Raw genomic sequence first — 57,671 nt, 5'->3', positions numbered from 1 at the left:
TTGCTACAATGATATAAGCCCTGGCTTTTACCTTTCGGTATTGCAGGTCCATCGGCAGCAACAGCAGGTCGAGGACTTTTTCAACACGGTCGTTTTTTTCGATCGCGGCGGTACTGACAAGTCCTTCGACGAGCTCTTCATCAAAAAGCAGGTCTACTTTGAACCGTTGCTTTACTTCCAGCAACACATCTTTCAATTTTCGCGGCGCTTGTTCGCCCGGGTGTCTTGAAATTCGCTGTTCTTGGGCAAAAATGATTGGATTACTCAAAGCCGGCCCAATCCCAGCCGCAAGTAGTAAATACAGGCAGGTAGCAGTTCGTTTCATTATGGAATTAGTTATTAAATGGGGGTTGATTGTGGGGAAATCAGAATGAAATTATCATTGTCGGGTTCGAGTTTCAGCGAGTACATCTGGGCGAGTACTGACAGCAATTCCTGGGCATTTTGCGCCGTGAAGGTCCCTGAAACGCGTTTTTGGCCTAATGCGGGATCGGTCAGCCGGACGGTCACACCGTAGTTGTCGTGGATGAGTTGCATTATTTCCGAAAGACTGGAATTGTTAAAGACAAACTGCCCTTTTTTCCATGAAGAGAATACCTCAGGATCTGTTTGATCGGTTAATGCCACATTCCCTTTTTCATTGACGGTCACCACATTACCTGGTTTGAGGATAATCTGCTTTTGCCCAAACCCTGCTTCGGTATACCGGACATTGACCTTTCCTTTCAGCAGCGAGACGGTTGCTTTTGAACCCCTGTCATTCACCGAGAACACAGTTCCTAACACATCGACCGAAAGGTTATCCCGGGTGCGAACTACAAACCGGCGATGGTCTTTCGTATGGGTTACCACAAATTCCGCTTCACCGGTCAGCCATACTTCCCGATTATCGTTTTCATCAGACCAACGCGGCACTTTCAGCTCCGAATTGGCATTTAGCGTAACCCGGCTTCCATCTTCCAATTGAATCGAACGGGTTTCTCCAAAATCGGTAGCGAAGTGTTGGTAGCGGATTGAGTCCCTAAAAAGAAAGCCCAGGCCGGTAAGTAGCGCGATCGTTACGGAAGCGGCCATTAACCCGCGTTGCCACCAAAACCGGGAGGCATTAGGCTGTACCTGTTGCGGGAAAGCCGGGTTGGCATTGCGGGAAGGCTCGCGCAGGTAGGAGAAAAAGCGTTCCCGCGCATCGCCCGTGTCCTCGTTCAATTGCGGGTGCTGGCGCTCCCAGGCTTCCAGTGCGGCATAATAAATTTCTTCATTCGCCGGATTTTGGAGCCAGTCCTCGATGAGCTTGCGCTGCAATGAGGTGGCCCGGCCGTCAAAGAAGGCAAAAAGGGTTTGCTCAGGTATATGCTCAGTCATTTTAAATAGGAATGATGTTCTCGGAGGTGGACAAGTAAATGCGCCGTGCCCCTTAGTGAAGCCAGTAAAATATAAACAGCAGCATCCATTCATTGTTGAGTGCCTGGCGGATCGTCGATAGCGCTTTTCGGATATGCACCTCTACCGTCCTTACCGAAAGGTTGGTCTGGTCGGCGATTTCGCGGTAGGATTTACCTTCCAGCCGGCTTAGCAGGAACACTTTCCTGGATTGGTTGGGCAAGTTCTGAATGCTTTGGTCTAACCGCATTCTCAGCTCGTCCAGGAGCAGGGTGGCATCGGGGCCGGGAGAGCTGTCGGTGAGCAACAAGCCTTCTTCGGCGCCGTTGCTATCCTTTTTAAGCTCCCAAAGCACGTAATTGTGGGCCCGGTTGCGCACGGCCTTGAATAGATACGCCCGGTATGAAGTAGTGATTTGCTCGTGTAGCTTATTATCCCAGAAAGTGCAGAAAACATCCGATACCAGGTCTTCGGCGATCTGCCGTGAATACACAAAACGTACGGCATGGTTTCTCAATGGGGCGTAGTATCGCCGGAAAAGCAATTCACAACCCGCCACCGGATCTGTGGCGAAAGCCAACCTGATCAGATGCTCGTCGTCGCGCACGGGATTTGGGCAAGGCGTATCCTGGACCGGCAGTGGACTGGCGATGGATACCGGGTGATGTAATGGCTGCTGCAACACGATATAGTTTTGAAAAATGACAGTACCCAACAAATGAGTGCGCTTTTGCCATTAGACAAGTAAATCTGATGTTACCCGTACCGGCAGACTGATAATTTTGTTAAAAAATCTTGAATAAGTTTAAGACTGTGCCCGGAGCGGCAAACAAAATGGCCGGCGAAAAGCCGGCCATCCATAGATCGAAAAAGAAAATATATTAGTCCAGGTGGTTAAACAGTTGCAACAGACGCTCCTGTGCGTCTTCTGTCCGCATCCATTGGCTCATTTCGATGGAAGATTGTGCTTCCGCTGTGCCCCTTTCCTGCATGGCCGCTTCATAGGATGAGATGGCCGTTTTAAGATCGGTAAACTCTCCGCTGGTAAGGCTTTCACTCAATTCCAGCGCATCCAGCATGGCCAGGTTCACACCTTCGCCGGAGGGGGGCATGATGTGGGCCGCATCGCCCAGCAGCGTAACATTGGTATGTGCTTCCCAGCTTTGATCGAAGGGAATGCAATATTGCGGGCGCAGTAAATATGGCGAGTCCGCCTTCTCGAACATGGGCGCCCATACCTCATTCCAGCCCGGTGTTTCAGACAAGAACCAAGCCAGCACCTGCTTGCCATCGGAGAAATCCACCCCGCTGTTATCCCACCAGCCTTCCGGCTTTTCATCCACGAGGTAAAAATCTATGCTGCCATCGCCCTTGGAGGAGATATGCAGGTATTTGCCATCGGCATGCACGTAGACCTTCCCGCCTTTGAGCAGTTCGCTGGCCTCGGGCACAATGGTAGCGGCATTACCCACATTACCCTGCACGATCACCACCCCGGCGTAGGCAGGTTTAATATCCGTCACGAAGGGTCTTACCCTCGAATTGCCACCATCTGCACCGATCACAATATCGACCGTAACGGTGCGTCCGTTCATGAATTCGATCTGCCAGCCGTCACCCGCCGGTACCATGTTTTTGAACTGGCTGTCCCAGACCACCGTGCCGGGTTTCAGGGAATCCAGCAAAATATCGCGCAGTGGCCCCCGGTCTATCTCCGGCCTGGCATATTCACTGTCCAGGTCCAGCCTGTCCGTCGTCGGCGCTAAGTCAGTCGTATGTTCGTCGTAAACAATCTTGCCGTACTTATCGATTATGCGGCCTTTTTCCGCGCCGGGGCGGTAGTTCGCGACAAAGGCGTCGCGCAGGCCCATGGCTTTAATGGCTTTCAGGCCCGATTCAAAATGGAGGTCCAGCGTGGCGCCCTGTACGCGGGCGTCGGCGTTCGCATCTCTTTCATACACGGTCACATCCACGCCTTTCAATTGTAAAAGGCGTGCTAATGTTAAGCCGCCCGGGCCGCCGCCAATGATAGCTACTTTTTTATCTGCTAATAACATAAATATTTTGTTTTTGTATTTATTTCGGTTTTCATTAGCAAAATTAACGTATGTTTTGAGGGTAAAATAGCCGTGAAATATATAATAATAGTCGAAAATGAAACTATCGCTCACTGATCATGGACAGGGTATTTTTCACCAGTTTGCCAGGGCTATTGGCGCTACGATCGATGGCAGGTTTATTTATATCCCCGAGAGTAAAGGGGGAGGTTTTATCACGGGCTTTAACTGGGGGAGCGATCTGCGGATAATGATCCGGCATTATTATTTAAAAGATGAGATTGTCATCGAACGTACAAACAAACTCGCCGAAGGACAGGACGATATCGTGTTCCGGTTAAGCGGGATCTTCCCTCCATTAATTGAAAGTGATGGCAAGTTAGCTATTGAGCAGCCGAATGTGATGATCTGCCGACATGCAGTATCCTCCATTATTGAAATGCCGCTGAATACCGTTTTCGGCAGCGCGACCATAGCGGTTTCCCGACAATACCTGCGGGAGCTTTTTGGTAACTTGGATCATCCGCTGGCAATCAGTATTCTGAATGCGCATGAAAACTTTGTTTATGAAACCGGTATTTCCCCGGAGATGGTCCAAACGGCCAGTTGTTTTCTTCGGCCGGTTGTACCGGAAAGTCTGGAAAGCCGTTATGCCAAATTAAAATGTGAAGAACTCCTATGCCTGGCTTTTTCGCAGTTATTGCAAAGGGATGCTGTACAGGCAAGCAGTATGCATATCAACGATATCAAGGCTATTTATGCAGTAAAATCAAAGCTTTTAACCGACATCCATGAGCCACCAAATATCGCGTCCTTAGCGCGGGAAGCCGGGATGAGCGAGCCTAAAATGAGAAAGTTATTCAAGCAAACTTTTGGAAAGGGCGTATTTGAATATTATCAGTATTCGAAAATGCAGTTGGCGGCAAGTCTGTTGAAACAAAAACGTTTAACAGTTTCCGAGGTAGGCTACCAACTCGGCTTTACCAACCTAAGTCACTTTTCCAGGGTTTTCGAACAGCATTTCGGTATAAAACCTAAAAAGTTTCAACAAGTTTGACGGGCGGAAACCTGAGCACATCGCCTCCCTGCATTTCTTTGCAGACATAATGGTTAACGATGGTGTTCCTCTCGGAGAGGCGCACCTTGGTGCGCCTTTTTGTGATCCCGCTGGGATTACAGAAAACCGCGTTTCCGGTGCAATTTCGAAGCTTTTTCAAATTGGGGTCCCAAAAAGGGTCCCACAGGATTTGACTCGTTTTGATTTGTTTTGTCAGAGCTGTTTGTGCTGCCGTAAAAATAGGAAATTTTAGAGCAAAAGACTTAATTGAACCGGCCCGAATGGACTGTCAACTGTTGCTGCTTTTAGATGAAAGGAGTCGACATTCGACAGAATAGCAGCCATAGAGCAGATTTACAATGGATAGGAATTTACGGATTTAAGTTAGGCAAGTTCTTTACGATTACTTAAAAATGGGAAATTATGTCAAGGGATCTGCTCCGATCGTTAGAGAAAATCATGTACTAGATACCGTCCAAATAGCCTAGGCAACATGTTACAGCTGCCACGAACATTTCGTGATGAGTTGCCGGGGAATGTTCGTGGCAGCGCCGCCGGTACTTGATGTTTGGTTGTCGCTGCAACCGGTGAGGTACCGGAGTTGATATTTGAGGTAAATTTGCCTTCACTGGAAATAACAAGAATATTTCTATCAGGAAAGGAGGGTTTTGTGAGACAAGATCTTTTCACTTAGTTTTTCATATGAGCACAGAACCGGCAGCAAATTACAGGAAATACAGGTGGTTTTGGCTAGTTATAAATTTATGCTTGTCAATTTTCCTCATTTTCATGACGTTTGGATTATATCGGAACGCTGCAAGACAAGACGAGATTGGAAGTAGGGGAGAGTTGGTGTACATGAAAATTACGGGTCTAGAAAGAGGAGCTGATACCCTGAAATTTCCGGATCACATATATGCAGTATATCTCGGAGAAGAACATGATTTCACCTGCGGGAGGAAGTATTTCCGTAAGATGATGACGGCTGATAGCATTGAAGTCCGATACGATTCGGCAAGCGGGGCGGCCGCTCTACCTGGATCTGGAAGAGTTAAGCACGAGGCATTTTTATATATAATGATTATTGGAGTATCAATGGCAATAATTTGGAAGAGTATACAGGAATTCATCAAGTATAGCTGACGTAGCATGAATCGCGCGATTTCTGACACATTTATTGCTTTTTGCATTGGATAATATTTGACACGTCTTCTTTCGAAGATATGCTTGCTTACCCGCAATCATAACGCTATTCGTTGTAAAGTAAGTGAAAAGCGGAACCATCAGCTCTATGCGGAAAAGTGACTTCACTCCACTAGATTTGTAGTAATTGCTGCGAATACGAAAACTGAACTGCTTATGGCTGTTTTCCAAATGGTGTGTTTACAAATTCGGTCTAAGAGTTTTTATCAACCTCACTCATCAAAGATATTTTGAAATATCTGTATTTGCTTTTGATGGTACTCCTCATTGCATCCTGCATCAGAAAGCGACTTATTCCAGTCAAATCAATGAGTTCAAGCCTGGTATTTAACACAGCATATCATCAGTTTTACTTGGTAGACAAGGGTTCTGATAACGATACTGGGGGCGATTTCTGGTCCGAAGAGACGTTAGCAGACCGTCTCGCAGTCAATAATAGATTAATTGGTGTTAGTACAGCTAGCTATGGGAGAATTCAGGCAGAGATCAATTTTTTTGAAAAAGAGCCAGTTATCCAGGATTTGTCAAGATTCGATCATGCTGTTGAAGCAGGAATAGCGATTGAATCGGGGGTAATTGAAATTGCAGATTGTCCTAATTCTGCCGTGATGAAGGAAATAAAAGTGTCTCCGGGAAAATACAGATTCCGAATCTACTCTGCTAACTTGGTTGGCGTTGTCGACGATGACGGTGCTGATTCGTACATAATTGAGATCTGGCCGAGCGAGGACTTATCATTTAAAGCGCTAAAGAGATTTTACAATGGAAACTAAACGGAGTTTAACTTCCTCGACTAGGGCAAAGACTTTTTGAAATAACTGGCCTTCGTGCGATAACCTAACTTTTCGTAGAAATCTTTTGCTCCGAAGGTGGCCAACGAAATTAATCGACAGCCTTTTTCTTGACACAATTTCTCAAATTTTTGCATCATCTGAGACCCGATGGATCTGGCCCGACTGCCACTATCAACTACCACTTCATCAATGTAGGCGACCATGGCACTTGCGTAAATCGCTTGATGAAAATAGCCCGATATGTAACCAACAACCATCCCTTCCTGAGTAGCTACCAGTATGCAGTGGTTATCATCGGCCAACAAAGCGCTTAGGTGCTCCTGCAAATACTGCTCAGAAACCTGAACCGTGTCGCTGAGTTGGTTGGCAAGATGTAAAAGGGATGGCAGATCGTGCAGGACTGCATGTCGAATTATCAAAACTTGGTTCATATGCTCAGACAGAATGCTAGCTCGTAAATTCGAGCCGATGAATATATAAAAGTGAGATCCGTTTTTCAAGGATATTCTAGAAGTCTATTTTGTCGGGGATGTTCGATCTTAGCAATACCAATTGTATCTCAGATTTGTGGGTAAAATGTGACAGCGGCCGCTAATACGATGTAAATCGGTTGATAGGTGAAACGTCAGCCAGCATTGTCACAGATATTACATACGGCGCCGCAGCACAGTCAATACGCGAACCGTCAAAGCTAGTCGATTACAATATGGCTTTTCAGTTGTCGTGTCAATCAGAGACGCAAAAAATCCACCTACCGAGCCAACGAAATGTGTCGCTGAGCGGTGATCATACTGACAATCAACGATAGCAAATCGCCAAAAAGACCATAACTTCTGAAAGAAAATGGCCTTTACATGTGACATTATCAACCCAATGCGAATAATTGGAACGTAACCGCTCAGTTCTCCAATTAGACAATTCAATGCGCTATGCTGCTTAACAGAGATGCCGCTCAATTTTTGAATGTGGTTGATTCGAACAAAGGGATCATCTACAAAGTGGCAAATGCATATTGCCGTGACACGGAAGATCGGAAGGATCTGATCCAGGAAATTACCTTGCAACTCTGGTTGGCCTTTCCCAGATATGACGAGCAGTTCATGCTAACCACATGGATTTATCGTATCGCTTTGAATGTCGCGATCTCTTTTTTCCGCAAGCAGACCAGGCGTGACAAAATCACCCACCCGTTAACCGAAGAAATCCTTACGCTAACAATAGAAGACGAACCGCTGGACTTAGCTTCTGACTTAACTATGCTCCACGAGTTTATCCGGCAATTGAGAGAATTTGACAGAGCGCTTATGCTACTGTACCTGGAAGGTCACAGCCAATCAGAAATAGCAACCATTCTCGGAATCACAGCATCTAACGTCTCGACCAAAGTGGGAAGAATCAAGGAACAACTTCGTCGCAAATTTACCACCTTCAAATCTTAAAATCATGCAAGAATCAGAACTGATCGAACTGTGGCGTTCATATGATCGTAAACTCGAAGAGAACCTTGTTTTGAACCGACAGAATGCAGCAGCTATCACGCTCATCAAAATCAAGTCTATCGTCGGATCGATGATTCCGATGAAAATCTTCCTGATCGTTGTAAGCTTATTGTGGTTGTCCCTCTTATGCTTGGTTCTTTATCGGACCTACGACTACGCAACCCCGTTTTTCTGGTATTCGATTGCTATACATGTAGTGATTTTTGCTTTCGTAACAGGCGTCCATATTTACCAGCTAGTGTTGATTTACCAGACAGATCTCAGCGAAGCGCTTTTTACTACCCAAGATCGGCTAGCACGGTTAAAAGGGTCTACATTGCTGGTCACGAGGCTGATGTTCCTACATGCGCCGATCTGGACAACCTTTTCCATTCCTCAGCGGATGTTTGAGAACCCGGTATGGTCGACAGTTCAAATACTTATCACGATTATCTTTGTCGTTGCGGCTTTGTGGCTCTTCTTCAACACCAGATATGAGAACCGGGAGAAGAAATGGTTCAAGTTCATCCTGCGGGGAAACCAATGGGAGCCCGTCGTAAAGTCTATTGAAATGCTCCGTGAGATAGAACAATATAAAACTGGCGCAGCAGATATGTCTCAGAAAAGGAGGGTTTCGTGAGAATTGCAACCATTCTCGTTGAATAAGCGTCACTTTTGATATTTCAAAGATTTAATATGAAAGAACATGACCCTTAAATTGTATCACCCAATTCTATTGATGCTAATCGGATGTAGCGAAAAGGAAATAAATCGGAATTGCGCTGAGAAGCCGAGAGACAATTCTGGGTGCTACACAGTCTACAACCCAGTGTGCGGCTGCAATGGGAAGACATATAGTAATGACTGCGAAGCCCGGGCCCATGGCATCGAAGCATTTGTAATGGGTGAATGTGCTGAGAAAAAGTAAATAGAATCATAAACATGTCATTGCCTCAAATAACCTCCTTAATTGAGGCGTTCGCTACCCCGCCAATTCGGTGCTTAAAATTATCTACTTCTTTCTTCTAACTGCTTTAATTCATCAGGATACCTATCCATGAACTCTTCACCTTTCAAGGTCAGTCGTAATGTATAGGTGGGGCGCGCATTTAAATCCCACGATCTGGGATTGTCAAGAATAGGCAAAAAATAGCCTGCTTCCACGTCCCTCACCTTGGTTGTGAGGTGGGGGTCAGTAAATTCTTCTAGGACAGCTAGTTCTTCGAACAAGAGTTCCCGGAGCAAGGTGTAAACAACAGAGTATTTCTCAGGGAGTGTCAAAAAAGCATAGTGATTTATGTTTTCAAACAACTGATACAGGCCAAACAGACCTGCTTCAATACTCCAAAGCATAGCCAGTTTCTCTAGCTGTCGATCAAGAGCTACCAACATCTTTTGATTTTAGGATATACAACCGAAAGGCTAAGACCTCGATTGTTTACTAGCTAGCCTGTATCGTCTCAAATAACCTGGGTAAAATGTGACAGCGGCTGCTCAGATGCCTCAATACAGTTGATAGGTGAACCATCAGTCAGCACACTTAAAAATTCGACTTACCGTTGTTGCATCAACTGGCAGCTTGCGGCAAATTGACGCGATCGTCTCAGAAAACCAGGGGGCTGTTGCACAACTCAAAAGCTTCGGTCCTGTGGTGAACCTACTTTTACAAGAGCTCACGACGTTGTCGTGGACGCGGATGGAAGACTTTTGCCCAACCTTCTGCGTAATTTTCAAACTGATACTTAATGATCAAACCGCCCTTGATTGTAAGACCGCAAGTTGTGCAACACTCACCTACGTTATCTGAGACAATCCTTTTTTTCAATTTTCGGTGGTTGATATTTAAATCATTGAAGCAGAAAACATATTAATGCATTTCAGACGCAGCGCCCGGCGAGAATTGTCACTACTTCAAAAGTCTGGGGGAAGCATTATGCCCACTCGATCAACGCCCGCTACAACGGCCTGCCAACGCTTTGCAATCGGCCCATTAAGACAATATATAATTTTATTATATATTTACTCAATTCAACCGCTACAATGATATGATAAATTTGATAATAAGAGCGGCTTTTTTTGCGATTGCTGCCACACTTGGAATATCCACCCTAGTAGTTGCTCAGACGAAGGAGCTTAAAACTGAAACTGCACAACAGTCCACAGAACCGGTTTTTATGGTGGTCGAGAAGCAGCCCGAGTTTCCAGGAGGCAGCCTTGAACGAAGTAGATTTTTTTTCAGAAATCTTAGAATACCTAAGTCTATCAAAAGAAGAAGGGTCTTTGTATCATTAATAGTAAATACTGACGGCAGCTTGCAAGATGTATTAATTGTAAAAGGCCAAGGTCCGGAAGTTGATCAGGAGGTATTACGAGTAGCCAAATTAATGCCAAATTGGATTCCGGGACGCCAATCTGGCAAGCCCATCCGAGTGAAATATATCTTGCCTGTCGAAATTTAACAATGTATGATATGGCAGGTAAATTTGTCATCAAATGATCAGGGATTTGTGAGATTGTACCCAATTGCTTGGACTGTACATGTGAATCCAACCTTTACGCCGAAAATATTATCTTCATCTATAAAAATTTATACAAGATGAAAGCTCTACTCACCAGACTTATTTTTTAACTTAATTCCAATACTTGGATTAAGCAAATGTTTCAATTTCGTAATTTACTCTTATGAAATTAATCATTTCCCTACTACTGGTAACTATATCGATTAGCTCAAGCGCTCAACAGCGCTTCGCGCAAATGGAGCAGGCTATCACGGACGGTATCTACCCGAAGGTGCATAGCGTACTTGTTTTTCAAAACGGTAAAACCATCTACGAACGATATTTCAATGGATATCGCCGGGATTCACTGCATGACACCCGCTCTTCTTTTAAATCCATCACCAGCTTGCTGGTAGGAATCGCGATAGATAAGGGGTTGATCAAGAATGTGGATCAGAAAGTATGTGCCTTTTTTCCCCAGGACACGGCATTCAACTCTGACCCACTCAAACGGCAAATGACCATCAGAAACGTGCTTGAAATGCGCACCGGGTTGGATTGCGAGGAATGGAACAATACCCATGACTGTGAGTCTGAAATGGAGAACGCCTCAGACTGGGTTAAATTCTCGCTCGCACTTCCAATGAAAAATGCACCGGGGGCGGTGTGGGCCTACACATCCTGCGCCTCCATGATCCTAAGCGGTATTATTGAGAAAGCCAGCGGTATGTCAGTCATGCGTTTTGCCAAAGACCATCTTTTTTCGGAGCTGGACATCACGAACTATAAATGGACGATTGACCCGAGCGGGCATGGCATGACCGCTGGATCTTTTTACATCAGACCTGAGGATATGCTCAAAGTCGGAGAGATGGTACTTAATCGGGGCGAATTCCGTGGAAAGCAGATTGTCTCCCGCGAGTGGATACGCGAGTCAACCCGCGCAGAAATACTGATTCCCGAAGGCTCTTTTGTGAAAACCAGCCGCTCGACTGCCGCCATGCCACAGCCTGCCTACTATGGTTACCAATGGTACAATGAAGTGATCAAGACACAAACGGGCAGTTATACAATGGTTTTTGCTTCAGGGAATGGCGGGCAGTACATCATCATTATCAAGCAACTGCAGCTTGTCGTGGTATTCACACAAGGCAACTTTGGCAGCCGCGTAGCCAAGCAAGCCTTTGATATACTGGCCAAGTTCATTCTGCCTTCGAAATGAACTCTGGCTTGTTTACAGGCTTGGCTGCCGGCGTGTATCAGTAAATGGGGAGTGGTAGACCCGTTGAGCAATCTATTTTATAATTTGTCAGGTTACAGCCATACTGTCAACAGTTCTCTAAGGTATGTGTGCCGCTTTTCGGATTCACTTCAGTATTGCCGTAAAAGTAATTGAGACAATTGTAATAAATAGTTAGGTAGCGCGCCTTTCGAACGGCCTCTTTTTTGCCTTCTTTTCGAGAATCGCCACCAATTCGTCGAAGTCGCCCGGCAGCGCTCGGCTCATGCCGGCCATTTTTCGGGGCTTTGGTTTCGAATGCGAGAAGGGCAAGCCCAGGTAGGCATTTTTGGATTTCACAGGTGTCGTGCGATTAAATTGGATTGTAATACCACAAAGTGTTTTTCAATTTCGGCCCGCGCTTGGACGATAACCGAAAAATATCCTGGATTCGGAAAACGCCTAAACTTAGATTGAATCTAACACGGTGAGTGTATAACTCACGCACCCTTAAATATCTCAAAGCTGTGTTATACCAGTAACTAATTTTCTGCATGAATGTACCTGGTTTCGATAAAAAGGAACTAGATTGATAGTAAATCTTGCTGACCGTCATCATGATCAGGTTCGCTGTCTTGCTCTTGTTCACTCTCTCATTCTCCTTTTACAGAGGAGCAAGTCTTTTTGCCCAAACCACCATTATAGAGTCGGTTAGTATGCCGCCAGGTATTGATCCGCATGAGATCGCCGACATTCGTCAGGACACCCGGGGATATCTCTGGCTTGCGACCGGCTCGGGACTGCTTCGGTATGATGGCTACAATTGGACGGTTTACCAGCACGATCCGAAAAACGCAAATTCGCTTGCTGGCGACCAGGTAAGAAGTATCTGTCCAACGCGCGACGGGCTGATCTGGATCGGCGGATGGAGTGCGGGGCTGGATCGCCTCGACCCGGAAACCGGAAAAATTACCCATTATCAGGTTGTTAAAAGCAAAGAATACAAATACGAAGACAATGCAATCAGTGCATTGCTGGAAGATCGTCTGGGGAATCTCTGGGTTGGTACAGTGGGTGGATTATACCTTTTTGACAAGCCTACGAGTAGATTTATTCCTTTTAAGTCAGTTGCGAAAAATCCAAAAACGATAAGTCACCCGCAAGTTGCGACTATTTTCGAGGACAAAGAAGGCACAATTTGGGTCGGGACGGGCGATCAGGGCGGCATGAAGCCAATGGAAGGTGGCCTGAACAGACTCGACCGGAAAACATCCACATTCACACGGTACCTGCATAATCCCGGCGATCCGAACAGCCTGATCGAGAACCGGATATTTGCCATTTTTGAGGACAGCCGAGGTACATTCTGGGTGGGGACAGGCGGCGACGGCTTACATACTTTTAATCGAAAAACCGGAAAATTCACCCGGCACTCTTTTCAGGAAGCACATCCCGGCAGGCTCAGTCGCCCGTTTCCCAAAGAGAAAAACTTGCGTTCTTTTTCCACAACCGGGATCCGGTTTATCCTGGAAGACCCGGCACGCGGTATCTGGATTGGAACACTCGATGCCGGGGCAAACCGTTACGATCCAAAATCTGGCCTGGTAACCTGGTACAAAGCCGTAGAAAGTGGCATGCCCGATTTTAACCTTCTTTCGGCGTGCCGCACCCGGGACGGTACGCTTTGGATGGGGACCATACCGGGGCATTTAATCAAAATCACGACGAAGGAGAGCCCGATTTCAGAAGTGAAAACGCGCTCAGGCGTTCATTTTTTTGAGGAAGATTCGACAGGCACGTTGTGGATCGGGTCGATTGCGGGCCTGCTAACCGGCGATTTTGTCTCAAAAAATGCCGCTGAATGGCTTGCCAAGGCTGCAAAGCAAACCTCGCTGATGAGCGATCACGTAACACGGCTAAACCGCGACAGACAAGGAAACCGCTGGATTTCTACCTGGAACAATGGGCTATATCGATATGAGCCGCCGGCAGGCGGGCATTCGAAGGGGAAATTCACGCATTACCTGCACGATTCAACTAATGTGTCGAGCATAAGTCCGGGTGAGGCGGCCGGCTACTATCAGGACCGGGCGGGTACAAACTGGGTGCTTACAGCGGGAGGTCTGGATAAGCTGGACACCCGTTCCGGAAAATTTGTACATTACCGGCACGATGCACATGACAGTACCTCGATTAGCAACAATTACGTTCTGGCTGTACTTGAAGACCATACAGGCTCTTTTTGGGTGGGGACAAACAGCGGCGGGTTGAACCTGATGGACCGGAAAATGGGAAAATTCAGACATTTTTTGCCATGGGCTATTGTGACCCAGCTCATAGAAGATGCCGCAGGTACTTTGTGGGTGGCGTCCACAGCCGGACTACATTACTACGATCGCAAACGCGGTATTTTTGTAGCCTTCAATGATCCCGGCACCGGCAAATCGCTTCCATTTGTAAAGGCATTAATCGAGGATAATCACAAAAACCTGTGGTTAGCCGTCACGAATGGTATTGGGGCAATAAGTGCTAACCGGCGCTCTTTTCGGCTATTTGGTACCAATTACGGCATCTCGCCCGGTGAAGATTTCTTTTTTGGCGGCAGCTACAAAAGGCTGGATGGCAGCATTTATTTCGGTAGTATGGACAGATATTTCCATTTCCACCCGCAAGAATTATTGAAGCATCGCCCGATCGCGCCATTACTTCATTTTGCCGCTTTTCGTGTACATAACCGTGTCATCAGGCCTGCCAGCGGGTCCCTGGGTCTGGCTCATCATCAGAATGTCTTTTCCATCGATTTTGCGGCCATCGATTTCCGGCATCCGGAACTGCATTTGTATACCTATAAGCTTGAAGGCTACGATCTTGAATGGCATCCGATCAGCGCGGTACGAACGGCTGATTATTCCAATGTGCCACCGGGAAGTTATAAATTCCGGGTTAGGGCAGCCAACAGCGATGGCATATGGGTTGAAAAGTCAATGTCTGTCCTGATCTCGCCTCCATGGTGGCGAACGGGCTGGGCTTATATAATGTATGCCCTAATGCTGGCCGGGCTTTTCTTTGGCGGCTGGCAAGTTTTGTTACTTCGCGAACGCGCAAAAAACGCATTGAAAATCCGTGAGATCAAAGCGCAGCAATTACTGGAAATGGACCGGCTAAAATCCGATTTCTTTACCAATGTAACCCATGAATTTCGAACGCCATTGACGCTCATTCTGAGCCCATTAGAATATTGGCTTTCAAATATGGCTGAAAATGATCCGTATGCTCCCCAGTTCCGGAGCATGCTGAGGAACGGCAAAAGCCTGTTGCATCTGGTCAATCAGTTACTTGATCTTTCCAGGCTGGAAGCGGGCAAAATGCCGCTCGATACGCAACCTGGCGACCTGATCCATTTCGTAAATCGTGTCGCCGGCTCGTTCCATTCTCTTGCGGAAAGACGTCGAATTCAATTTCAGGTAGCGACGCCGGAAGGAAGTCTCTGGTTGCAATTTGATGCGGATAAGCTGGAAAAAGTATTGAACAACTTGCTTTCCAATGCATTTAAGTTTACGCAGGACAATGGGCAAATTTTAGTGTCACTGCAACTATCGCCAGTTTCAGAGATTCAGCAAAAATCTTCTGACAAACCAACCATTTGGGCTGAAATAAAAATCAAGGACAATGGAACTGGGATTTCGGCTGATCAGCTCGAACGGATTTTTTATCGGTTTTATCAAATAGATCATTCAGTCGGTCGCGATCATGAAGGCTCGGGGATCGGTCTGGCGCTCACACGTGATCTGGTGGAATTACATCATGGTACCATCAAGGTGTCCAGCACGCCCGGTCTGGGCAGTGAATTTGTGGTCTTGTTACCGCTAGAAATGCTTCATTCAGCGCAAACTGGCCAGTTAAATACGGTGCCAGTTATTGCAAAAAACAGTCAGTTCCATGAAAACATTGAGGTGAGTATTTCGGAAAAGATCATACAGGAAAGTTCGGATTTAAGTCCTGGCATTCCACTGGTTCTGGTCATAGAAGATCATACGGATCTTCGTGATTTTATAAAGCGCTCACTAACAGAACATGGGATTTATCGGGTTATTGAAGCAGTCAATGGTGCCGAAGGTTACAGACTCGCTCAGGAACAAATCCCGGATCTGATCATTTCGGATATCATGATGCCATCCCAGGCGGGTATTAAAATGGATGGTCTGGATGTTTGCCAGCGCTTGAAAAGTGACCAGAATACAAGTCACATACCTGTCATTTTACTTACTGCCAAAACTTCGGTTGAGAATAAATTGCAGGGGCTGGGCACGGGCGCCGATGATTATCTGACTAAACCGTTTGAGGTGCGGGAACTGCTCATCCGCGTTGGTAACCTAATCGAGGGCCGGCGCCAGCTAAAAGAAAGATATACTCGCGAGATTATTTTACAGCCCGCTAGCATTGCGATTTCCTCCGTAGACGAACAGTTTTTAAGTAGGGCGATGGCAATCATTGAGCAGTATATGTCTGATGAAAATTTCAATGTAGAAACGTTTGGCAAGGAAATCGGCATGAGCCGGATGCAACTATATCGCAAGCTGCAGGCATTGACAGGCCATTCTCCCAGTGACTTCATGCGGACCATCCGTCTTCAACGCGCCGCCCAGCTGTTATCTTCCAACGCAGGTACCGTATCTCAGATCGCCGATCAGGTCGGTTTCGCTTCGCATTCCTACTTTTCCAAATGCTTCCAGGAACAGTTCGGCAAGACACCATCCGCATTTGTTGCAGAACTCGACCGCACACTTTAAGCTGTGAAGACTTACTGACGTTTATAGCTCACCGGTTACCAGTTTTACAGCATTTGTTACAACCGTTGCAGTGTTAATGCATATCAGAAAATTGCGTTTCCTGCATGTTACCAGCCTGCCATATTGAGGGCTAATTGTGCTAACTAATGACTGCCCGGGGTAATTACCTTCACAAAATCATTACAGCATGCTCCGTTTCACATTTAACAGAAAGTAAGACTATTCAGTAGGAACTTTCTACTCATCGCGATGATGGTCCTTCATTCCGGAATAAGACATTTGAAATTTTACAAAATAAACGATGAACTATAATGACATCTGCAATCGTCTCAACTACCATGAAAACCGACTCAACCGACCAGGACAAAAAGCTGCTGCTCATGCTGATCATTGCGTACTCGATCGTGATCCTGGCCGTCTGCTGGTTTGCATTCGACAGCGCGCTGCAATTTTTCAGGTATATTCTCTCTCACACATCTACGACTATATCACCAGCAGGCGAATTCAAAAGGTGACCATCGTCGGCTCTCTCGGTATTATAGCGCTGCAACTGGTCACAATCCGTTTTTAAGAATTTACTGCCTACTGCGAATCCACATTTATCTACTTGGAATTCAACCAAACCTCTCGCCAGCACCATGGAAATTGCCCTGGAAAATACGACTCCCCGAAGCGTTAACATTCGAAAAGGCCGCTACTTCTTTGTTTCGATGGCTATTCTTTTCCCGATTCTGGTTGCACTCGGTTTCGTGCCGGATTACCAGATGTTCGCTCAGGAAAACATCCAATTACATTGGTTTTTGCACGTTCATGGTCTGATTATGACTACTTGGCTGGGGATTTTTCTGGCGCAAACGTTGCTGATCGCAAAGGATAATGTGAAGCGTCACCGGCAGCTTGGGCCAATAGGCTTTGTATTTGGCATTCTGGTGTGGGCGTCGCTGGTAGGTATTACTGTTCGCGCATTGATCGTCAACAATCCGCCCGAATCCAGCGGGCAGTTTGATATTCTGTTCATTCAGTTGTACTTACTGATTCTTTTCGGGATTTTCTTTGTCTGGGGAATGCTCGTGCGAAAGCAGGCAGCCGTGCACAAACGGTTACTTTTACTGGCAACGCTGATCGTCATTCAGGCTGGCATTGATCGCATAAGATTTCTGCCAGGTCTTGGAATAGCAGTCTTTGTGCGGTTCATTTATCTTGATATGCTTTTGATCCCGCTGTTCATTTACGACTGGCTCAGCCTTAGGCGCATCCATTTCATCACCTGGTTTGGCACGTTGGTAATCGTTATTTTTCAGACCGGTATCACGCTGAGTTGGGGCTCGCCCGGCTGGCACCGTTTCTGGTTCACTGCAATCACACCATTAGTGGAGCGATTACCTGAAATAGAGCTCACGGACGCGCAAAGTGACCTACTTGTGGGTAACTACGGCGATCAAAAATGGCATTTAACCGTCAGCCGCGAGGCCGGAAAATTCTACTTGCAATTACCCGGAAATCCCAAATGGGAACTCGGTGCCACATCAGAAACGGACTTGTTTTTGAAAGCCGATAACTGGAAACTTCATTTTGTAAAAAGGCCGGATGGTAAGGTAAAAAAGCTGATAAACGACCAGGTATTCAAGGTTTGGGAGGTACCAAGAATGCCGTAAAGTGTCAGATTAAATTTCTTGATTCCCATGGATGCGGCAGTTGTTATTGCTTTCCGCAATTACGGCTATGGTGTCGCTTTCGATAAGCATGACTTCTAACGCCAAGAGTGTACGGCGACTCAGCTGCTCGCTGGAAGGTTATCGAAGAAAATTCCAGCGACCTTTCGCTTGACCTTGAATTCAGAAAAGTAAGCCAGCAGCATGGACGCACCAAACGAGTGGGCTACTATCATAACACCATCTTCACTGACTGCTACATGCTGACTGATTTGTTGTCTGCGACCCATGTCCGGAGTGCCGTCATCAGGTAAAAACGGATATTGAGGGCAAAGTAAGCCACCAGCAAGTGGCTTGGCACCACCGAGCGAGCTTATGTGTAAATTTTTAATTTGAACAAATTTATCAAGCTGTTGATACAAATTTTATTTCAAAACTTTGTATCTAATATGTGTCACTACGCTGGTTCCACTTACTTCGACCGGTTCGAGCTTGAGATTCGGCACCCCTTCAAAAAGCCGCGCGCCAGCACCAATAGTGACAGGGGCTACATGCAACCACAATTCATCAATGAGGCCCGCAGCCAAATATTGATTGACAGTATCTGCTCCTCCCATGATTTTTACATTCCAGCCTCCTGCTGCTTCTTTTGCCTTTTCAAGCGCCGATTCAATGCCGTCCGTAACGAAATGAAATATCGTTCGACCTTCCATTTCTACTGGCGCACGTTCCTGATGGGAGAGCACAAAAACCGGAGCATGATACGGAGGGTTGTTGCCCCACCAGCCTTTCCATTCCGGTGTGTCCCTTCTGTCTTTGGGCCCAAACATGTTACTGCCCATGATAAAGGCACCGGCATCAAGAATGGCATCTATTTCTCTTTTATGTCTATGCTTTTCCGGCTCGGAGAACATCCAGTGATCCAACAAGTCCGAGTCGAAATTCTCTCCAAATGGTTTTTCGAAACTTTGATTATGGCCGGCAGCAAATCCATCGAGAGATATTGTTAAGCCACATGTCACTTTTATGTTTTCCATATCTAATGCTTTAAAATTTATGCTTATTTCCCTGTTTAAGAACTCTAAATGGCAATCAGCAAACTTGATACGAGGCGGTTGCTGAGGACCTATATCTAATATTCGGCACATATCCGTGAGCGATCAGTTCTTCTGACTCAGCGGAATATCTCTTATCGGCTTTTATGGCTCGTTCAAAACTGCTGGACGTCGTCAGGTGACTGTTGAATGTATGTCTTATTTTTCTTTGATGTTGTTTGAGAAATAACTAAGGCAGTGCCACAAAAACATAAACAGGTTAAGGAGCCAATAAAATTTTCATTGTCCTGCCACTGCGGATAGAGAATATTATAATATAGGTGTAGCAACAACAACCAGATGAATAAATTTAGCGCAAGCAGTAGCATGATTGTTCTTACTTTAAAACTACTAAAAATACTTATCGCTGACCCCATCAATGTTACACCACCTAGGAAAGTCCAAAATTCTGGAAATGGAATATACTTGGGTACAATATTACTGATTCCTTCTAAATTATTGAAATGACCTACTGCAAAATTATATAACATGATCGCATAGAGATATATGCCCAGTGGGCTTATTTGAGCAAGCAACCGCATAATTTTATGTTGCGATTTTCTTGCATTAATTGTTGAGATCGCCAGGAATCCCCCGCTCAATGCTAAAATCTTATTTGTGTTGACCCAGTAATTATTAAACGACCCTGCTGATAAAGACCAGGGTAGATGACCAAACAGGAATAATGCCAGGAATAATATCCCCATGAACAATGACACAAAATTAAATTTTTTCCCGATTATAATGATGAGCCCAGTGCTGATTAACAACGCCGCTATGAAATATACTATAAATGATAAATCTGATGGAATGTTTTTTAACTCTGGTATAATAATGGACCGGACCCCTGTGGAGAACAATTGCAGAATCCCTATCCCCATTATCCCTAAACCAAAAAAAATGCGACCTGTTGTCAAGTATATGCTCATATATTTTTCTTTAAAATGTTTCGTCCGTATTCTTAGGTGGAGCATGATATTGTGCGCCTACTGATGAGTTTGTCCGCAAATAAAGACTGGAGAACAACAGATTCATGAACAAAAGCGTAGCAAAATCCCTCAAAACTCGGCAAATGTGGGTTTCAGGAATTTTTTCGGTATCTGAATGAAGTAGGGCAGCGTTCTAACATTTTTCCTGCGATTCGTTTAACTGGCTTTGAAATGACCTCCGCTCAGCCGGGTGACCGGTGCCATCGCTTTTGCGCTTAGGCAATCTGAGACAGGTGTACGCCCCGGGGAGATCTGCCGGCAGCTTGGAGTTTCCTAAGCGACTTTTTTTAATTGAAACCGCGGTGGACCGTTCGAAGGAAATGAATTAATTTACGTCAAATTGTACTTTCAATAGTCTGAAATCCTGGGAGGGACTCAAATAGAACAGATCATGGACGAACACATTATAATAAAAGCAAGCATCATCAAGATCTTTAATGACAATGGGTATAGTGATCTCGCCAATATGACGCAGCGGGATTTTGATCATATTGGCGAGCAGCTAAGACAAAAGTCAGGCATCCTGATCAGTGGGACAACAGTAAAACGACTTGGTTATGGGGAGTTTAACCGGTTGCCGCAAATAGCTACACTTAATGCGATTGCCAATTACTTCGATTACAAGACGTGGCAGGATTATAAAGCCGACAAAATCAAGAATGGACCAACGAAAGAACCGGTAAAAAAAGTAGGTGATGAATCCGGCTTAAAATATTTATCAATACTGGGTGTCGTCATTATTCTCGCCAGTATTTATTTTTTCGACACACCAAAGGAAATGGTTAGAAATGCAAAAAGTGCATCTTTTTCATTCCGGAAGAATACTTCAAATGATATCCCGAATTCAGTAGTATTTAACTATAATATTGACAACGTGCAGGCAGATAGCTTTTTTATTCAACAATCCTGGGATGCAAACCGAAGGGTGAGAATTTACAAAAACAAATATACGCTCACGGATATATATTACGAGCCTGGTTATCACGTTGCTAAACTTATAGCCAATGATTCTGCCATCAGAGAGATTGATGTAAGTATTCCAACCGATCGATGGTTTTTTTATTCAATTGATAACATAGCCAACTACACACCAGAATATCTTAAACCTGATAGTTTCGTTAGTAATGGAAATCTTGGCCTGACTGTTGAACAATTGCTGACGGATGGTATCGACGTTAAGAAAGACAAGCGATACCATTACGTTTACTTCCCGAATCAAATGAATATACCAAGTGATAATTTCAAATTTAAAACCAGGGTGAGAATGCGGGAGGTAAGACCCAACGCTTGCCCTTACCTGGAAATAGAGCTTTATTGCCAGCGGTCATTTATGATTTTGAGAAGCACGACAAAAGGATGTGCACACGAAGCTATGATACAATTTGGTGAGCAGATAATGCAAGGAACTGATAATGATTTATTGCCGATATCCTTTGATGTACGCGAGTGGACAGATATAGAATTAATCGTAAAGAATAAGTTAGCTACTGTTAAAGTAAATGAAAAGAAAGTATTTTCAACGCAGTTTACTACTGACACCAAAAACCTGGCTGGTCTTGGATATATTTCAAACGGGTTATGTGAAGTAGATAAAGCAGAGTTAATTGGCCTGGATGGAAGAGTTATGTATAAAAATGACTTTTGAACAATTTAGCCTTCAATATTATCGACATACCGGTAAGCAATTTCATCTCCGGGCTGCACCTTCAATTAATCGTTTTGTCCATTTTAATAACATTTCGTTTGAAGAGATATAAAGCATTTTGATTACGGTACATGATAGGATGAGAAGGATGCCTGATCTTTTAGCGACTGACTCATTTTTCGATTGAAATGATGTCGATTGGAAGGTTTCTTAGCCGGATGCCGGTAGCCATAAAAATAGCATTGCCTAACGCCGGGGCAACAGGCGGTAAACCCGGCTCGCCAACGCCGCCAGGGGCGTCGATGTTTTCCATAATATAAACCTCTACTTTGGGCATCTCATTCATGCGCAATATCGGATAATCGTGGTAGTTGGACTGCTGGCAAGTTCCGTTTTCGAAAATGATCCCGCCTTTTATGGCCGCCGATATGCCCATTACGATGTTTCCCTCGGTTTGCGCCTTCACCGTATCGGGGCTCACATACATGCCACAATCGATAACGAACACCACATTGTCGATTTTGATCCCGCCGCCATTCAAGCAGGATACTGTAATAGAACATGCACAAATAGAGCCGTGAGTACGGCCAAGTCGCGCTCCCTGGCAATACCGCTTATTTAGTTACAGTCCCAATAGGTTTTCCTTTTTTACAATATAAGTCTCAAAGCTCCTAACCTTCGCGGTGCCCTTGATACTTGCTGACGCCAGCTGGGATCAACATGCGGTTGGGCAGGGCAATGTGTTTATGTGGCTATTGCTTGAAGATTTTCTTTGAAATGGCTCTATTCCTGCATTTAAATACTACCTCATATATACCTGCATTTCCCCAGCTGGAAGTGTCCATGACGAGCTTCGCGGCGACGGGCTCGTCGCGAAGCATGACCATCTTGCCCGCATGGTCGTAAACAACGAAGCTTTCAACAGCTTGATCGGACGTGAGAGGCTCGATCGTTAGCTTGTTCTGGAAAACGGGATTGGGATATACATTGACAAGATCGGGCACGAGTTCACTCTTCGTTTCCGTATGCTGGTTGAAGGCCGATTGAATGAAATTAGGTAGCCCGAATAACGGTGTCCTGCCGTTATAAGCAATCGGACGATAACCCACCCGGCATTCCGTTCCAGCTGCATTGGGTTCGCTGATGATGGCAATCTGTCCGCGATGGGGGTGGCTTCGTGCCGGCGAGCGGCCCGCTGAATATAATGTACCATCGATGCCCAACTGCAATGCACCGGACAAGGAGCTTAGATATGGTTGACCGCGCAGCGTGTCTGTCAGTGTAAGCTTAGTCGTTACATGATCGGGTGTTGCTAGATCGAATTGGTAAGAACCGTGAAACGAGTATAAGCCGCTGAGATATAGCTTAGTGTTATCTGGTGAGAAAGACACGCCATACTGGTAGCTGAAATTCCCAAGATTACGGTAGTTTGAAAGTTCTCCCGTCTGGGCGTCGAAATCATACAGCTCAAAAGGTCTTTCCAGACCGTACACTGCCGAAGCCAATCGCTTTCCGTCAGGGGAAGCCTTCAGATAGCCCATTGCCTCGGAACTTTTGACCTGTGCACCCCCTTTGTGGACAGTACCAATATGTTTGCGTTTCCTTATCGAAATTCCTTGCTCCGTAAGCTTCATAACCAAAAACTCATCGCTATCCAAAATGTGCGCCAAAACCCAGTAGTCCTGTCCGTTGACGTGGGGAATGGCCGTTAATTTTTCGGTGGTGCGGGCTTCCACCAACTTGTTCTTTGTTTCCTTTACGACTGCTCCCAAACCATCATTCAGCTTCATATCTACAAGCGAGTAATGTAACCCAGGCTCTGGTCCATCATTGTATGCCTTAACTGTAAAAACATAATAGCGATCGGATGTACCAGGAGCTGGGACAATCAGAGCCGATTGGGTAGATGTCGAGCTGCCCAGTAGATTCGAACCACCCTGCATCATTTCATTGTGCCGGTTCCAGATACGCAAACCATCAGTATAGAATAGCAACTGCCCGGTTTTCCTGTCGGACACGACAGCCGATCCTTCTGATTGGTGCAGTTTGCTGCCGAAAAATAGGGTACTTACGTTACCATTGAACGACAGGCCTGCCTGGTTTCCAAAAAGCCAGTGATTCGTTTCCCATTGCGCGAAGGCGAAGGGAACATAAAAGCAGAGGAATGATAAAGCAAGTAAAAAACACCTCATAAACAAAAGAATAGATAAGGATTACACAAGTTGTCTTCTACTAAGTTATTACATAATGGTAGAAAATATTCGCAGCAATATACCTATTTATCCTACAAATATACTTTTTTTGCCGGTGTTCAGCTGAGAGTTCACCTATCTTGGTAATTCAAGCGCTTTTCGCTTCAACATTTCTTGACGTTATTTATGAAAAAACAGCTACTCTGCCTGCTACTGAGCGCAGCCTATTTTGTCGCCAGCCAGGTTGTTAAAGGACAGGATTTGATTCCGGTCTATCAGGTCGATACTTTGAGCACTTTTGATAAACTAGGGCCCGATTTTGAATCTGTGATTTACGATGGGTCAATATGGAAGCGTCGCATAGGGAGCCTGCCAGCTTTCGGACAGATTGGCCGGTTCATTAAGGGGCCTGACGGAAGTTATTACGAACGGCAGCTACAGGGACTTGATGCTGCGCGTATAAATGCAGCGGTTCCAGAAGATGATTTTTATAAGGTAAACTCAATCCAGGAATTGAGGACTCTTTCCAGCGATAAAATCGCGAACGTTCAGAACAATATTGTAAAGGGAGTGCAGGTACTGGGCTATTATACTACCGGAGATACGCCTGATCCCATTAATTATTACTTGTCGGATACCACCGCGGCTGAGGATGGCGGTTCGGTGATCGTGGTAAATAGCAGCACAAAATGGGTACATGATTTCAACGGAATAATCGACCCCGCCTATTTCGGAGCTTACAACCCTAACGTCGGACTAACCCAAGCGCTAATCTCAAAGCCGAACACAACCTTTGTTATTACCGACACGCTAAACCTGAAAGGAAATGTCAGAACCCTTCCCCCAACGTCAAACCTGCTTTTTCACGGTGGCGCACTGAAGAATGGTACGATTAAGAATGGCTTTATCTCTATCCAAAGTGGAAACATTATCGCAGAAAAGAATTTCAAATTATACGGTAGCTATGCTTTCCTGAGTAATGACGTCACGATTAATGTCGTGGACTATCATGATGGCGGGTCATATACGGTTGAGAGTAACGATACAGCAACGATAGCTATCGGCCAGGTGGCGTTTTACAATGCGGATGTAACTTTCCGCAATTGCAGGATCATCAAAGGGATTGGTGCATTCAAGTTCCTGAATGATGGTGAATCAAAAAAGAGAACCGAAGTGAATTTCGAAAACTGCGCTATCAAACAAATCGACGCCAATATTAATAACAGCGATGACACTTGGGCAATTGTGATCGGGACAATTCCCGCCGATAAGGGCAGTAAAAACGAAGAGCCGCATGTCAAATTCACCAGCAGGAATACCACGTTTGAAAACATCGGTTTAGCCGTTTACGAGGCCGATAGCGAGATCAGCAGGTGTGACTTCAAAGCCGGCACCAACAATGACGATAACAGGGAGCTGCTCCATTTGGGTGGCGGCGGCACGCGGCAGATCAGTTATGTTACGGACTGCGTATTCGATGCTAATGGCAGGGCGGGTGACTTGCTGGATACCTTCAACAGCAGTAATAAAGTGATAGAACGATGCAGATTCAAAGGGGGGATCGGAAAAAACTACATTACCATCAAATCCCATATCAACGGTAGTACTGGTATCGATTCCGATCAGATTGGAGCGCAGGGTAATATCGTTGTGTCCAACTGCCTGTTCGAGGGACATGCGAGTCGGGACTTTGGAGCGGTTGCAATTTATAACGACGACAGGCAGCTTGACACTATCCCGTTTCCAGACGTTTACAAACGGCATAATGTAAAGGTGTCCGGTTGTACATTTAAGCTGGCGATACCGGATTCCATAGAGAACGGTAACCACAGCGCGGCGATCGCGCTAGGAAGTGCGCGGTTTGTTTCCATTACCAATAACACGGTGCTGATTCCCGGCATGAAAAGAAGTGTATTGGTTAATTTGCTTTATCAGGCCAGCGAGGATATCATCATTTCGGGTAATATGCTTCGAAACGAAGATGCAACTTCTACACTTAGTTCCAAATTAATAGGGGTAACCATTGGGGCTGCTGGTACGCTTCGCAATTCGATTATCGACAACAACATTGTTCAGCAAGGGTTTATTTTCGGAGATCAACGGCATTGGGGAAACCTCACTATTACCAACAACTCCTTCACCAAGATGTTCAATGGGACAACCGACGCCCTTGCTATTAATTGCTACCGGGCGGGAAACAAAAGTGCGGGGGTTTTTAGTGATAATTATGGCAATACTAGACCTGTCGCAGCTTCCGTTCCCCCAGGATTTTCTTACTTTGATACGACTACGGGCAAGCTTTTCAGGCGTATGGAAAATGGCTGGGTCGAAGTAAGCGGCCAGTAGAGTGATTAACCCCGTTGGTTCTGGCTATTTTAGGTTTTTCATGGCCAGGCCCTTACCGGTTGGTAATACAATTTTAAATTCAGGTAGGCGAGTGTGACAAATTCTGAATTATTTGTATCGGGTATTGCCAGGTTTACAGTGGTGTAAAGCCGTCCCGCGTTTGGGAAGTTTGTAAATGCCGATGGTGATGCTTGGGGAAGCTATCGCATGAATCTAGTTTGCTGACACTATCTTAATCAGTTGTAATACGCAGAAGCTTTCAGTAGTCCTCGTTACTACTCCCTCCATTTAAAACTGGCCGTGCTGTATAAATAGCTAATTTCGCTGGTGGTTTCCCTGCGGTCGTAATTGCGCCCTGACCTACTTTACAGCCACCTTGTTTCTCCCTTACTTTACGACATTCTTCAAGAATCGCGTTCCCGACTGCTCGATGTATTGCGCCATCGACACCGCCGCCACCAAACAGCGAGGTATTCGCTGCATTAATAATTGCATTAACCGCAAGTTGTAAGCTTCGTCGCATTCGACGAAGCTTACAACTTGCTTTCGAAATCAGAGAAGACGTCTTTAAGTGAAACAAAAGCACCTTAACAGGCGCTTTCATTGACCCGGTGAAGCCTCTGTATCGATAAACTTTTCTAGCTGATCTGTGATAGCCATTAAACCACATGCCCAAGTCAAGTAGTATTTGTTAATGCTCATGAAGTCTGTCGGAGCTTACCGTTTTTGGTAAATAGCTTCTCCCTTACTAGTCCAACATTTTCACTGATGCATGATTTTCTCACCCGGCAATAACGCATTGTGGTTCTGATGTTTCTGTGGCCAAGCATTTTGCTTACATCTTCCAAAGGCACGCCATCATCGGACGAAACATAACATTCTTCCAGCGCATTGTTCCTAAGGGTGAGCTCGCATGCGTCATTGGTTCTCTTCGCCAGCAATGTCGAAATTTGACGGTCTCTCAGACTGTCGACTGCTGTTATAATGTAGTTTTATTCATCAATATTTTGGCCAGCTAACTGAATTGGAGGATTATTTTCTTAGCAATTATCAAAAATGATGCGGATCTAAGCTCTGTTTTAGTTGATCGAATTCTCGCCGCAAAAAACAGATGAACGTTACTTTTAAGCGATAACAAAATGATTACGCTATTTATGAGTATTTCTGTCGCGCTGGCTACCTAAGCACGTCTTTTCAAAAATGGTGTTTTTCTGGACGCAATCAAAATCGGGTCAAGACTTCATCCCCTATATTGCGTGCAAATCAACCAAAGATGGAAGAACCGGTTTTTAGCCCTTTGAAAGAGTATCTTACAAGAGAGCCAGCTGTTGAAAGTGTGATCAGCGGGGGGGACCAGAATATTTTTTGTCATGGGTTATTGAGACAACAGAACAGGATTTTTCACCGAGTTTGTTGGCTGAATGGCTTCAAGGAAGACTAGCAAGGCCTGTGGATGATCTGTGTCAATGGATAATGGAAGAGTAAGTGCTTCATAAACAAAATTTTACCTGAAAGAACTTCAGCGGAAAACTAGCATCCTTATCTCATGAAAGTTGCCAGATTACTATTGTTGTACCTCGCATTATTTCTGTCGTCTTGTTGGACAGGTGATTTTGTTAAACTTAACGACCGTTTCGCGTTGTGGGCAACGGATGATAGGGCTGACATGAGTCTTTGTTTTTTGGAGTTCGACCAGTACTGGGTTGGCGTTGTTGGACCTTGCATTTTCGCCGCCGGTGTGGACGATAATTTCATTATTCTCAAGGAACATCCAACTACGCTGGATGGTATAAATCGGGAGGTGACACTATACTACATTTTACCATTGAAGAATTCGATTAATTCTGTCGAGGAAGCACGTGAAAAAGTAATTGGGCCATTAACGGAAAAGGAATTTGGAATAACAAGAAGACAATATCTCGTGGCTAAGTCGCTGGATTTCAAGGTTGTGTTCTCAGATTTAGAGTAAGTGCCCAACAAGCACGTGTCTCAAAAACTTAGTTCAGCATAAACAGGTATTTCTGCCACCCCTTTAACAGGAATGCGGTTAAGATAATGAGTGCATAGACGATGAAAAATACTGAAATGACTGGACCAACACGGGAACTATCCCTAAGTGGCTCATTACTAAATTTCAGTCGTGTGCCGGCCAATCGGTCACCCAATCTGCGTGATGGATTCAACATCGCGATCAGGAGTTCAATCGGCGAAATGAGAAGGGTTACATTTCTTACAACACATCTGGCGGGAGAAGCGACTTGCCTGTCACCCTCATTAACTATCTGCAAATTCAGAAGGCGCTTCCCTATACTCCTCCCATTTACTGTGTCTTTGCACAGGTACATTGTAGGCGCCAACAGTGCTGGATAGTCATAAGCCTCCGATAAAAAAGGAGACAAGCCTTCGACAAGAAATGCGGCTGGCGCGACCGCCATTGAGCACAGGAATATCATAACGGCTTGGTCGATGACGATCGAAGCCAGGCGGGTGTTCAAACTAATTTGGTCCGTAATTGGGGGCATGATTGACTTTTTTTTAAAGCAGCTTATAAAATCCTCTCGCCAACGACGTGCGGGGTATTTGCCCGCCAGAAGAGGGTATGGGTAAGCGGCAATTCATGAGTAGGTATAACCCGGACCGCGGTTACGGTAGATATCTATATTGTATAAGTAAGTTCAGTAAACTCATTACCCGATAGAATCTTAATATTTTGTCACGAATTTTACCTTGTAAAGCCAAAGGAATCCACTGCAAATATCACATGGATAATTTTCAACTCGACATAAGAGCTGCACTACTTTCATTATCCGACAAAGGAAGGTTACTTTTCGCGGCCATAACCTGCGTACATCTTTACCCAAACTACGAGAACTTTGTCAGTGCTTTTGGATGGGGTAGCCCTCAGGTTATCCAGCATGTAATCGATGAAATTTTTCTAATTCTGAGGGAGGACAGGCCATACTCTGAGCGGCAAATCAAGGATTTGATTGACGCTGTTGATGTAGTAATTCCAGACACGGAGGATTTTTCAGATATTGCATGTTCTCAGGCATTGGATGCGGGTGTTGCAGTTTTAAGTACCCTGGAATACATAAAGGCGCGGGATTTAGAGTCTGTCGTCAATGTTGCTATCTGTGCCAGGGATACAGTGGACATGTTTATCCAAGTCCGAGACGATTTTAACAGCAATGACCCCTCGTGTGAATCCCGAATCGAGTCGGATTATTTGATGGTGCGGGAGAAAGCCAGGCAAGAACTACTAATAAAGCAGCTGGCTATTTTAAAGCTCGATGCAGTAAGTGATGGGTTGATCAAGAGTCTACTGCCGCAACTGCCTATTATTGAGTAATCTATGTTTTATTCTTGCGTTTTCGTTGTCCTGCTCGACGATCTCTCGCATAAAAATGGAGGCTGCGCCAAATAAAAAATGCCGCGCTAACCTTCCGCGCCAGAATTCTTGGGAGGCATCCGCTGGGACATGGGTATCAAATCGCTCATTGTCTTTTCAGGGGTGGAGTAGAACCAAAAAGTTCGTATCTATCGCTTAGTGTATTTAAAAAAGCAAAAAGGTGAAGACAGTTAAAACAGAATACAGGCAGTTCTTAAATGACAATTTCAAAGGATTGAGGCTTAAAATGCCCTTATTCTATAATTGGAATCATGGCCTCCGTTTTGACTTGCAGGAGGGCGACACAAGCACTGACGAATATTTTAAGGAAGTTACCAGAAGAGCCTCGATAATTTTTCAAACCGCATTTAGCAGGTCTGACAACGTGTACTTGGTGCTTATCGACTGGAAGTACAAACGCAGGAAAATAAGGTTTGGCAATTTTACATTCAAACAAATTAATAAGCTCAGGAAGGCGGAAGTTTATTATTCAAAAGAAAAAGGACTTTATTATCCTGGCGATGACTATGATGTTGCTGTTGTTAAATTAACGTCGGACAGAATAAGCTTCGAGAATATTTTTACTGCAATTGGGCATTCTGACTTTCCTCCCAGACAACCAAGGCTTGACAACAGTCGTTCTTCAAATAAGGAGGTTTATTTTGTAAACATCGAGAGGAAACTCATTCTACAGATGTATGATGACCGGGGACTTGACATTATAGCAACAGATAAAGAAACGTTGAGGTCAATTTATGAAAGACATAATGACTTGATACTTAGGTATGATCGAGACCGGATTGACAAACAATTCGAGTGAATTGGTTAACCGCTTGAACGTGCACTAGCTTTTAAGTACACCAAGGGTTATCTTCAATTCTAACTTTGGATGGTCTCAACCTTTCTGGCGAGTAGAATGACAATCGTAAGGATGATCAGAGCATACCAAGGTTCAATAATTCGGATACTTCACAAATAGCAATATCGATAGATCCACTAGTCATGTAACCAACCAACCCAACCTTCAAATGCAGTTGGTGATATTCTCGCAAGCTTTGGTTTATAATCCACATCTTGGCAGTGCCCGAAGGATGAATGGGCAACCATTTACTTAAAATGGTGAACCCTCCGTCATCTTCAAACTCTGGCCAAATCATGTAGTGGGAATTCTTCAAGGGGCCGTCATTGGAATAACGGAAATCAAACCTCGTTCCTTGAAGTATATAGGGAGAACTTTCATCTGCTTGTGGAAGAAGCTGATACTTTACCCGAAAGTCGGGTAACCGCCTAAGGGTGTAGAAATAAGAGGTGTAGCTTTCCATCGTTGCCTAAAAGCTTTGAGTTGGTCCCGTGTTTTTGCTTTTACCTGGTTTCAACATTTTCGGTTGAATAATTTAGAATTGCCCCTTTCTGATATTCTCAATTTGCAGCTTCATTCGGTGTTTCCACCCAGGGCCGTTTCTTAGATCCAGGAATGGCTCTGTAAGTCGTTCGTATTCGGATTGGGCTTTCAACAATGGAGCTGTAACCATACATCCGGTATTTCTGCTTTCAAGACCATATGTCTTCATTAGGCTGTCGATCTTATGCCCCTTTATTTGCTCTGCTCGACCGGATGATATTGGTAATCCGGCGGTCTCGTAAACTATAAGCCCATTTTTCATGTCAGATTCAGCCTTGGTTTTGTATTCCGACAACAATGCGTCGGATTGCCTTTTGGCACTAAGAACTGCTAGTGTCCCGTGGTACGAAATGAAAAGGAAAAATGCCAGGTTGAAGAGAAAACTAGCTCCTAAAAACCGACGTTTGTATGAGATGTTTTTAAATTTGATGCATGCAAAAAGAGCAGAGACCAGGGCACCTGCCGTTAATATGCCTAAAAAGGTAAGCCATTCGAAACCAGCGAGTGAATCCATTACACTAACATACACTTGATAGTTAATATAATAGTTGGGGACAACAGCTACCATAAAAAGCACTGCCACCATTACCGCATTTATTCTCAGCAATTTTTTCAATGTGAGGAGAATTTGAAAAGTTATTCCAAAATATAAACTTACCATTTAGTATCCAACGATTCGGTTGCTATACGTGATCATGAGGTTACTCCCTGGTCGTCGCCCCTAAGGTATGGATACTTGCTTGGTTCATTTGGAGGCTCATTATAATGATGTCTGTCTTAAAAGGATTTTTTTGGTTATTTTCTCACCATCTCTCTCGTGATCCCCTTTCACAGATTAGTACGTAATATCCTTCTCTTTGTTGTTTCACCGTTTGTACGGACATCCATGGCTTTATATGCTAGGCTAACCAAACTGTTGTACGCAAAGCAGGTTACCGAAAAGGTTACCAGATGCTTTGGCGTGGATTGAACCGCAATGACGGGCTTATCTTTTAAAAATTCACAATAACGAGTTTTTTAATTGAAGAAAGCGCCCTTTGAGGCGCTCTAGGATATTCCACTGAATCATATCTTTCTATGTAACTCATTGAATGTCAATAAAATGACTAATGATGTATTTAATACTCACCGAATCACTCACCCATTGCTTTAACTAGTTTGCAATTATCAGCAAGATAGTATAAAAGGGTGAGGTGTCAAATTGATGCTTATCCACAGTACAATTAGTATCTGCGTCCAGTAGTTGTGTTTGATCTCCATCTTAGTATTCGCTGCTGGATTAGAACTACCATGATTAGGTACTTAAGTTACACGCAAAACAGCGACCTCGTTATTCTTCAGGGCTCTGCGGGAAAATTCGTTTCCATAACATACGTCTGCTAATACAGATGATCAGTACAAATCAAAGCAGACTCAATCAATTGTTAGGAGATCATAAAAGTTACACTTTTGAGAGGAGTAAACTGATCACGTTTATTCTCCGACGAGTTAGTCAACACGTAGATTCAAACAGATGCAGATGAAAATACGGATCAAAGAACAATTCATACGCTTTCGCCTCACGAAGACAGATGTTACAAAATTAGCCGAAGACGGCATGGTGACGGAGCACGCTCAGTTTGTAACTCGTATGCTAATTTATTCGATTGTCAGGACCAATGGACATCGATTATCAATCGATTTTGACGGAAAAGCGATCATCTTAGGTATGCCCGGCGAAATGATTGACGAATTGTCGACGACTGAAATTGTGGGTTTTTCGGAAAACAATACTCAAGTGAAGATCTTGGTTGAGAAGGATTTCATATGTATGGAAAACCCTTTGGAAGGCCAAAGTGATAATTATGATTATCCAAACAGCTAAATCAAATGAAAGAGGAGAACCCGTCTGCGGAAAATCCACAGAAGTTATTGAATCTGACTAGCAAGCCGTCAAAGCGTTGGGCGGCAGGTGTGCCGGCCGTAGTGGCTGCGCTGACTGATCTGGTAGAGGAAGGTATTCCTCTAAGGGGCCTTCGGGCGTTGTCAAAAATGAACCAAAAGGGAGGTTTTGACTGTCCGAGTTGCGCATGGCCCGACCCTGATGACGAGCGTTCAGCAATAGGTGAGTATTGCGAGAATGGTGCAAAAGCGCTAGCGGAGGAAGCGACATCCAAAAAATTGACCGCCCGTTTCTTAGCAGGAAGACATTTTCCTGGTGACGCCGCCTGCTTTCAAAATCCGCAGTTCCTCGAGGTAATACTTTTCTGCCAGGTCGTCCCTGCCGTGCTCCGAGTGTATAAAACCTTCGTTTTGCACGCAGTCAGCTTCTTCCGCCGCATCTCCCAACTCTTTGAAAAGTGTTCTAGCTTTGCGTAAGCTGTATATTTCGATTGCATAAGTACTATCGGTATCAGGTATATAGCGGCCCAACTCCTGCCACCAGTGTGCTTCCCCCGGTTTGTCCTTAATCTGCTGATGATAGCGAATGACTTCATAAAAGCAATTCTTTCCGAGAGTCATCTGACCCATGCGAAAGTGCCATTTGGCCTGAACGATTGTACTTTCCGTAATCCAATGTCTCGACCCGACTTGCGCACTGAGCCTTTTGGCGGCTGTTATGTAAGGTAGTGCCTTGCGCAGCTCGTCGGGCCAGGAATCCATTTTGCCGAGAAAGTCTTCACTGAGAACCAGCAGGAGCCTTACTTTGAGCTCCCCGGTGGCTTCATCGAGGGTGCGCTCTGCGGCGCGGAAGTCCGGCTTTTTAAGCAGCGACTTGCAGACCAGAAAGATCGCTTCGCAATAACCAGCCGTATAGTCGCGCTTTTGGCTAAGTGCGGCGGCTTGTCGTGCGAACATAATGGAGCTATCCGGAGCTCCCGTCGATTGCCGGCGGTTATAGATACTGCTTATTTCCAGAAGCAGATCGACTTTGGCGGTATCTTCTTTGGCCATTCGAAGCCTCGCAAGCCGACCGGGGAGTGAAAACTGTGGATGTTTTTTAACTGCAAGGTTACTTTTGGTAGGTTGGCAATATGCTGCCTGCATTATCGTCAACAATAGCCCCGCCACGTAAATGATCCTGGTTATCATCTTGCTTAGTAGTCAAACCTGTCGATTAGATGAATGACTCAACTTCATGCTACCTGCCAACTGCTGAGTTAAATGGACGCGAATGTTTGCAGTGTAAGGACTTCTACGGCTTCGCTTGTACGGTAAAATCGATATTTGAGAATTACGAATTTAGCTAAAAATTTTATAAAAATATCAACATTGAAAGTGTCGCTTAACATGTAAATTCGTCTCGTTGTTAGCAGCATAGCTTGGTTATTGCCTTGTTGACGGATGTGCAATAAACGACATTTTCGGCGCATTGCAACCCGTTTTTTATGTACTGATCGCGGCTGTTAATGTGTTTTTCGGAACTCGACGGTTTAAAGGATACGTAAATCGGAATTTGCTACTGGATAACCCCATTTCATGACGCTCGCTGTGATCAAGCATGTCACAAAAAGAAAAAGAAATCCGGATGGACTTCTTTTTTCCATAATAATGTGAAACTCAATCCGGCTCCGCATTATCCTTAGTAACTGTAAATATTCTATTATTCTTAGTGCAATTTCGGTCTTGCCTACTTCCCGGAAAATAGACAGGTCATCGGTTTTGCTGTAAATTTGCGCCTGGGCAGTCGCTTGCATTTTGTGAGATACAGTCAGGAAGCTGTACAATTTTTGCGTTGCCAGAAAGAACAATACGAATACCAAGGATTAGTATATAGGTGACAGCCCAGAGTAAACTAGTATCTAGACAAAGCAGGGGTTACCGAAAAGGTTACCGTACGCTTTGACCAAGATTGGCTTACATTGGTATAGTTATCTTTTGAGTTCGCGAAAAAACGATTTATTTGAATGAAGAAAGCGTCCTTTGAGGCGCTCTTGGTTGTCCTGCTGGGAACAATTTGAATCTTGAAAAACGCGTTTCTTTCGGAACATTATTCCTGGCCAATCCCGACTTACCGGCATGATTTGAATTGGGGGCAGGGCTGAACAAGCCGGATCGGGGTACCATTTTCTGCGACGGGACGCAGGGGTATACTGATTATCCTTTTCTTGCAGATATTGAAGCGCTCCGCCGCAACTATTATGTCGTTCTTACGCCATCTCATTCGCCCCGATGGCGTTTGCAAGTACAGCTCAATGACCAGCGGTTTTCTAGGCACTTTGCCCGCCATCCACATTCAACGTAACACCGGTAATGTAGCGAGCATCATCGCTGCTGAGAAACGCAACTGCCGCACCAATATCCTGCGGTTTGCCATAATGACCGAGCGCTACGGCTTTCAGCATTTCAGTGCTGAAAGCGCCATCCGCCGGGTTCATGTCGGTGTCGATGAGTCCGGGCTGGATGATGTTGACAGTAATTTTTCGACCTCCTAAATCCCTGGCCCAGCTTCTGGTATAGGCTGCCAAAGCCGCTTTCGTCGCGCCGTACTCGCCGATGCCCGGATAAGGTGAGCGACTGCCGCCCGTCGAGCCAATGTTGATGATCCGGCCTCCATCTTTCATAAATGGTAATACCGTCCGGACCGTGTGAGCGACGCCAAGGACATTAACGTCCCATTGGCGGGCAAATGCATCCAGGTCCGTATCTGTCGAATCCACCGCGCCGGTAACAAAAAGGCCTGCACTGTTGACGAGTATGTCAATACGTCCGAATGCATCCGCGGCGGCTGAAACCACCGCATTAATATCGCTTTGAACGCCCGTGTCGGCCCTGATGGCCAGCGCCTGGATGCCGAGCGCTTGAATTTCCTGCGCCAGCTCTTCGGCTTTCCCGGCTGAATTGACGTAGGTAAACACCACATTTGCGCCTTCCGCAGCCAGGCTTCTGACGATGCCCGCACCGATGCCCCGGCTTCCCCCTGTAACCAGAGCAGTTTTATTTTTTAATCTAGACATTGAAATCATAAAATGTGTTGAAACTAAATGTTTAGGGACGGAAAATGACTGAGCCCGTAGTTCGGCTAGCTTCCAGGTCCAGATGGGCCTGGCTTACCTCGGATAATGGATATATCATTGGTGTGACCTTTCCTAACATGCCGCTTTGAAAGCCGTTAAATAGCTCAGCTGTTGCAAAGTTCACGGTTGTAGGGTCGGGTAAATACTGCCCTAGTGACGGCTGTAAGAATTTAATTTGCCTTGCATTCAGAAGGGTATTATCTATTTCGGGGGCACCGGAGGCAGCCCCGTAAAGCACAATGGTACCGCCCGATTTGGTAAGGGCGGCGGACTTGCCGAAAGTTGCCTTGCCAACCCCGTCAAACACCGCATCGACGTCCCGGCCATTTGTGAAAGCATGAATCTTTTCAGCCAAATCTTCTTTATCCAGGGCCACCACCAGATCCAGTCCGTACGGCTCGACGATTGCTTTTTTGGCTTCGCTGCCCACCGTGCCGATGACCGTTGCGCCCAACGATTTCGCCCATCTGCTTATAAGCGATCCGACGCCTCCTGCAGCAGCATGTACGAGTACAATATCACCAGCTTGGACGGGGTATGCCTGTTTAACCAGCATTCGGGCTGTGAGCCCTTTTGCAAGCAAAGAAGCCGCCTGATCGAAGGTGATATCATCCGGCAACTTCACCAACTGTCGTGGATCGATCAGGCGCTGCTGGGCATATGCCCCAATGGAAAAGTAGTATCCGACCCGGTCGCCGACTGCCCAGCCGGTCACTTCGCTGCCCACCGATTCGATTACGCCTGCGGCTTCCACGCCGATGGTCGCCGGCAGCTGTCGCAACGGGAAGCTGCCATTTCTGAACAATACGTCCACGAAATTCAATGCGATCGCCTCATGCCGGATCAGGACTTCGTGCGGTTTGGGCAGGCCGATCTGCTCAGTGGTATATTCCAATACTGATGGCGGCCCCTGGCGCGTCAACCGGACAATGCTGTTTGTTTGTGTTGTGTTCATGATCTGTCTGTTGTTTGACATCACAAAATTGGCACGGCGTCTCCGGCTACGCATTGACAAACGCAGTAGATTCATCTTGACATTTGTCAATGCAACCCGAGAGATTTACTTTTAATGGAAAGAACTGACAGCATGACCCACGAACCGCTTTTTTTATACATCGAATCCAAATCTTCGCACACGCTCACAGCTGATGAGAAGGTGCAAATAACAGCAGCATTTAAACCCAGGCATCTCCGGAAACGTCAGTACTTGTTACAGGAAGGCGATGTTTGTAAATACATGGCATTCATCGTGAAAGGTGCCGGGCGGATGTATACGATGAAAGAGAATAGCCAGGAGACGATTATCAGGCTCGCTGTCGAATCGTGGTGGCTTGGCGATTACGAGAGCTACAATCTTCACACGCCATCCATTTACTACATCGAAATGACCGAAGATTCCGATGTGCTGCTGGTCACGCATGAAGACATGAAGAACCTCGGCGCGGCCATCCCGGCAATCGATGAAATGGTGCGGGAAATTGACCGGAAAGGGACCATCGCTACACAAAAGCGCATTCACGCTGCAATCAGTATGGATGCGGAAGAAAGGTATGAGGTGCTAGCCAGGACGTATCCAGAATTCGTCAGGCGATTTCCCCAAAGCATGATTGCGTCATACCTTGGCATTTCCCCCGAAACGCTCAGCCGAGTACGAAAGAAAACAATCTACAAATAACTGCTTCTTTGTTTCAGGGCTTGGGAGCATCCAGGAAAAGATGCAGGGATTGAATTTTCCTGTTCTCAATAATGGCCACGTCCATTCCCGACGCGGCGGGCATTTGTCCCGTAACGCCCAGGTTCCACGCTACGTGCTGCACCTGATGGTTTGCGCTCGCGGGCCGGGTGATTTCAAACTGGAATTCTATTGGCCATTGCGCCTGTAAATTGGAGATGACATCGTTGATTTGCTCGTAACCGACAATCGCCGGACCCTGATTAGATTCGTAAAAGTGAATATCCTCAGCGTAAACGTTTTGCATGGCCTGCAACCTACGTTCCGCGTTTCTATCATTCCAGATAACTAAGAGGCTGTCTTCTAAAAGCTGTGCAGCATTTTCCATGTTGCTTATGTTTTGTACGATGCAAAACTAGCGGTATCTGTGGCAGTTGCCTTTGACCTAAATCATGGAATTGCGTTGATAAATGTCAATCGACAGATTTGGTATCATCTTATTGACTGGACCGGGGACGTAACTAGCGCACCATAGAGCATCGCGGAACCATACAACGACCTGCGTTCCCCAAGTTTTGATATCGTATAAGTCCCGACACGGTCGAACAGGCTTTTTAGACCTTTGAAGTCAATGGGATATGGCACCCAGGGATTGGGTGCTGTTGTGTCATACTCGACAATCAAAAACCTTCTACTTGTACTAAAATGGATTTCCAGACGCCGGATTAAGGATTCTTTATCCCTGATGAAATGAAAGGGAGTTCGCCATCAGGATCCCGTCTAACCCCGCCATCTCCAACGCCTCTGTTCCAAAATCGGCCTCGATGAATTTGATCGAAACCTGTTTGCCCATTTGTGGCGGAAGCTGTTGGGTGTTTTTGTCCACGCCGGTAATCTTGCTGTACGCTGGCAGCATGGTCGCCAAGGCTTTGGTGAAAGTTCCCGTCCCACAGCCCAAATCTAACCAGTACTGCGCATGCTCGCCATTGGCTCCGCCATCGATTAGTTCTATGGCCTCTTGATTTGTCATGGTTTCAAGATAATTAAATGCTATGGTTGAGAATCAAGCCGCGCTCAGGCTATGCTGCCTGGGCAACAAATATAAAAGATAATGACCCGGGGGAGCATGATCAACCGCGCTATTAAGATAAATGCAGGGGCGCCCACCGGATTATCAGTGGGTTTTCCGGGCCTTGAAAAGTCAGGCGTAACACCATTTGAATATGCCCAAAGGTCCATTTCCTGCGAGCGGTCCGCCGCCGCGGACAAATTCACTGCCATTATCACATTGAATCCGTTCGGGGAAACAGCCTTCCACCAGGCGAATCTTTGTTAGTTCAGCCACAACATCAGCTCCTTTTAGAGATTTACCAGGCTGTAAACCAGGGCAAATCTTGCCGCCGGGCCGCCCCGTACAATTATCGACTACAGTTAATACCCGGAACCGTTCGCCATTGTAAAGCGCGTCTTGGACCGCAGCGGCGGACCGCAAAATCCATGTTCCAGACCTTGTTGATTTCAAAGATAGCGCGTTGGTCTTGATAGGTCCAGCCAAGCAAACTATGCAGGGTGTTTTTATAAGTCATTTCCCAAGACCCATTCACAAGCCTAGTTTATCCATTATCGGCTTTTCATAAATAACATCTTCTGCCGGGTATCGCAGCACACCTTCAAATTTACCGGATTGCTTTGCAAGTGCCCAGACAAGGCTTTCTCCCGCTGGAACGTTAGAAGGTTTTTCTTGGTAGATTTTATCTTGATAAGCCACGTCAGCATCAACGACTTCCCATCCATTTTCTTTAAAATGCTGGATCAAATCGCGCAGGAAGAGAGCAGCTGCCAGGTTATGATGTAGCAGTATGATGTGGCTTATTTTTCTGCCAGTTAGTATGGTCGAAAGTGAATCATAGTATAACGCGCGGCTCATCAGGTGATCCTTGTAGTAAGCTCGGTACCCCGAAACATCAGCTTTGGGATTCTCCCTTAACCGTTTTACCAGCCGACTGTCAATGTACCAATCAGATGCATCGATAGAAACATGCCCATTTTTATATCCACTTTTCTTCATAAACTCCCTGAACCCACTTACTTTTTCAGTTGTATTACCTTCTTTCAGATAGGGAAACCGAAAGTAGGGATAGAAATTGGAATATTGCTTGATGATCGAATCATTGGCTACAAACTCCCGCTTGAAATCATCAAGACTAATATTCTTGCTGTTGAAATTGGGATGGGTCAATGTATGATTTCCAATCAGATGTCCCGCCTTGTTCCAGCTCGACAATACATATTTCCCCTTTTCATCGGTTTTATTAGCACCTGATGAAAAAAGGATTGCTTTCAAGCCATGCTTTTGTAAATGGCTGATCAACAACTCGTTCCACTCTTCCAATTTGTACCCGGGGAAATCGTTTGTTTGCCCGTCGTCAAAAGTAAAAGCTATTTTGGGTTTGTTATCGGAGACGACCTGAGCGTCTACCCCAAATCCAGCAATGGAACACAATCCCAGTGTTACCAGCAAAAATTTAATTTTCATAACAGTGAGATTTTAACGCTAAATACATCCGGCAACGACGTTTAAGGATTTTGGAATTAATCATCCCTTAAATTCTCGATAGGATTAGTTGCCGCTGCCCTTACGGATTGAAACCCGAGGGTCAGGCCGGTTATTATAAACAGCACTAAGGCCGTAATACCATACAGCCAAAATGATATTTCAATTTTGTAGGCAAAGTCATTGATCCATTTATTGGCAATGATCGATGCTACGGGCAATGCCAGGACGTAAGAAGCAATCAAAGGATTTCTAAATTCTTTACTGAGCAGCAATACGATGCCCAGTTCGGAGGCGCCTAAAACTTTGCGCACGCCTATCTCCTTGGTTCGGTTTAAAATAGAGTAAGCAACAATGCTGAATAATCCGAATCCAGAAATAATTACGATCAAAATGCAAAACACGAGAAAAATCTTGCTGCTTGTCGTATCGGATTTATGCAAAAGGTTGTACCGGTCCTTTAATGTATCGTATTGGAAAGGTATCGCCGGATTGTTTTGTTTCCAGATCATCGATATCTGTCTCAACACTTCTTGCCGCGTTCGTTCAGGTGAGAGCCGAAGCGCCATTTCGAATCGGTGATAGCCGACCTTCATAACCACCGGTTTCACCACCTCGTGAAGAGATCCAAAGTTAAAATCCTTAACAACACCGATCACTTTATAAGTTGCGTAAACCGAATCCCGTTCGTTTTGTATGGATAGTTCGAGCGCCAGTGGATCTTTTTCTCTGGCGTTCTTCGTGAAATGCCTGGCAGCCGTTTCGTTGATAATAATGGACTGAATATCATTTTCATGGACATGGGAGAAGTTTCTTCCGGAAGTGAGCTGTATTCCCATTGTTTGGATAAAGCCCTCGTCGACAGTCAGCCAGTTGGCGGGCGCGGCTAACCGGTCATGCTGATCTCTGGCAGGAAAAGTTACCTTGGGGCTGCCCCATCGGTTCTGCGCAGGAGTATAGCCGGTAATGGAAGCATTAACAATACCCGGTATTGTCAGCAAGTGGTTTTTAAATGCAACAATCTTATCGATTGATCCAAGCATATACGGATTGGACAGGGTTACGATGTTTTCCTTATCAAATCCCAGACTTTTGTTGTTGAGAAAACTGACCTGATAGTAAGAAACGGTGCTCAACGTAATCATAATGGTGGAAATCGAAAATTGAAGCACGACTAACCCTTTTCTCCAACCAAAAATGGAACGCTTTTCCCTCATTTTACCTTTCAATGCATCCATGGTTTTGAACGAGGACAGATATAGTGAAGGGTAAAAACTGGCTATTAGAGGTATAACAACAAAAAAGCCAAGTAGCAGGGACATAATATTCGCGTCGAGTAAATTTTCCGGAGCGAAGCGCTTGGAAGTCATTGCGCTGAAATCCCTCAGAAAAAACGAGACTACCAACACTGCAATAAGTATTGCAAGCGAGGTACTTATTGCAGTCTCCAAAAGAAATTGATGCCGTAACTGCCTGTTAACCGCCCCGATCGCTTTCCTTACGCCGATTTCTGTTAACCGGCCAAAAGATCCTGCCGTATACAGATTGACAAAATTTGCCAGCGTCATGATCAACAACAATAGAGAGACGAAAACAAGCGAATAGATGTTTTTAATATTACCGACGTACCCATTTTCATCTCCAAAATTTGAAAACAAGTGGATTTTTGTGATCGGTTGCAGATTGAGCTCTGTATGGCTATTCCCCGACAATTCCTTATATGCTTTAAGTTTACTTTTGAGGAGCTCAACATTTGCATTTGTTGCCAGCAACGCATAGGTATAAACCTTGCTTTTATCTCCCAGCCAATCCTGCTGCCCAGTTGGCACTGAGGCTAATAGCTCCGATTCAAAGTGGGAATGGCTCGGAAAACTTTCAAATACGCCAGTGATGTTTAACGGAATGCGGCCGTCCAGGGACAAGGTTTGCCCAATCACAGATTTTTCTTTCCAGTTATTGCCAAACAGTCTTTTTGCGATCTTGTTACTGATTATGATCGAAGACGGATTGATCAGGCATGTCGCCTGGCTACCCGCTAAAAGATCAATCGCAAATACCTTGGTAAACGACGAGTCGGTGTATATGATCCCCTCCTTAAATGCAGTTGCATTGTGATACAGAAAAACATCATCCTTTGATAGCAGCCGGGTAGTATGCTCAACTTCCGGGAATTTTTGCAGCATTGTTGTTGCGACATTCCCGTCTGTTTGTGCAGAAAGATATTCTGAACCTTTTTGCTGGTATTTTGAAGTGATCCGAAATAAGCTGTCTTTTCTTTTATGGTACTGATCATACTTCAACTCATCTGAGACGTAAAGCGCAATCATAAGCACTCCTGCAATCCCGAACGTAAGGCAGGTTACGTTCATTATGGTAGAAAATCTACGGTTGAGTAAAGACCTTAGCGCTATTCTAAAATAATGTCTGATCATAATGTTCAATAAAACGGGTTAACCATGTTCAATTTGCGGATCAAATTATGGACTGCAGCCGGAGAAAATATCTTACCGTCTTTTCAGGTCCTTCCGTCACAATTCAGTAAGTGCGGTCCGCGAATGGATGAAAAAAAAGTCTTTTAGAACGCGGGTAAAACAACTATACCAAAACAGCAAATGTGCTTTATATCAGCTCGTTAATGTCTTTTTTCTGTATAAATTTGTTCATAATTGAACATTGTTGTCCAGTTTCAAAATCCTTAATTGGCCTCTCTACCGGAAATTGGCCTGAAAAGCGAATACTCAGCCGCCGGTCAAGAGTGCACATAATCCGGGTATCTTGCTCGTACGCGCGCGACGTTTTTCAGTTTGGGAGGACTGAACAAAATCAAACTCTTGCGATCTTCCAAAGTCGCACTCATGATGGGTTGTTAGCAGTAAGAAGTGATAGCCATTCTACTTAGACATTATGCTTTTAGAATGCGGCTTGGATACGCTCCAAAGGAAGTCGTCAAATTAAACCGTTGATGGTGCAATTTCCGCAATTCGTTTGTACAGAAACATCTACGAATTGCTGAACTAGAAGCTTTTCCCAACGTGTGTAAACCAAGCAGGTTACCGAAAAGGTTACCAGATGCTCTGGTTCGTGTCAGGCTATATTGTATGTCTTGAATAATCGCGCAAACTCGTTGCCCTCACAAACAATATTTATTTACTAAGATAGAAAAAAATGCACCGTACATACTTCAAACTTTCGTATTGCAGCCCGTATACAGACCAAAATCGTAGACCCACTATCGTGCCTGCCGTTTGAGCATTCTTCGCAACCGTACTTTTAAACAAGGTCGGTAGACTACGCCACATCCCACTTCCAATCCAAAATCTCAGGCATATCCTCCCCGTGCATTTCAATGTACGCCTTATGGTCGATCAGCTTATCTCGAAGATATTGTTTGATGTAGGCGCCTTTTGCGCCGAGGTCGGGCAGGCGGTCGATCACGTCGCTCACCAGATGGAACCGGTCCAGGTCGTTGAGTACCACCATATCGAACGGTGTCGTGGTGGTTCCTTCGCCTTTGTAGCCGCGGACGTGCAGGTTTTTGTGGTTTGTCCGGCGGTAGGTGAGGCGGTGGATCAGTAGCGGATAGCCGTGAAAGGCGAAAATAATGGGTTTGTCTTTGGTGAAAAGGATATCGAAGTCCTTGTCGTTCAGGCCGTGCGGATGCTCGCTTTCGGGTTGGAGCGTCATCAGGTCCACCACATTAATCACCCTCACTTTCAATTCCGGTAAATGTTCCCTCAGGATTTGGACGGCGGCGATCGTTTCGAGCGTGGGCACATCTCCGGCGCAGGCCATCACCACATCGGGTTCGAAACCTTCATCGTTACTGGCCCATTTCCAGATCCCCAGACCGGCCGTGCAGTGTTTGACGGCCGCATCCATGTCCAGCCATTGCATTTCGGGCTGTTTTCCGGCGACGATCACATTGATATAGTCGCGGCTTCTGAGACAGTGATCGGTTACCGAAAGCAGCGTATTGGCATCCGGCGGCAGGTAAATGCGGACGATTTCCGCTGTTTTATTGGCCACAACATCCAGAAAACCAGGGTCCTGGTGGCTGTTTCCATTATGGTCCTGCCTCCATACGTGCGAGGTGAGGAGGTAATTCAGCGAGGCAATGGGTTTGCGCCAGGGGAGGTTTCGGGTAACTTTCAGCCATTTCGCATGCTGGTTAAACATCGAATCCACAATGTGAATGAATGCCTCATAGCAGGAACAGAGCCCGTGCCTGCCGGTGAGCAGGTAACCTTCCAGCCAGCCCTGACAGAGATGTTCGCTCAAAACCTCCATCACACGGCCATCGGGCGAAATATGGTTGTCGCCCGGAATGATTTCTGCCGTGGAAGTCCGGTCGGTAATGTCGAAGAGGTGTGAAAGTCGGTTGGAGGCGGTTTCATCCGGCCCGAATATCCTGAAATTCCGTTCGTGCCAGTTGGCTTTCATCACGTCCCTGAGAAATTCGCCCATCACGGACGTGGCTTCGGCCTTACTGTTTCCGGGCGTGGGTACCGGCACGGCATGGGCGCGAAAATCGGGCATCTGTAAATCGACGAGCAGCGAGCCGCCATTGGCACTCGGATTGGCGCCCATTCGCCTGTTCCCTGCCGGGGCGAGTTCGGCGAGTTCGCGTATCAGCTTTCCATTTTCATCAAAAAGCAATTCGGGACGATAACTTTTCATCCACGTTTCCAGCATTTGGACATGCTCGGGTTTGGATGCTAATTCGGCCAACGGTACCTGATGCGCGCGCCAGGTGCCTTCAATTTGCATGCCGTCCACGGTTTTAGGGCCCGTCCATCCCTTGGGCGTGCGGAAAATGATCATTGGCCAGGCAGGTCGTTCTTTGAATCCATAAACCCGCGCATCACTTTGAATCTGCCTGATTTCTTCCACGACAATGTCCAAAGTCGAAGCCAGCAATTCGTGCAGGGTTTCCGGTTCGTCGCCTTCCACGAAGTAAGGATTATAGCCGTATCCGCGGAAAAGTTGCTCTAATTCCGCTTTCGGAATCCGTGCCAGCACAGTAGGGTTGGCGATTTTATAACCATTCAAATGCAGGATCGGAAGTACTGCGCCGTCATGGGCCGGGTTCAGGAATTTGTTGGAATGCCAGCTCGTCGCCAGCGCCCCGGTTTCTGCTTCGCCATCGCCTACCACACAGGCCGCGATCAGGTGCGGATTGTCAAAAACAGCCCCGAATGCGTGTACAAGGGAGTATCCGAGCTCGCCGCCTTCATGAATGGAACCAGGCGTTTCCGGCGCCACGTGACTGGGAATGCCGCCCGGAAAGGAGAACTGTTTGAAAAGTTTCTGCATTCCGCTCTCGTCTTCTGAAATGTCCGGGTAAACCTCGCTGTAAGTGCCTTCGAGATAGGTATTCGCCACCAGTCCGGGTCCGCCGTGGCCTGGGCCAGCTACATAGATGATGTTCAGGTCGTATTGCTTGATAATGCGGTTCAGGTGGACGTAGATAAAATTCAGTCCGGGCGTCGTGCCCCAGTGGCCGAGCAGTCGTGGCTTGACGTGTTCCAATGTCAACCGCTCTTTGAGCAACGGATTGCCGTACAGGTATATCTGTCCGACCGACAAATAGTTGGCCGCATGCCAGTAAGCATTCATTTTCCGTAATAATTCCGGTGACAGCGTTTTCCCCTGCATATCAATATCTTTCATTTTCATCATCCTGATTGTTTAATGACTTAATTTAAAACCTGGCTGACGAGCCTTGCGATCATTAATTCTTCATTCGTAGCAATCACCCGGACAATCACTTTGCCAGCGATGTCCGAGATAATTGCCTTATTGTTTTGATTTTGTTCTTCATCCACGGTAACGCCCAGAAAGCCAAGGTCCTCGCAAATCCCGCTGCGGATCTGCGGGATATTTTCACCAATACCTCCCGAGAAAACAAGGGTATCGACACCTCCCAGCACAGCAGCGAAGGAGCCGATGTGTTTTTTTACCTGATAGCAAAAAAGCGCGATTGCTTCTTCCGCGCAGTGATCGGTTGTTTGTAGCTGCATTAATTCCTGCATGTCCGCACTCGTTTCAGATACGCCGATCAGTCCCGATTCATGGTTGACCAGGTGGTTAAACTCTTTTGGGCTAAGTTTTTCAAACTGCATCATATACCAGGCAACCCCCGGATCAATGTCTCCGCTGCGGGTTCCCATCATTACGCCCGAGGCCGGGGTAAAGCCCATGCTGGTATCGAGGCACCGTCTTTCCTTTACAGCAGCCATACTTGCTCCGTTTCCCAAATGTGCTAGTATCACCTTCCCGTTAGCGGCCTTTTTGCCTGCCAGGCTTTCCAGTTCTTGCATCAGATATGCATAGGAAATGCCGTGAAAGCCGTACCTATGCAGACCCTTCCCACTGAACCGACGGGGGATAGGCAACCGTTTTGCGACGGCGGGCATGTTTGCATGGAATGCAGTGTCAAAACAGGCGATTTGTTTTAATGCAGGATGGCATTGGCCGAAAAGCTCGATCAGTTTAATCTCTTCCGGTAAATGCTCGGGATCATAAGGGCTGATCGTTTTGAGATAGGCTAGCAATTCAGGCGTTATTTCCTGGGGTTCTGTCTGTTCCATTCCATGAACGATCCGGTGGCCGATAGCAGAAACCTGCGGGAATTCCTGCTGATTTTCCAGCCATGCTACCAGAAATTGAGCGGCATGTTCGTAAGTGTTCTCCCGGATGTCCGGTTTTTGGGGTTTGTCAGAAGTATTTGTAGTTAACACAGGCCCAGTCGTCTTGTTGCCGATGTTATGAAGCTTTCCCTTGAGCAATATTGTAAAAGCCGCGTCAGCCACCCGATAAAAGGCAAACCGGATGCTCGATGAGCCTCCATTGATGATAAGCAACGATTTCTCCGTGTTCATATTGATCAAGCCCTTTCATCGGATGGTGTTTAACGCAAGATACCACTATCGAGCCTGTAAAAAGGGTGATCAGGATCATCTTTTGAAATGAGTATCCATATCATCTTTTTATCTGATAGCACACATTTTGCAAAGTGTCATTTAATACATGTTTTAGGATGAAAATCTATGTCGAAATCCCTTCAGGAAATAAGCGCGCAGCAATTGGCGGAAGAGCTCCAAACCGACATTACAAAAGGGCTTTCTACTGCGGAGGCGGCAGCAAGGAACGAGCGTTTGGGCCTCAATGAGCTGAACCAGGAAAAGCCTGAGAGCCTTTGGTCGATATTGCTGAGGCAGGTCAATAGCCTTATCGTGTGGATATTGGCGGCCGCGGCCATCGTGTCATTTTGGTTAGGGGACACTGTTGAAGGCTTCGCGGTACTTGCCGTCATCATCATTAATGCAGCAACAGGCTTCATATTGGAATACAACGCGCGCGAGTCCATGGAGGCGCTCCGCAAGCTCGATACCACGCCGGCGAGGGTGTTGAGGGATGGGCAAATCGACGAAATTCCTTCCGAGCGCGTCACCGAGGGCGATATTCTGGTCCTGGAAGCCGGTGACTTGATCCCGGCGGATGCTAATATCGCCCAGACCAACCAGCTGGAAGTCGATGAATCGGCATTGACAGGTGAATCGGTACCATCTGCCAAGCGTATGGAGCCTTCGCCCGCGGACGCGCCTTTGGGTGATCAACATAACCGGTTATTCAAGGGAACCGCGATCACCAGCGGGAATGCGAAAGCTATTGTTACCGGCATTGGACAGGCCACCGAACTGGGCAAAATCGCAACGATGGTCCAGCAGGCGAAACGCACCGCGACGCCGCTGGAAGCGAAGCTCGATTCGCTTGCCAAAGTGCTGATCTGGATCACGATCGGATTAGCGATGTCGTTTTTAGCGGTGGGATTGATTCGTGGCGAAGAAACCAAGCAGTTGATAGAAACAGCCGTTGCGCTTGCCATTGCTGCTATACCGGAAGGAATGTCGGTGGTAGCCACAGTCGCGCTGGCCTACGGAATGCTCCGGTTAGCAGAGAAAAAAGTGATCGTCAAAAGGCTTTCGGCAGTTGAAACGCTGGGAGGGACCAATGTTATTTTCACGGATAAAACGGGCACGCTCACTCAAAACAAGATCGAAGTGCGGCAGCTTCATTTTCCCGCCGGCGATTTATCAGTGATCCTGCACCCGGAAAAAACCGGGGCTGAGGCGATGGAGCTAATAGGTGAGGACACAGGGCTTTCCAGTTCCAAAGAATTTGCATTGCTGGCCAGGGTAGGGGCGCTGGCCAAAAATGCCCAGCTGACTTCCGGGCGTTCGGACAGGAAGCAGATAGGCGATCCGGTGGAAATTGCGCTGCTGCGATTTGCCCGGGCCGCAGGAGTCGATTTGGAAGATTTAGGTTCTAACTACATCAGAAAAGCCGAGGAAGCATTCAGCTCGGATACGCGCATCATGGCCACGCTGCACGAGTCGGCGTCGAGTTATTATGTAGCTATCAAAGGTGCGGTTGAAGAAGTATCTGAACTTTGCCATTGGAAGAATGACGGTGCAAGAAAAAGCTAGCTCGAAATTTCCGAGCGCATGGCTGCCGACGGCTTGCGCACGCTGGCCTTTGCCTACCGCGAATCAGCGCAAATGCCTTCCGCGGATTTTACCAGGGAAGAAAAGCTCACTTACCTTGGCCTTATCGGTTTCCTGGACCCGCCGCGCAAAGAAGTAACGCCAACCCTGTTGGCTTGCCATGATGCCGGTATTAAGGTGATTATGGTAACGGGCGACCACCCTGCGACTTCTTTGAACATTGCCAGGCAAGTCAATCTGGTTCATCCGGATGAGCGGCTGGTTTTGACAGGAAAAGACCTTCAATCATTTGATTTTTCTTCCAAAACCGATCAGGAAAAGATGCTTAAATGCCAGGTATTCGCGCGGGTAAACCCTGCCCAAAAACTGGATATGATCGATTTCTACCAAAAGCGGGGCGACATCGTCGGCATGACCGGCGACGGCGTGAATGATGCACCGGCGCTGAAAAAATCCGACATAAGCATTGCCATGGGCCTGCGGGGCACGGCCGTTGCCGCAGAAGCTGCGGATATGATTTTAAAGGATGATTCTTTTGCTTCTATTGTGAAGGCCATTGGCCAGGGACGAGTCATTTTTGAGAATATCCGAAAGTTTATCGTCTTCCTGCTCTCTTGTAATATGAGCGAGATTTTCGTCGTCACTTTTGCGGGTTTTTTGAATGTAGGCAATCCGTTGCTGCCCTTGCAAATCCTTTTTATCAACATCGTCACAGATGTATTCCCGGCCCTTGCATTGGGTGTGGGTAAAGAGAATGATAAACTCATGCAGTTCCCGCCCAGAGATCCTAAAAAGCCGGTGCTCGAATGGAAAGACTGGCGCAGGATTGTTTATTATGCGCTGGTCATGACGCTCTTTGTTTTAGGTGTATTTTGGTTTGGAACAAGTCGGCTGGAATTGAGCCACCAGGAAGGCAATACGGTTACTTTCTACGCTTTATCGCTGGCGCAATTGCTGCATGTTTTCAATTTGTATTCAGGAAAAGGAAAGTTTTTTGGCAATGAAATCACCCGAAACAAATTCATTTGGCAGGCGCAGGCTTTGTGTATTTTGATCCTGGTAGCAACGTATTACATCCCTTTTATTAAAAAAATGCTCTCATTGCAGGATCTGGATATGCTGTCTTTTGGATTAATATTGAGGGCCGGGTTGTTTCCGCTTCTGATTATCCAGTCAGTAAGGTTTTTCTCCTCGGGAAAATTACATTAGCAGTAAATGAAGCTGATTATCAAATATCTTCATGTAGGGACGCTTCGCCGCCATTTATATAAAGTGGTAGTTACTCGCCTATTTGTCTTAAATTTAGGCAGACCCTTCTGACTGATCAAAGCCAGCCACTGGCAAGCCCGTAAGGATTGTTGGGTAAAAATTTAGGACAACTTCGTCTTAACGTACCTCATTATATTTGGCCATCATGGATCCAATCGAACCACATCATATAGTCGCCATTGGCGCATCGGCTGGCGGCCTTGATGAGCTGGTGGCCTTTTTTGAAAACACTCCACTGGACGGTGTTGCCTACATAGTGGTTCAGCATTTGTCTGCCGATCATGAAAGCCGGCTGGCAGAAATCCTTTCGTGCAGCAGCAAGCTGGAAATGGTCGAGGCAAAAGATGCAGTGAGGATCGCAGCTAATTTTGTCTATATTATCCCCAGTGACAAGTTCATGACCATTGAAAACGGCCGCTTGTATTTAAGTAAGAAAGACAACATCCGGGGCCCGCACCTGACCATCAATACCTTTTTCAATTCCCTTGCTTTGGACCGTGGCCCCAAAGCGATCGGTGTAATTCTCTCAGGCATGGGCGCTGATGGGAGTGAGGGTGTAAAAGCCATTAAAAAAGCTGGCGGGATGATCATTGCGCGTAACCCCAAAACCACCGAATTCAGCAGTATGCCCCACAATGCAGTGGCTACAGGTATGGTGGATTTCATTGTTGAACCTGAGGCGATGCCCCGCGTAATTGAAGATTACGTCATGCGGGAGATCGAATTGCTGGCGGGGGCAATCACTGACGGGGACAATGTAGCTGGCTTTATAGCTTTGATCAACCAACAGCTACCCTTGGATTTTTCGGACTACAAGCAGGCGACCATCCTGAGACGGATCAAGAGAAGGGCGGCATATAATAATTTTGAGAACCTGAAAAATTACCTCGAATTTGCCAAACGGAGCCCCAAAGAAATTGACACACTTGCTAAGGATTTTCTGATCAGTGTCACTGCTTTTTTTCGCGACCGGCAAGCCTTTGATTACCTTGAAACCCGGGTGTTCCCCGCCATGATCAAAACGCTTGAGCCAGGCCAGGAGATCAGGATATGGGTCGCAGGTTGCGCTAGCGGTGAAGAAGCTTATTCCATGGCTATCATACTCAGCGAGCTGCTCGGCAGCAAAGCAGAAGAACATAAAGTAAAGATTTTCGCTACCGATATCGATGCTGCTGCCCTGGCACATGCCGGAAAGGGTATTTACACAAAAGCTGTGGTGGCAACTATTCCCAAGGTGCGCCTGGAGAAGTATTTCGTGCCGGAAGGGGACGGCTACAAGGTAACAGCCGAATTACGTAGAATGGTCATTTTTTCAAGGCACGACCTGGTCAAAAACCCACCATATTGCAACATGAATCTGATCAGCTGTCGCAACCTGTTAATCTACATGACCCCGGTGTTGCAACAAAAGATTTATCAAATGCTCCTGTTTGGTCTCAAACCACAGGGTTTTCTTTTTTTAGGGTCCAGCGAGAACCCGCTGCCGATAATTAGGGGCCTGGAAGTGGTCAGCAAGAAATTTAAGATCTATAAAAAGTTGGATGCAAATCCTTTTGTCAACTTTGAGTCATTTACCGTTCCTGAATATATTTACTTAAAGCCTGCCAGTTTGCGACCTGCTCAAATAGAAACTGTGAAAACTCCCGACAGGACGCTGGATGGCGCCATCAATGAGACCATTTACAGTGAAGACCAGCGGCTGGTTGTTTGTATAGATGAAAACAATCGGGTACTTAAATCGTATGGCCCGACAGGCCGGTTCCTAATTCAACAACACTTTACTAACGATCTGACCGAGCTTTTGCCGGGCCCGTTAAGCGTTGCGTTCAAGACGGCTTGTAATAAGGTAAAAGAGACCCAACATAGAGCAGTGGTGACAGGCATCCTTATTGAGCAGGGCCAGCATCAAGTCAATGTAAGCCTTTCGGTGAGTCCGATGATTCTTAAAGGCCGCCCCAATGGGTTTCTGGTTGTCCAGTTTAGTGAGCAAGACCAGTCCGGCCCATTAGCTCAAGGGGCCATGGTATTTGACGAAAGACTCTACCTGGATGATTATACCAGCAGTTTGGAGCAGGAGAATAAAGAGCTGAAAGAGGAGCTGGCTACGGCCAACGAAAAGCTGTTTTCATTGAATGAAAATATGCAATCCTTTAACGAGGAGCTGTTGTCGGCCAATGAGGAGATGCAAAGTACTAACGAGGAAATGCAGTCGATCAACGAAGAACTGCACACGATTAATGCGGATTACCAGCAGAAAAATAAGGAGCTGTTAGAGCTCAATGATGATCTGAACAACTATTTCAAAAGTAATATCAATGGCCAGCTCTTTGTAAGCTCTGACCTGAGGCTGATGCGGTTTTCGCCTGGGACGGTCCGGCACATTAACCTGCTGGAAAGTGACATTGGAAGGTCAATCACCAATATCTCAACCAATTTCAGGTTTGAAACCCTTTCTGAGGACATCAATAAGGTGCTTAAAGATGGTTTGCCGATCACACGTGAAGTCCAGGCCAATGATGGCAAATGGTACCAGGTTATGACAATGCCCTATGTCCGCAAGCTAGGTAATAAGAGGACCGGGGCTATTATTACCTTCAATGACATTACCGAGTTGAAAAACACTCAGCAAGAGCTTGACAAAAAGAATGAAATCCTTACGCGCATTAATGCCGACCTGGACAATTTTGTGCATATGGCCTCCCATGACCTGTTGGAGCCACTTCATAGCATAGAAGCCAGCATCGAGCTAATGGATGATATGCCGACGGGTAACCCCGACTTTAAGCCTTTTATGGGGATAGTCAGTGATTCGGTGAAAAATTTCAGACAGCTTGTCAAGCAGATTTCAGCTGTGGCAAGGATCGAAGACGAAGCCCTTTCGGCAGAAACAGTTGATCTGAATGAAATTGTGGATAATGTCTTATGGAGCTTGGCTGACAAGATCAAACAGACCGGTGCCGGCATCAAAATAGATTTAAAGGGAGGCCACATCCATTTTTCCAAGAAGAACCTGCGGAGCATACTTTTCAACCTGGTCTCCAACGCGATTAAATACCGTTCGGCCCAGCCACCTGCCATTACAATTCAAACCTGGGCCGGCAGCGAATTCACTATTTTGGCTGTTAAGGACAATGGCAGAGGCATTAGCCAAAGTGATATAAAGAAGATTTTTGGCAAATACCAAAGACTTCTGCTTGACAATGATGGACAGGGGATCGGGCTTTACCTGGCTAAGAAGATTATTGAGGCCGCTGGCGGAAGTATCCAGGTTGAAAGTACGGTTGGCGTTGGGAGCGAATTCCTAATCTATTTTCCCAAGCATCTTGCAGATAATGTCGACAATTAATCCCTATAAAAACAGGATGGAATTTTTACTACTTCGGCTACGGTAAAACTCCCTGAAAAAACAACTGCCGATTTTTTAACAGCTATTACGGCTACAGAATATATCATCGTCTGTTGTCACCAGGGAGAAGAACCTATTTGAATGCATTATTTCCACTGAAAAATTGGCCAACGGGAGTATAAACGTCGAAAGTAGCACCATTTGTTAAACGCGCAGGTGTTCCTAAATGGTGCAGGTGCCGCTGAGCTAGCTGAAGTCGTCGGTGATCGACAAAACTTGCTTGATGTATCGAAATCGCTCCGTAATTGGGAGATTGCGGATATTAATAACAACGGTAGTATCCTCATTAATGAGCCGTTCTCATTTTCTTGTTCATCAAAACCACCCGCCAAATCTGCTCTGACTGCTCTCGATGGTCGACAGATCGCTTTCCTGGCCGCAATGCCAACATCGAATACTTCACCAGCCGCTGTCCAATGGTTGAAAATACGATTTTTGAAAGCTCTTTGCGATGTCGTCAAGACTGAAATCGCTGGTTAATGCCTCTGATATGCAAAATGCCGACGAGCTATCGTCCGACCAGGTTCAGGGCGGAAGGTTGTATGTTACATAGCCCGTCATAATCACAGTCCGGTGCCGGACATTCCCTGGGACGTGAATAATTGTCGAGGCGAAAGCTCTATAGTTTCACTTTCGAGTTCAATCAATAAAGCGCGTCAAGCATAAAAAAATTCCTACTATCCAAGACAGTCTCCCTCAGTTCGTGCGAATTCGTTGGAGCGGTGGCCCTTTATTTTTATATAGTTGACAAAAGCAACTATATTTATGTACTTTTACTTTATGAAAAAGAACATACACCAAATCCGCCGGTTTAATCGATTTTATACTTCTTACCTGGGATTACTGAACAACCATTTTTTGGAGAGTCCATATTCATTATCAGAAGTAAGGGTACTTTATGAGATAGGGGAGAGGGACTCTGTAACCGCCCAGCAGCTGAGCGATCTGCTGAACCTGGATAAGGGATATCTAAGCCGCATGATAAAAGACATGATGAAGAATGGCCTGCTCGCAAAGGTTCCATCGGCGGCCGACGGCCGTGCGTTCGATCTGAAACTTACGGAAACGGGGGAATCACTGCTGGCCTCATTGAAGGAAAAACAGGACGGACAAATTACCAGTTTTGTTGCCCGGTTAAACCCCGATGAACAGCAATTGCTCGTCAACTCCATGAGCACCATCGAAAACCTGCTATCGGCCAATTACACAAATCAGTTGCTATCTGAGCAGGTCGTCTATGAGGAGGGGTTAAAACCCGGCGATATCGGTTACCTGATTTATTTACATGGTATCCTTTATGCCCAGGAAGAAGGTTACTCGGATAATTTCGAAGCCTACGTAGTAAAGACATTTTATGATTTCCTGGGATGTTATAAACCCGAAAAAGATAAAGTCTGGCTGGCGCGTTACAATGGGGAAATTGTAGGCTGCATTGCTGTTCAAAGCCGCCCGAACAATGAAGCTCAAATAAGATGGTTCTTGGTCCGCCCTATTCTCCGGGGTACCGGTATTGGCAAAAAGTTATTGGAAACTGCCCTATCGTACTGTCAGCAAAGCTCCCTTGATCGCGTCTATCTGATGACCACCGATGTGCAGAAGAAGGCCATTGTCATGTATAAAAAAGTAGGCTTCGAGCTTACTGCATCCCAAGAATTGAAACAGTGGGGACAGGTGTTGCATGAAGAACGTTATGAGCTCGTGCTAAACCACAAAATCGCTTAAACAGGCGTCGGAATGTTTTGCGGTCTGCTACATCACGATGATTCAGCGAAGTTGCCTTTATAAACATTAAATTTGCTGCCATATGCTTCAAAATCGCGTAGACCCTTACGGACAACTGATTTTTACCGCTGCGCGAGGACATTGGACGGGCAACCGTGGTGTAATTCACAATGACCGCAAAGAAATAATACGAGCATTTAGGGTAAGGCCGTGGATCACCTGTCTGCTTCAATTTAAGGGGCGTCACCGCGTCGTTATGACTCCAAACCGCTGGACAGAACTGTTCTTTTTGGATGAAGCTACGGGATTTTCCGCTGGGCACCGACCATGCGCCGAGTGTCGAAGAGACGATTTCAACCGGTTTAAACGATGTTGGACGGAAGGAAATCCGGAGCACGGTTTTGACCTCAAAACACCTATTGCCCAAATAGACCAGGTCTTGCATCAAGAGAGGATAAACGGTAAAACCAAAGTAACGTTTCAGGCAGCGATCGATAAGTTGCCGGACGGTGTGTTCATCAGTCACGGCAGCCAACCCTATCTGAAAATGGCCGACAAGCTCCATTTATGGACGCCCTTCGGTTACGAAACTACAAGTCTTTTTTTGGATAGCTATGTAGAAGTATTGACCCCACCTTCTTTGGTAAGTACCATTGCAGCCGGTTACGATCCGCAAATAGCGCTACCGTAACAAATCGGTCTGTGACTGACGATATTATTGTAGGCGCGACTAGCTAGCCAACCAAAGAACCCCCTAGTAACAGCTGTACTATGTTATTCCGCCAAATTCCTCGGGAGAAGAGGAGGTGCCACGGCCAATGCCATCAAAGCGGTCGACTACCTCACTAATTTGAAAAGCCGTGGTCTCAACGTTGTTGCCAACAACAATTCTTGGGTGGAGGTGGATATTCAAAAACACTTTATGATGCCATCAGCCGTGCCAACAATGCGGGTATTATGTTTATTGCAGCGGCAGGAAATGCGGGAACCAATACTGATTTGACGGCGAGCTATCCTGCAAATTACAATTTGCCGAATGTAATATCCGTGGCTGCGATTGACAAAAACGGGGCTCTGGCAAGCTTCTCTCAATATGGTGCGACCACTGTCGATATTGGAGCGCCGGGTGTTGCGATTAATTCCACAACTGCATTCAACACCTATTTGTCTTATGGAACTTCCATGGCAACTCCTCATGTGAGCGGCGCTGTCGCGCTTTATGCTTCTAAGCCCCCGGGAGCCTCTGTGGCACAGATCAGGAATGCCATTTTATCAAGCGCTGTCCCAACGGCTTCCCTGGCCGGAAAGACTGTAACAGGAGGGCGACTTGATGTAAATGCAGCTTTATCAAAATAGGAGTTCTGAATCCCTTTATAGTTAGGCACCCCATTGACCAAGTCAGTCAGCCTTTCTCTCTGGCTGACTTTTAGTTCGCCCGTCGCCTTCATGGAAGGAGTAATGGCCCATCCGTTAACAAGAGTCCGCAGTGAATGCTCATAAGATTGGGAAGATAAAACTCGCTCTGGGCATCGGGCTAAAAGCCTACCTTGCCTGGAATCTGAACAGTGTTTATTGTACTTTTACAATATTCACTTTTCGAAATATGCCGAAAAGGAACTTGCTGCTATTTTATCTATATTCGGTCTAATTGTTATTTAAAAATTGGCGATTGTAGGCAAACTTAAATACAAAGTATTTATAATCGGATATATAGATATACGTCGTGACCGGCAATCACACTATTTCTATTTTAGCTCATCTGTAAACTAGATGTCATCCGATATACTTTTACATAAACGTATATGGTTAGTAGTAGCTATCGAAATAGAAATAGTAGAACTGCTTGATATAAAAATGGCTGTTTGTGATAGCCGCTGTTTAAGAGGCCGCGGGTAGTGGGTTTTCTGGGAGGATCGAAATATGGGTGCGAGGAGTGCGGTCTTGTAGGTACTTACGGATCGGAGCGTAAGGCGTCCATTGCAAATGTGTATTAATTCGACAATTCGAACGTGACAGAATCTTGTCAAATGACAGCTGTTATTTTGTCGAAGCTGGCGGGGTAGGCGGGAATATAAGCGCCGATAGCAGGTTGAGAGTAGGTATTCGTTTAAAATAAAAACTCTGGCAGCAGTCACTTACTTGACCGCTGCCAGAATTTTTAACATCAGATGGACAGTTTAGGGGATCATGAAAGTCTTTTCATAGACCTGTCCATTCTCCGAAACTGTTTTGAGCATGTACTTGCCAGACGAAAGTCCTTTCACATCCAGCACACGGCTCATTTGTTTAAATGCCTTCACCTGGTTGCCGGAAAGGTTATAGATTTTAACCTCAAGCACTCCGCCTTCCGGCAAATCCAG

At 46.0% G+C, this 57,671-nt stretch carries 51 protein-coding genes (1 of these 51 running past the window's edge); 24 read left to right on the top strand and 27 right to left on the bottom strand.

All coding sequences use genetic code 11. The features are described from left to right. The 4 genes from BMW93_RS21040 to BMW93_RS21025 form a co-directional block, all read right to left on the bottom strand. On the bottom strand, positions 1–325 hold the start of the coding sequence (locus BMW93_RS21040) for a TonB-dependent receptor (protein ID WP_090380948.1). The gene continues 3,110 nt to the left of window position 1, outside the view; 325 of the gene's 3,435 nt are visible here — the first part of the coding sequence; the start codon lies at positions 323–325; its stop codon lies off the left edge, out of view. 14 nt (positions 326–339) lie between these two features. After that, entirely contained in the window at positions 340–1,362 is a 1,023-nt protein-coding gene (locus tag BMW93_RS21035; RefSeq protein WP_177194154.1) for a FecR family protein, read from the bottom strand. Positions 1,363–1,414: 52 nt separating this feature from the next. After that, on the bottom strand, positions 1,415–2,062 hold the full coding sequence (locus BMW93_RS21030; RefSeq protein ID WP_229240651.1) for an RNA polymerase sigma-70 factor: 648 nt from the start codon (positions 2,060–2,062) through the stop codon (positions 1,415–1,417). 199 nt (positions 2,063–2,261) lie between these two features. Further along, positions 2,262–3,437 carry an NAD(P)/FAD-dependent oxidoreductase gene (locus BMW93_RS21025; protein ID WP_090380943.1) on the bottom strand — a complete coding sequence of 392 codons (1,176 nt, stop codon included), beginning with the start codon at positions 3,435–3,437 and terminating at the stop codon, positions 2,262–2,264. Positions 3,438–3,534: 97 nt separating this feature from the next. Here BMW93_RS21025 and BMW93_RS21020 point away from each other — a divergent pair, with 97 nt between their 5' ends. The 3 genes from BMW93_RS21020 to BMW93_RS21010 all read left to right on the top strand — a co-directional run bounded on the left by BMW93_RS21020 (position 3,535) and on the right by BMW93_RS21010 (position 6,470). Next, the gene (locus tag BMW93_RS21020) at positions 3,535–4,494 is read left to right on the top strand and encodes a helix-turn-helix transcriptional regulator (RefSeq protein WP_090380939.1); all 960 of its coding nucleotides are present in this window, start codon (positions 3,535–3,537) and stop codon (positions 4,492–4,494) included. Between the two features lie 702 nt (positions 4,495–5,196). After that, a complete protein-coding gene (locus BMW93_RS21015; RefSeq protein ID WP_090380936.1) occupies positions 5,197–5,637 on the top strand; it encodes a hypothetical protein in 441 nt (146 codons plus the stop codon). Between the two features lie 368 nt (positions 5,638–6,005). Beyond that, positions 6,006–6,470 (top strand): hypothetical protein, encoded by a 465-nt coding sequence (locus BMW93_RS21010; protein WP_143061693.1) that lies wholly within the window; start codon positions 6,006–6,008, stop codon positions 6,468–6,470. 20 nt (positions 6,471–6,490) lie between these two features. Here BMW93_RS21010 and BMW93_RS21005 read toward each other — a convergent pair whose 3' ends face one another. Then, positions 6,491–6,922 carry a GNAT family N-acetyltransferase gene (locus BMW93_RS21005; RefSeq protein ID WP_143061692.1) on the bottom strand — a complete coding sequence of 144 codons (432 nt, stop codon included), beginning with the start codon at positions 6,920–6,922 and terminating at the stop codon, positions 6,491–6,493. Between the two features lie 498 nt (positions 6,923–7,420). On the opposite strand from BMW93_RS21005, the gene BMW93_RS21000 reads away from it, so the two are divergent. The 3 genes from BMW93_RS21000 to BMW93_RS20990 all read left to right on the top strand — a co-directional run bounded on the left by BMW93_RS21000 (position 7,421) and on the right by BMW93_RS20990 (position 8,897). Next, positions 7,421–7,930: an RNA polymerase sigma factor gene (locus tag BMW93_RS21000; protein WP_090380928.1), complete on the top strand. Its 510-nt coding sequence runs from the start codon at positions 7,421–7,423 to the stop codon at positions 7,928–7,930. A gap of 4 nt (positions 7,931–7,934) precedes the next feature. Continuing rightward, positions 7,935–8,609 (top strand): hypothetical protein, encoded by a 675-nt coding sequence (locus tag BMW93_RS20995; protein ID WP_090380926.1) that lies wholly within the window; start codon positions 7,935–7,937, stop codon positions 8,607–8,609. 66 nt (positions 8,610–8,675) lie between these two features. Then, positions 8,676–8,897 carry a Kazal-type serine protease inhibitor domain-containing protein gene (locus BMW93_RS20990; protein WP_090380923.1) on the top strand — a complete coding sequence of 74 codons (222 nt, stop codon included), beginning with the start codon at positions 8,676–8,678 and terminating at the stop codon, positions 8,895–8,897. Between the two features lie 80 nt (positions 8,898–8,977). Here the strand turns inward: BMW93_RS20990 and BMW93_RS20985 are convergent, their stop codons facing one another. Further along, the gene (locus BMW93_RS20985; protein WP_090380921.1) at positions 8,978–9,361 is read right to left on the bottom strand and encodes a hypothetical protein; all 384 of its coding nucleotides are present in this window, start codon (positions 9,359–9,361) and stop codon (positions 8,978–8,980) included. Positions 9,362–10,014: 653 nt separating this feature from the next. On the opposite strand from BMW93_RS20985, the gene BMW93_RS20975 reads away from it, so the two are divergent. Together BMW93_RS20975 and BMW93_RS20970 are read left to right on the top strand one after the other, a co-directional pair. Continuing rightward, positions 10,015–10,428, top strand: a complete 414-nt coding sequence (locus tag BMW93_RS20975; protein ID WP_090380916.1) for an energy transducer TonB — start codon at positions 10,015–10,017, stop codon at positions 10,426–10,428. A gap of 295 nt (positions 10,429–10,723) precedes the next feature. After that, on the top strand, positions 10,724–11,689 hold the full coding sequence (locus BMW93_RS20970) for a serine hydrolase (protein ID WP_177194153.1): 966 nt from the start codon (positions 10,724–10,726) through the stop codon (positions 11,687–11,689). Between the two features lie 192 nt (positions 11,690–11,881). Here BMW93_RS20970 and BMW93_RS35525 read toward each other — a convergent pair whose 3' ends face one another. Beyond that, positions 11,882–12,046: a hypothetical protein gene (locus tag BMW93_RS35525; protein WP_177194152.1), complete on the bottom strand. Its 165-nt coding sequence runs from the start codon at positions 12,044–12,046 to the stop codon at positions 11,882–11,884. Between the two features lie 242 nt (positions 12,047–12,288). Between BMW93_RS35525 and BMW93_RS20965 the strand changes: the two genes are divergently transcribed. From BMW93_RS20965 to BMW93_RS20960, 3 genes are all read left to right on the top strand, one after another. Further along, complete coding sequence (locus BMW93_RS20965) at positions 12,289–16,476, top strand: hybrid sensor histidine kinase/response regulator transcription factor (protein ID WP_090380911.1); 4,188 nt, start codon at positions 12,289–12,291, stop codon at positions 16,474–16,476. 338 nt (positions 16,477–16,814) lie between these two features. Further along, on the top strand, positions 16,815–16,991 hold the full coding sequence (locus tag BMW93_RS35520; protein WP_177194150.1) for a hypothetical protein: 177 nt from the start codon (positions 16,815–16,817) through the stop codon (positions 16,989–16,991). A 123-nt stretch (positions 16,992–17,114) separates the two neighbouring features. Continuing rightward, positions 17,115–18,131, top strand: coding sequence for a hypothetical protein (locus tag BMW93_RS20960; RefSeq protein ID WP_090380901.1), 1,017 nt, complete (start codon positions 17,115–17,117; stop codon positions 18,129–18,131). A 119-nt stretch (positions 18,132–18,250) separates the two neighbouring features. On the opposite strand, the gene BMW93_RS35890 is transcribed toward BMW93_RS20960, so the two are convergent. The 3 genes from BMW93_RS35890 to BMW93_RS20945 form a co-directional block, all read right to left on the bottom strand. Continuing rightward, the gene (locus tag BMW93_RS35890; protein ID WP_090380899.1) at positions 18,251–18,550 is read right to left on the bottom strand and encodes an alpha/beta hydrolase; all 300 of its coding nucleotides are present in this window, start codon (positions 18,548–18,550) and stop codon (positions 18,251–18,253) included. Positions 18,551–18,553: 3 nt separating this feature from the next. After that, positions 18,554–19,165 (bottom strand): dihydrofolate reductase family protein, encoded by a 612-nt coding sequence (locus tag BMW93_RS20950; RefSeq protein WP_090380897.1) that lies wholly within the window; start codon positions 19,163–19,165, stop codon positions 18,554–18,556. Positions 19,166–19,338: 173 nt separating this feature from the next. Then, a complete protein-coding gene (locus tag BMW93_RS20945) occupies positions 19,339–20,151 on the bottom strand; it encodes a hypothetical protein (RefSeq protein WP_090380896.1) in 813 nt (270 codons plus the stop codon). 451 nt (positions 20,152–20,602) lie between these two features. Here BMW93_RS20945 and BMW93_RS20940 point away from each other — a divergent pair, with 451 nt between their 5' ends. Continuing rightward, on the top strand, positions 20,603–21,856 hold the full coding sequence (locus BMW93_RS20940; protein WP_090380894.1) for a hypothetical protein: 1,254 nt from the start codon (positions 20,603–20,605) through the stop codon (positions 21,854–21,856). 172 nt (positions 21,857–22,028) lie between these two features. On the opposite strand, the gene BMW93_RS20935 is transcribed toward BMW93_RS20940, so the two are convergent. Next, the gene (locus BMW93_RS20935; RefSeq protein ID WP_255372355.1) at positions 22,029–22,412 is read right to left on the bottom strand and encodes a molybdopterin cofactor-binding domain-containing protein; all 384 of its coding nucleotides are present in this window, start codon (positions 22,410–22,412) and stop codon (positions 22,029–22,031) included. A 196-nt stretch (positions 22,413–22,608) separates the two neighbouring features. Continuing rightward, on the bottom strand, positions 22,609–24,048 hold the full coding sequence (locus BMW93_RS20930; protein WP_090380887.1) for a T9SS type A sorting domain-containing protein: 1,440 nt from the start codon (positions 24,046–24,048) through the stop codon (positions 22,609–22,611). Positions 24,049–24,234: 186 nt separating this feature from the next. Here BMW93_RS20930 and BMW93_RS20925 point away from each other — a divergent pair, with 186 nt between their 5' ends. Then, complete coding sequence (locus BMW93_RS20925; RefSeq protein WP_090380885.1) at positions 24,235–26,394, top strand: hypothetical protein; 2,160 nt, start codon at positions 24,235–24,237, stop codon at positions 26,392–26,394. 259 nt (positions 26,395–26,653) lie between these two features. On the opposite strand, the gene BMW93_RS35230 is transcribed toward BMW93_RS20925, so the two are convergent. Further along, a complete protein-coding gene (locus BMW93_RS35230; protein ID WP_229240642.1) occupies positions 26,654–26,998 on the bottom strand; it encodes a macro domain-containing protein in 345 nt (114 codons plus the stop codon). A gap of 942 nt (positions 26,999–27,940) precedes the next feature. On the opposite strand from BMW93_RS35230, the gene BMW93_RS20910 reads away from it, so the two are divergent. After that, positions 27,941–28,363 carry a hypothetical protein gene (locus tag BMW93_RS20910; RefSeq protein ID WP_090380878.1) on the top strand — a complete coding sequence of 141 codons (423 nt, stop codon included), beginning with the start codon at positions 27,941–27,943 and terminating at the stop codon, positions 28,361–28,363. A gap of 28 nt (positions 28,364–28,391) precedes the next feature. Here BMW93_RS20910 and BMW93_RS20905 read toward each other — a convergent pair whose 3' ends face one another. Then, on the bottom strand, positions 28,392–28,916 hold the full coding sequence (locus BMW93_RS20905; RefSeq protein ID WP_090380876.1) for an RDD family protein: 525 nt from the start codon (positions 28,914–28,916) through the stop codon (positions 28,392–28,394). Between the two features lie 239 nt (positions 28,917–29,155). Between BMW93_RS20905 and BMW93_RS20900 the strand changes: the two genes are divergently transcribed. Together BMW93_RS20900 and BMW93_RS20895 are read left to right on the top strand one after the other, a co-directional pair. Next, positions 29,156–29,743: a DUF416 family protein gene (locus BMW93_RS20900; RefSeq protein ID WP_090380874.1), complete on the top strand. Its 588-nt coding sequence runs from the start codon at positions 29,156–29,158 to the stop codon at positions 29,741–29,743. Positions 29,744–29,963: 220 nt separating this feature from the next. Then, on the top strand, positions 29,964–30,602 hold the full coding sequence (locus BMW93_RS20895; protein WP_090380873.1) for a DUF3885 domain-containing protein: 639 nt from the start codon (positions 29,964–29,966) through the stop codon (positions 30,600–30,602). 115 nt (positions 30,603–30,717) lie between these two features. Here the strand turns inward: BMW93_RS20895 and BMW93_RS20890 are convergent, their stop codons facing one another. Together BMW93_RS20890 and BMW93_RS20885 are read right to left on the bottom strand one after the other, a co-directional pair. Further along, complete coding sequence (locus BMW93_RS20890; protein ID WP_090380872.1) at positions 30,718–31,104, bottom strand: hypothetical protein; 387 nt, start codon at positions 31,102–31,104, stop codon at positions 30,718–30,720. A gap of 72 nt (positions 31,105–31,176) precedes the next feature. Continuing rightward, positions 31,177–31,800: a hypothetical protein gene (locus BMW93_RS20885; RefSeq protein ID WP_143061689.1), complete on the bottom strand. Its 624-nt coding sequence runs from the start codon at positions 31,798–31,800 to the stop codon at positions 31,177–31,179. Between the two features lie 903 nt (positions 31,801–32,703). Here BMW93_RS20885 and BMW93_RS20880 point away from each other — a divergent pair. After that, positions 32,704–33,048: a DUF7009 family protein gene (locus BMW93_RS20880; protein WP_143061688.1), complete on the top strand. Its 345-nt coding sequence runs from the start codon at positions 32,704–32,706 to the stop codon at positions 33,046–33,048. A gap of 311 nt (positions 33,049–33,359) precedes the next feature. On the opposite strand, the gene BMW93_RS35515 is transcribed toward BMW93_RS20880, so the two are convergent. From BMW93_RS35515 to BMW93_RS20860, 3 genes are all read right to left on the bottom strand, one after another. Further along, a complete protein-coding gene (locus BMW93_RS35515; protein WP_177194149.1) occupies positions 33,360–34,256 on the bottom strand; it encodes a hypothetical protein in 897 nt (298 codons plus the stop codon). Positions 34,257–35,374: 1,118 nt separating this feature from the next. Further along, entirely contained in the window at positions 35,375–36,121 is a 747-nt protein-coding gene (locus BMW93_RS20865) for an SDR family NAD(P)-dependent oxidoreductase (protein WP_090380868.1), read from the bottom strand. A gap of 31 nt (positions 36,122–36,152) precedes the next feature. Next, on the bottom strand, positions 36,153–37,136 hold the full coding sequence (locus BMW93_RS20860) for a quinone oxidoreductase (protein ID WP_090380865.1): 984 nt from the start codon (positions 37,134–37,136) through the stop codon (positions 36,153–36,155). Positions 37,137–37,250: 114 nt separating this feature from the next. Here BMW93_RS20860 and BMW93_RS20855 point away from each other — a divergent pair, with 114 nt between their 5' ends. Continuing rightward, positions 37,251–37,856 carry a Crp/Fnr family transcriptional regulator gene (locus BMW93_RS20855; protein ID WP_218147718.1) on the top strand — a complete coding sequence of 202 codons (606 nt, stop codon included), beginning with the start codon at positions 37,251–37,253 and terminating at the stop codon, positions 37,854–37,856. Positions 37,857–37,869: 13 nt separating this feature from the next. Here BMW93_RS20855 and BMW93_RS20850 read toward each other — a convergent pair whose 3' ends face one another. From BMW93_RS20850 to BMW93_RS20825, 6 genes are all read right to left on the bottom strand, one after another. Further along, positions 37,870–38,241, bottom strand: coding sequence for a nuclear transport factor 2 family protein (locus tag BMW93_RS20850; protein WP_090380862.1), 372 nt, complete (start codon positions 38,239–38,241; stop codon positions 37,870–37,872). Positions 38,242–38,589: 348 nt separating this feature from the next. Then, a complete protein-coding gene (locus BMW93_RS20845; RefSeq protein WP_090380859.1) occupies positions 38,590–38,883 on the bottom strand; it encodes a class I SAM-dependent methyltransferase in 294 nt (97 codons plus the stop codon). Between the two features lie 570 nt (positions 38,884–39,453). After that, positions 39,454–40,389 (bottom strand): polysaccharide deacetylase family protein, encoded by a 936-nt coding sequence (locus BMW93_RS20840; protein ID WP_090380856.1) that lies wholly within the window; start codon positions 40,387–40,389, stop codon positions 39,454–39,456. Between the two features lie 56 nt (positions 40,390–40,445). After that, positions 40,446–42,776 carry an ABC transporter permease gene (locus tag BMW93_RS20835; RefSeq protein WP_177194148.1) on the bottom strand — a complete coding sequence of 777 codons (2,331 nt, stop codon included), beginning with the start codon at positions 42,774–42,776 and terminating at the stop codon, positions 40,446–40,448. Between the two features lie 919 nt (positions 42,777–43,695). Beyond that, complete coding sequence (locus tag BMW93_RS20830) at positions 43,696–46,077, bottom strand: phosphoketolase (RefSeq protein ID WP_218147717.1); 2,382 nt, start codon at positions 46,075–46,077, stop codon at positions 43,696–43,698. A 26-nt stretch (positions 46,078–46,103) separates the two neighbouring features. Further along, the gene (locus BMW93_RS20825) at positions 46,104–47,288 is read right to left on the bottom strand and encodes an acetate/propionate family kinase (protein ID WP_090380847.1); all 1,185 of its coding nucleotides are present in this window, start codon (positions 47,286–47,288) and stop codon (positions 46,104–46,106) included. Between the two features lie 168 nt (positions 47,289–47,456). Between BMW93_RS20825 and BMW93_RS35885 the strand changes: the two genes are divergently transcribed. From BMW93_RS35885 to BMW93_RS20815, 3 genes are all read left to right on the top strand, one after another. After that, a complete protein-coding gene (locus tag BMW93_RS35885) occupies positions 47,457–48,896 on the top strand; it encodes an HAD-IC family P-type ATPase (RefSeq protein ID WP_229240638.1) in 1,440 nt (479 codons plus the stop codon). Between the two features lie 18 nt (positions 48,897–48,914). Then, positions 48,915–50,123, top strand: a complete 1,209-nt coding sequence (locus BMW93_RS35880; protein ID WP_229240637.1) for an HAD-IC family P-type ATPase — start codon at positions 48,915–48,917, stop codon at positions 50,121–50,123. Positions 50,124–50,328: 205 nt separating this feature from the next. Further along, a complete protein-coding gene (locus tag BMW93_RS20815; RefSeq protein ID WP_090380844.1) occupies positions 50,329–53,529 on the top strand; it encodes a CheR family methyltransferase in 3,201 nt (1,066 codons plus the stop codon). 146 nt (positions 53,530–53,675) lie between these two features. On the opposite strand, the gene BMW93_RS36305 is transcribed toward BMW93_RS20815, so the two are convergent. After that, entirely contained in the window at positions 53,676–54,050 is a 375-nt protein-coding gene (locus tag BMW93_RS36305; protein WP_409013110.1) for an ADP-ribosylglycohydrolase family protein, read from the bottom strand. A 319-nt stretch (positions 54,051–54,369) separates the two neighbouring features. Here BMW93_RS36305 and BMW93_RS20805 point away from each other — a divergent pair, with 319 nt between their 5' ends. The 3 genes from BMW93_RS20805 to BMW93_RS20795 all read left to right on the top strand — a co-directional run bounded on the left by BMW93_RS20805 (position 54,370) and on the right by BMW93_RS20795 (position 56,667). Continuing rightward, the gene (locus tag BMW93_RS20805; RefSeq protein ID WP_090381471.1) at positions 54,370–55,311 is read left to right on the top strand and encodes a bifunctional helix-turn-helix transcriptional regulator/GNAT family N-acetyltransferase; all 942 of its coding nucleotides are present in this window, start codon (positions 54,370–54,372) and stop codon (positions 55,309–55,311) included. Between the two features lie 82 nt (positions 55,312–55,393). Next, on the top strand, positions 55,394–56,002 hold the full coding sequence (locus tag BMW93_RS20800) for a hypothetical protein (RefSeq protein WP_090380838.1): 609 nt from the start codon (positions 55,394–55,396) through the stop codon (positions 56,000–56,002). Positions 56,003–56,202: 200 nt separating this feature from the next. Then, positions 56,203–56,667 carry a S8 family serine peptidase gene (locus tag BMW93_RS20795; protein WP_229240630.1) on the top strand — a complete coding sequence of 155 codons (465 nt, stop codon included), beginning with the start codon at positions 56,203–56,205 and terminating at the stop codon, positions 56,665–56,667. 821 nt (positions 56,668–57,488) lie between these two features. Here BMW93_RS20795 and BMW93_RS20790 read toward each other — a convergent pair. Then, positions 57,489–57,671: T9SS type A sorting domain-containing protein (locus BMW93_RS20790; RefSeq protein ID WP_177194147.1), on the bottom strand; the 183-nt coding region annotated here is incomplete at its 5' end.

Source organism: Dyadobacter sp. SG02, from assembly GCF_900109045.1.
Taxonomy (GTDB): Bacteria; Bacteroidota; Bacteroidia; order Cytophagales; family Spirosomataceae; genus Dyadobacter.
This window is presented reverse-complemented; position numbering and strand designations above follow the sequence as displayed.

What these genes read in the sequence shown, in the direction of transcription:
- BMW93_RS21035 (WP_177194154.1), bottom strand. Translation starts at nt 1,362, where the DNA reads ATGACTGAGCATATACCTGAGCAAACCCTTTTTGCCTTCTTTGACGGC.
- BMW93_RS21025 (WP_090380943.1), bottom strand. Translation starts at nt 3,437, where the DNA reads ATGTTATTAGCAGATAAAAAAGTAGCTATCATTGGCGGCGGCCCGGGC.
- BMW93_RS21020 (WP_090380939.1), top strand. Translation starts at nt 3,535, where the DNA reads ATGAAACTATCGCTCACTGATCATGGACAGGGTATTTTTCACCAGTTT.
- BMW93_RS21015 (WP_090380936.1), top strand. Translation starts at nt 5,197, where the DNA reads ATGAGCACAGAACCGGCAGCAAATTACAGGAAATACAGGTGGTTTTGG.
- BMW93_RS21010 (WP_143061693.1), top strand. Translation starts at nt 6,006, where the DNA reads ATGAGTTCAAGCCTGGTATTTAACACAGCATATCATCAGTTTTACTTG.
- BMW93_RS21005 (WP_143061692.1), bottom strand. Translation starts at nt 6,922, where the DNA reads ATGAACCAAGTTTTGATAATTCGACATGCAGTCCTGCACGATCTGCCA.
- BMW93_RS21000 (WP_090380928.1), top strand. Translation starts at nt 7,421, where the DNA reads ATGCTGCTTAACAGAGATGCCGCTCAATTTTTGAATGTGGTTGATTCG.
- BMW93_RS20995 (WP_090380926.1), top strand. Translation starts at nt 7,935, where the DNA reads ATGCAAGAATCAGAACTGATCGAACTGTGGCGTTCATATGATCGTAAA.
- BMW93_RS20990 (WP_090380923.1), top strand. Translation starts at nt 8,676, where the DNA reads ATGACCCTTAAATTGTATCACCCAATTCTATTGATGCTAATCGGATGT.
- BMW93_RS20985 (WP_090380921.1), bottom strand. Translation starts at nt 9,361, where the DNA reads ATGTTGGTAGCTCTTGATCGACAGCTAGAGAAACTGGCTATGCTTTGG.
- BMW93_RS20975 (WP_090380916.1), top strand. Translation starts at nt 10,015, where the DNA reads ATGATAAATTTGATAATAAGAGCGGCTTTTTTTGCGATTGCTGCCACA.
- BMW93_RS20970 (WP_177194153.1), top strand. Translation starts at nt 10,724, where the DNA reads ATGGAGCAGGCTATCACGGACGGTATCTACCCGAAGGTGCATAGCGTA.
- BMW93_RS35520 (WP_177194150.1), top strand. Translation starts at nt 16,815, where the DNA reads ATGAAAACCGACTCAACCGACCAGGACAAAAAGCTGCTGCTCATGCTG.
- BMW93_RS20960 (WP_090380901.1), top strand. Translation starts at nt 17,115, where the DNA reads ATGGAAATTGCCCTGGAAAATACGACTCCCCGAAGCGTTAACATTCGA.
- BMW93_RS20950 (WP_090380897.1), bottom strand. Translation starts at nt 19,165, where the DNA reads ATGGAAAACATAAAAGTGACATGTGGCTTAACAATATCTCTCGATGGA.
- BMW93_RS20945 (WP_090380896.1), bottom strand. Translation starts at nt 20,151, where the DNA reads ATGAGCATATACTTGACAACAGGTCGCATTTTTTTTGGTTTAGGGATA.
- BMW93_RS20940 (WP_090380894.1), top strand. Translation starts at nt 20,603, where the DNA reads ATGGACGAACACATTATAATAAAAGCAAGCATCATCAAGATCTTTAAT.
- BMW93_RS20930 (WP_090380887.1), bottom strand. Translation starts at nt 24,048, where the DNA reads ATGAGGTGTTTTTTACTTGCTTTATCATTCCTCTGCTTTTATGTTCCC.
- BMW93_RS20925 (WP_090380885.1), top strand. Translation starts at nt 24,235, where the DNA reads ATGAAAAAACAGCTACTCTGCCTGCTACTGAGCGCAGCCTATTTTGTC.
- BMW93_RS35230 (WP_229240642.1), bottom strand. Translation starts at nt 26,998, where the DNA reads ATGAAAGCGCCTGTTAAGGTGCTTTTGTTTCACTTAAAGACGTCTTCT.
- BMW93_RS20910 (WP_090380878.1), top strand. Translation starts at nt 27,941, where the DNA reads ATGAAAGTTGCCAGATTACTATTGTTGTACCTCGCATTATTTCTGTCG.
- BMW93_RS20905 (WP_090380876.1), bottom strand. Translation starts at nt 28,916, where the DNA reads ATGCCCCCAATTACGGACCAAATTAGTTTGAACACCCGCCTGGCTTCG.
- BMW93_RS20900 (WP_090380874.1), top strand. Translation starts at nt 29,156, where the DNA reads ATGGATAATTTTCAACTCGACATAAGAGCTGCACTACTTTCATTATCC.
- BMW93_RS20890 (WP_090380872.1), bottom strand. Translation starts at nt 31,104, where the DNA reads ATGGAAAGCTACACCTCTTATTTCTACACCCTTAGGCGGTTACCCGAC.
- BMW93_RS20880 (WP_143061688.1), top strand. Translation starts at nt 32,704, where the DNA reads ATGAAAATACGGATCAAAGAACAATTCATACGCTTTCGCCTCACGAAG.
- BMW93_RS35515 (WP_177194149.1), bottom strand. Translation starts at nt 34,256, where the DNA reads ATGATAACCAGGATCATTTACGTGGCGGGGCTATTGTTGACGATAATG.
- BMW93_RS20865 (WP_090380868.1), bottom strand. Translation starts at nt 36,121, where the DNA reads ATGTCTAGATTAAAAAATAAAACTGCTCTGGTTACAGGGGGAAGCCGG.
- BMW93_RS20860 (WP_090380865.1), bottom strand. Translation starts at nt 37,136, where the DNA reads ATGAACACAACACAAACAAACAGCATTGTCCGGTTGACGCGCCAGGGG.
- BMW93_RS20855 (WP_218147718.1), top strand. Translation starts at nt 37,251, where the DNA reads ATGGAAAGAACTGACAGCATGACCCACGAACCGCTTTTTTTATACATC.
- BMW93_RS20850 (WP_090380862.1), bottom strand. Translation starts at nt 38,241, where the DNA reads ATGGAAAATGCTGCACAGCTTTTAGAAGACAGCCTCTTAGTTATCTGG.
- BMW93_RS20845 (WP_090380859.1), bottom strand. Translation starts at nt 38,883, where the DNA reads ATGACAAATCAAGAGGCCATAGAACTAATCGATGGCGGAGCCAATGGC.
- BMW93_RS20840 (WP_090380856.1), bottom strand. Translation starts at nt 40,389, where the DNA reads ATGAAAATTAAATTTTTGCTGGTAACACTGGGATTGTGTTCCATTGCT.
- BMW93_RS20835 (WP_177194148.1), bottom strand. Translation starts at nt 42,776, where the DNA reads ATGAACGTAACCTGCCTTACGTTCGGGATTGCAGGAGTGCTTATGATT.
- BMW93_RS20830 (WP_218147717.1), bottom strand. Translation starts at nt 46,077, where the DNA reads ATGAAAGATATTGATATGCAGGGGAAAACGCTGTCACCGGAATTATTA.
- BMW93_RS20825 (WP_090380847.1), bottom strand. Translation starts at nt 47,288, where the DNA reads ATGAACACGGAGAAATCGTTGCTTATCATCAATGGAGGCTCATCGAGC.
- BMW93_RS35885 (WP_229240638.1), top strand. Translation starts at nt 47,457, where the DNA reads ATGTCGAAATCCCTTCAGGAAATAAGCGCGCAGCAATTGGCGGAAGAG.
- BMW93_RS35880 (WP_229240637.1), top strand. Translation starts at nt 48,915, where the DNA reads ATGGCTGCCGACGGCTTGCGCACGCTGGCCTTTGCCTACCGCGAATCA.
- BMW93_RS20815 (WP_090380844.1), top strand. Translation starts at nt 50,329, where the DNA reads ATGGATCCAATCGAACCACATCATATAGTCGCCATTGGCGCATCGGCT.
- BMW93_RS20805 (WP_090381471.1), top strand. Translation starts at nt 54,370, where the DNA reads ATGAAAAAGAACATACACCAAATCCGCCGGTTTAATCGATTTTATACT.
- BMW93_RS20800 (WP_090380838.1), top strand. Translation starts at nt 55,394, where the DNA reads ATGCTTCAAAATCGCGTAGACCCTTACGGACAACTGATTTTTACCGCT.